This is a genomic window from Pseudoalteromonas sp. GB43 (assembly GCF_054923805.1).
The window spans coordinates 173015-230685 of sequence record NZ_JBPCHJ010000001.1 but is presented as its reverse complement, the minus strand read 5'-3'; the positions used below and the strand labels follow the sequence as shown (position 1 = coordinate 230685).

The 57671-nt window shown below is 40.8% G+C and carries 32 protein-coding genes and 12 pseudogenes (2 of these 44 running past the window's edge); 33 read left to right on the top strand and 11 right to left on the bottom strand.

Annotation, left to right across the window (positions count from 1 at the left end; all coding sequences use genetic code 11):
• The 14 genes and pseudogenes from nhaC to ACRWSG_RS01025 form a co-directional block, all read left to right on the top strand.
• Positions 1-610 (top strand): annotated as a pseudogene (gene nhaC / locus ACRWSG_RS01090) (Na+/H+ antiporter NhaC); it begins 871 nt to the left of the window's first position.
• A 41-nt stretch (positions 611-651) separates the two neighbouring features.
• On the top strand, positions 652-3246 hold the full coding sequence (gene pepN, locus ACRWSG_RS01085) for an aminopeptidase N (protein WP_462165392.1): 2595 nt from the start codon (positions 652-654) through the stop codon (positions 3244-3246).
• Positions 3246-3467 (top strand): DUF2835 domain-containing protein, encoded by a 222-nt coding sequence (locus ACRWSG_RS01080; RefSeq protein WP_082389168.1) that lies wholly within the window; start codon positions 3246-3248, stop codon positions 3465-3467. The genes pepN and ACRWSG_RS01080 overlap by 1 nt, the downstream gene beginning before the upstream one ends.
• Before the next feature lie 298 nt (positions 3468-3765).
• On the top strand, positions 3766-5850 hold the full coding sequence (locus ACRWSG_RS01075; protein WP_462165391.1) for a DUF1302 domain-containing protein: 2085 nt from the start codon (positions 3766-3768) through the stop codon (positions 5848-5850).
• A 12-nt stretch (positions 5851-5862) separates the two neighbouring features.
• Entirely contained in the window at positions 5863-7227 is a 1365-nt protein-coding gene (locus ACRWSG_RS01070) for a DUF1329 domain-containing protein (RefSeq protein WP_138600718.1), read from the top strand.
• Between the two features lie 123 nt (positions 7228-7350).
• A pseudogene (locus ACRWSG_RS01065) lies at positions 7351-8356 on the top strand (YCF48-related protein).
• Positions 8356-10680, top strand: coding sequence for an efflux RND transporter permease subunit (locus ACRWSG_RS01060; RefSeq protein ID WP_462165390.1), 2325 nt, complete (start codon positions 8356-8358; stop codon positions 10678-10680). Before ACRWSG_RS01065 ends, ACRWSG_RS01060 begins: the two are co-directional and overlap by 1 nt.
• 212 nt (positions 10681-10892) lie before the next feature.
• Positions 10893-15732, top strand: a pseudogene (locus ACRWSG_RS01055) (NAD-glutamate dehydrogenase).
• Between the two features lie 114 nt (positions 15733-15846).
• On the top strand, positions 15847-16857 hold the full coding sequence (gene pyrD, locus ACRWSG_RS01050; protein ID WP_138617507.1) for a quinone-dependent dihydroorotate dehydrogenase: 1011 nt from the start codon (positions 15847-15849) through the stop codon (positions 16855-16857).
• A 120-nt stretch (positions 16858-16977) separates the two neighbouring features.
• A complete protein-coding gene (locus tag ACRWSG_RS01045) occupies positions 16978-17508 on the top strand; it encodes a cell division protein ZapC domain-containing protein (RefSeq protein WP_138600650.1) in 531 nt (176 codons plus the stop codon).
• Between the two features lie 178 nt (positions 17509-17686).
• Positions 17687-19804 (top strand): bifunctional 23S rRNA (guanine(2069)-N(7))-methyltransferase RlmK/23S rRNA (guanine(2445)-N(2))-methyltransferase RlmL, encoded by a 2118-nt coding sequence (gene rlmKL, locus ACRWSG_RS01040; protein WP_462165389.1) that lies wholly within the window; start codon positions 17687-17689, stop codon positions 19802-19804.
• Positions 19797-20030 (top strand): glutaredoxin family protein, encoded by a 234-nt coding sequence (locus ACRWSG_RS01035; protein WP_054551385.1) that lies wholly within the window; start codon positions 19797-19799, stop codon positions 20028-20030. The genes rlmKL and ACRWSG_RS01035 overlap by 8 nt, the downstream gene beginning before the upstream one ends.
• A 14-nt stretch (positions 20031-20044) precedes the next feature.
• The gene (gene uup, locus ACRWSG_RS01030) at positions 20045-21955 is read left to right on the top strand and encodes an ATP-binding cassette ATPase Uup (RefSeq protein ID WP_462165388.1); all 1911 of its coding nucleotides are present in this window, start codon (positions 20045-20047) and stop codon (positions 21953-21955) included.
• An 11-nt stretch (positions 21956-21966) separates the two neighbouring features.
• Positions 21967-23712: a DUF3466 family protein gene (locus ACRWSG_RS01025; RefSeq protein ID WP_462165386.1), complete on the top strand. Its 1746-nt coding sequence runs from the start codon at positions 21967-21969 to the stop codon at positions 23710-23712.
• 79 nt (positions 23713-23791) lie between these two features.
• Here ACRWSG_RS01025 and ACRWSG_RS01020 read toward each other — a convergent pair.
• Positions 23792-24302: pseudogene (locus tag ACRWSG_RS01020) on the bottom strand (DUF2062 domain-containing protein).
• Positions 24303-24398: 96 nt separating this feature from the next.
• Here ACRWSG_RS01020 and ACRWSG_RS01015 point away from each other — a divergent pair.
• The 8 genes and pseudogenes from ACRWSG_RS01015 to tcdA all read left to right on the top strand — a co-directional run bounded on the left by ACRWSG_RS01015 (position 24399) and on the right by tcdA (position 31733).
• On the top strand, positions 24399-26552 hold the full coding sequence (locus ACRWSG_RS01015; RefSeq protein WP_462165385.1) for a DNA internalization-related competence protein ComEC/Rec2: 2154 nt from the start codon (positions 24399-24401) through the stop codon (positions 26550-26552).
• Between the two features lie 59 nt (positions 26553-26611).
• Positions 26612-27432 (top strand): annotated as a pseudogene (locus ACRWSG_RS01010) (ABC transporter transmembrane domain-containing protein); the annotation flags it as partial.
• Positions 27412-28353, top strand: a complete 942-nt coding sequence (locus ACRWSG_RS01005) for an ATP-binding cassette domain-containing protein (protein ID WP_462166873.1) — start codon at positions 27412-27414, stop codon at positions 28351-28353. The pseudogene ACRWSG_RS01010 and the gene ACRWSG_RS01005, both read left to right, overlap by 21 nt.
• The gene (gene lpxK / locus ACRWSG_RS01000) at positions 28353-29330 is read left to right on the top strand and encodes a tetraacyldisaccharide 4'-kinase (protein ID WP_462165384.1); all 978 of its coding nucleotides are present in this window, start codon (positions 28353-28355) and stop codon (positions 29328-29330) included. The genes ACRWSG_RS01005 and lpxK overlap by 1 nt, the downstream gene beginning before the upstream one ends.
• Positions 29320-29517, top strand: coding sequence for a Trm112 family protein (locus ACRWSG_RS00995; protein ID WP_036968654.1), 198 nt, complete (start codon positions 29320-29322; stop codon positions 29515-29517). Before lpxK ends, ACRWSG_RS00995 begins: the two co-directional genes overlap by 11 nt.
• Entirely contained in the window at positions 29505-30260 is a 756-nt protein-coding gene (kdsB, locus tag ACRWSG_RS00990) for a 3-deoxy-manno-octulosonate cytidylyltransferase (protein ID WP_462165383.1), read from the top strand. The genes ACRWSG_RS00995 and kdsB overlap by 13 nt, the downstream gene beginning before the upstream one ends.
• A 3-nt stretch (positions 30261-30263) precedes the next feature.
• A complete protein-coding gene (locus ACRWSG_RS00985; protein WP_462165381.1) occupies positions 30264-30938 on the top strand; it encodes a TIGR01621 family pseudouridine synthase in 675 nt (224 codons plus the stop codon).
• Positions 30939-31733 (top strand): tRNA cyclic N6-threonylcarbamoyladenosine(37) synthase TcdA, encoded by a 795-nt coding sequence (gene tcdA / locus ACRWSG_RS00980; protein WP_462165380.1) that lies wholly within the window; start codon positions 30939-30941, stop codon positions 31731-31733. It abuts the gene before it with no gap.
• Between the two features lie 3 nt (positions 31734-31736).
• On the opposite strand, the gene ACRWSG_RS00975 is transcribed toward tcdA, so the two are convergent.
• From ACRWSG_RS00975 to ACRWSG_RS00965, 3 genes are all read right to left on the bottom strand, one after another.
• Complete coding sequence (locus tag ACRWSG_RS00975; protein WP_054551375.1) at positions 31737-32150, bottom strand: SufE family protein; 414 nt, start codon at positions 32148-32150, stop codon at positions 31737-31739.
• A 13-nt stretch (positions 32151-32163) separates the two neighbouring features.
• Positions 32164-33378: an aminotransferase class V-fold PLP-dependent enzyme gene (locus ACRWSG_RS00970; RefSeq protein ID WP_462165378.1), complete on the bottom strand. Its 1215-nt coding sequence runs from the start codon at positions 33376-33378 to the stop codon at positions 32164-32166.
• A 111-nt stretch (positions 33379-33489) separates the two neighbouring features.
• Positions 33490-34776 carry a citrate synthase gene (locus ACRWSG_RS00965; protein WP_054551373.1) on the bottom strand — a complete coding sequence of 429 codons (1287 nt, stop codon included), beginning with the start codon at positions 34774-34776 and terminating at the stop codon, positions 33490-33492.
• Positions 34777-35184: 408 nt separating this feature from the next.
• On the opposite strand from ACRWSG_RS00965, the gene sdhC reads away from it, so the two are divergent.
• The 9 genes and pseudogenes from sdhC (at position 35185) to argA (ending at position 46557) form a co-directional block, all read left to right on the top strand.
• The gene (gene sdhC, locus ACRWSG_RS00960; protein WP_082389167.1) at positions 35185-35562 is read left to right on the top strand and encodes a succinate dehydrogenase, cytochrome b556 subunit; all 378 of its coding nucleotides are present in this window, start codon (positions 35185-35187) and stop codon (positions 35560-35562) included.
• Positions 35553-35900: a succinate dehydrogenase, hydrophobic membrane anchor protein gene (gene sdhD / locus ACRWSG_RS00955; RefSeq protein WP_054551371.1), complete on the top strand. Its 348-nt coding sequence runs from the start codon at positions 35553-35555 to the stop codon at positions 35898-35900. Before sdhC ends, sdhD begins: the two co-directional genes overlap by 10 nt.
• Complete coding sequence (gene sdhA, locus ACRWSG_RS00950; RefSeq protein ID WP_054551370.1) at positions 35901-37673, top strand: succinate dehydrogenase flavoprotein subunit; 1773 nt, start codon at positions 35901-35903, stop codon at positions 37671-37673. It abuts the gene before it with no gap.
• A 10-nt stretch (positions 37674-37683) separates the two neighbouring features.
• Positions 37684-38399 (top strand): annotated as a pseudogene (locus ACRWSG_RS00945) (succinate dehydrogenase iron-sulfur subunit).
• An 84-nt stretch (positions 38400-38483) separates the two neighbouring features.
• The gene (locus ACRWSG_RS00940; RefSeq protein WP_138600672.1) at positions 38484-41303 is read left to right on the top strand and encodes a 2-oxoglutarate dehydrogenase E1 component; all 2820 of its coding nucleotides are present in this window, start codon (positions 38484-38486) and stop codon (positions 41301-41303) included.
• A gap of 3 nt (positions 41304-41306) precedes the next feature.
• Entirely contained in the window at positions 41307-42806 is a 1500-nt protein-coding gene (gene odhB / locus ACRWSG_RS00935) for a 2-oxoglutarate dehydrogenase complex dihydrolipoyllysine-residue succinyltransferase (RefSeq protein WP_166340241.1), read from the top strand.
• Between the two features lie 177 nt (positions 42807-42983).
• Positions 42984-44152, top strand: a pseudogene (gene sucC / locus ACRWSG_RS00930) (ADP-forming succinate--CoA ligase subunit beta).
• Positions 44152-45024, top strand: a complete 873-nt coding sequence (gene sucD, locus ACRWSG_RS00925) for a succinate--CoA ligase subunit alpha (RefSeq protein WP_462165374.1) — start codon at positions 44152-44154, stop codon at positions 45022-45024. Before sucC ends, sucD begins: the two are co-directional and overlap by 1 nt.
• Positions 45025-45218: 194 nt before the next feature.
• Positions 45219-46557: pseudogene (argA, locus tag ACRWSG_RS00920) on the top strand (amino-acid N-acetyltransferase).
• Positions 46558-46633: 76 nt separating this feature from the next.
• Here the strand turns inward: argA and ACRWSG_RS00915 are convergent.
• Positions 46634-47704, bottom strand: coding sequence for a DUF3083 family protein (locus ACRWSG_RS00915; protein ID WP_166340237.1), 1071 nt, complete (start codon positions 47702-47704; stop codon positions 46634-46636).
• Between the two features lie 227 nt (positions 47705-47931).
• Between ACRWSG_RS00915 and glnS the strand changes: the two are divergent.
• Positions 47932-49600: pseudogene (gene glnS, locus ACRWSG_RS00910) on the top strand (glutamine--tRNA ligase).
• 86 nt (positions 49601-49686) lie between these two features.
• Here the strand turns inward: glnS and ACRWSG_RS00905 are convergent.
• A pseudogene (locus ACRWSG_RS00905) lies at positions 49687-52103 on the bottom strand (TonB-dependent receptor).
• A 165-nt stretch (positions 52104-52268) separates the two neighbouring features.
• On the opposite strand from ACRWSG_RS00905, the gene ACRWSG_RS00900 reads away from it, so the two are divergent.
• Positions 52269-52796 (top strand): YaeQ family protein, encoded by a 528-nt coding sequence (locus ACRWSG_RS00900; protein ID WP_054551360.1) that lies wholly within the window; start codon positions 52269-52271, stop codon positions 52794-52796.
• On the opposite strand, the gene yfaE is transcribed toward ACRWSG_RS00900, so the two are convergent.
• The 5 genes and pseudogenes from yfaE to ubiG form a co-directional block, all read right to left on the bottom strand.
• Positions 52793-53065: a class I ribonucleotide reductase maintenance protein YfaE gene (gene yfaE / locus ACRWSG_RS00895; RefSeq protein WP_054551359.1), complete on the bottom strand. Its 273-nt coding sequence runs from the start codon at positions 53063-53065 to the stop codon at positions 52793-52795. The two genes, ACRWSG_RS00900 and yfaE, sit on opposite strands and share 4 nt — an antisense overlap.
• A pseudogene (gene nrdB, locus ACRWSG_RS00890) lies at positions 53065-54197 on the bottom strand (class Ia ribonucleoside-diphosphate reductase subunit beta). The gene yfaE and the pseudogene nrdB overlap by 1 nt, the downstream one beginning before the upstream one ends.
• A 70-nt stretch (positions 54198-54267) precedes the next feature.
• Positions 54268-56552: pseudogene (gene nrdA, locus ACRWSG_RS00885) on the bottom strand (class 1a ribonucleoside-diphosphate reductase subunit alpha).
• A gap of 392 nt (positions 56553-56944) precedes the next feature.
• Positions 56945-57619 carry an HAD family hydrolase gene (locus ACRWSG_RS00880; protein WP_462165371.1) on the bottom strand — a complete coding sequence of 225 codons (675 nt, stop codon included), beginning with the start codon at positions 57617-57619 and terminating at the stop codon, positions 56945-56947.
• On the bottom strand, positions 57619-57671 hold the 3' portion of the coding sequence (gene ubiG, locus ACRWSG_RS00875) for a bifunctional 2-polyprenyl-6-hydroxyphenol methylase/3-demethylubiquinol 3-O-methyltransferase UbiG (protein ID WP_058585083.1). 658 nt of this gene lie beyond the right edge of the window; 53 of the gene's 711 nt are visible here — the last part of the coding sequence; the start codon falls outside the window, past its right edge — the gene reads right to left on this strand; it ends in the stop codon at positions 57619-57621. The genes ACRWSG_RS00880 and ubiG overlap by 1 nt, the downstream gene beginning before the upstream one ends.

The window sequence follows — 57671 nt, the reverse complement described above, 5'->3', positions numbered from 1 at the left end:
CCAAATTGATGCATCACAAGGCCAAGCAATTGGTTACTTCAAATTAGTTTGGACAACGTTCTTTGATGGTTTCAGCATCGACACTGGCGATGAAAAAATGGATTCATTATTGAGCGGTGGTGGTATGGCTGGCATGTTAACAACCACTTGGCTGATTATGACGGCCTTGATGTTTGGCGCTATCATGGAAAAAACTGGCTTACTTGATATGTTCGTTAAGAGCATCTTAAAAATTGCTAAAAGCACGGGTTCTCTTATCACTGCAACGATTGCAACCTGTATTGGTACCAATGCGGTTGCAGCTGACCAATATATCGCGATTGTTGTTCCTGGACGTATGTTTAAAGACGAATATGAAAAACGCGGTTTAAAGCCTGTAAATTTATCTCGCACATTAGAAGATGGTGGCACAATTACTAGCCCACTTATTCCTTGGAATACCTGTGGTGCTTACATGCAAAGTGTTTTACTAATCAATCCATTTGACTATGCAATGTACGCGTTCTTTAATTTAATTAATCCATTCTTAGCGGTTGTTTATGCCTATTTTGGTATTAAAATTTTACGTATTACCCCAAAACATCTTAAACAAGAAGCTAACGCCGAATAAACTATTTAGGCCCTGCTAAGCAGGGCCATTTGGAGTCAGTAATGTCTGCTACGAGTAAACCTCAAGCTCAATATTTAAAAGATTACCAAGCCCCACAATTCTCAATTCAACACATCGATTTACGCTTCGAATTAGCCCCTTTAAAAACATCAGTGCAGTCAACAATGACAATCAATCGTACCGATGAAAGCAATGCTGATCTTTTGCTTGATGGTGTTGATTTAACGCTAATTTCATTGATGGTTGATGACAAAGCGTATGATGATTACACGCTTGAAGATGAAAAGCTGATCATTCATAACTTACCTGAACGCTTTATTCTGAAAATTGAAAACCATATTGACCCGCAAACGAATACCTCGTTAGAAGGTTTGTACTTGTCGGGTGGTGCTTACTGTACGCAATGTGAGGCAGAAGGTTTTAGAAAGATTACTTATTACCTTGACCGCCCAGACGTGCTTGCTAGCTTTGATGTAACCATTATTGCCGACAAAAAGTACACTCACTTACTGTCTAATGGTAACCAAATTGAATCAGGTAACTTAGATGACGGTCGTCATTTTGTAAAATGGCAAGACCCATTTAAAAAGCCTAGCTACTTATTTGCATTAGTCGCCGGTGATTTTGACGTATTACGTGACCATTACACGACGCAGTCTGGACGAAAAGTTGAATTAGCCTTGTTTGTTGATAAAGGTAATTTATCAAAAACGCCTCATGCCATGACTTCTTTAAAGAAATCAATGCAATGGGATGAAGAGCGCTTTAACCTTGAATACGATTTAGATATTTACATGATTGTTGCCGTTGATTTCTTCAACATGGGCGCAATGGAAAATAAAGGCCTGAATATCTTTAACTCTAAATGTGTTCTTGCAAATCAAGAAACAGCCACAGACAAAGATTACCATACGATTGAATCTATTGTAGGGCACGAGTACTTCCATAACTGGACCGGCAACCGTGTGACTTGCCGTGACTGGTTCCAACTGTCGTTAAAAGAAGGCTTAACGGTTTTCCGTGACCAAGAGTTTAGTAGCGACTTAGGTTCACGTGCGCTTAATCGTATTGATGCCGTTAAAGTCATGCGTACTCACCAGTTTAGTGAAGATGCAGGGCCGATGGCGCACCCAATTCGCCCAGAAAAAGTCATTGAAATGAATAACTTTTATACAGTGACTGTGTATGACAAAGGGGCTGAAGTTATTCGCATGATGCACACCTTACTTGGAGAAGAAAAGTTCCAACAAGGTATGGCATTGTATTTCGATCGCCATGACGGACAAGCAGTTACTTGTGATGATTTTGTCGCTGCCATGAGTGATGCGTCTGGCATTGATTTAACGCAATTTAAGCGCTGGTATAGTCAAGCGGGTACACCTAAGCTCAATGTAGAGCAAGCGCATGATGAACAAAACCAAACTTTCACATTAAGCATTGAGCAGTTTGCACCTGATAATCAGCCTAACAATGCCTTACTGCATATTCCTTTTGCTATTGAACTTTTAGATAGTGAAGGGCAGTCATTACCTCTTGTGATTGATAATCAGCCGCAAGATTCTGTATTGAATGTCACTGAAAAAACGCAGCAGTTTGTTTTCGAAGGTATTAAACAGCGCCCAGTAGCAGTGCTACTCGAAGATTTCTCTGCGCCATGTATTGTTAATCAAAATACATCTGCCGCTGATCTGTTACATATTATGCGTTTTGCTCGCAGTGACTTTTCACGTTGGGATGCTCAGCAGCGTTTATTTACTAATGAAATGAAAGCAGCGATTGCCAGTGGTGAAGCTTGCTTATCTGATGATATCTTGTCGGCATTAAAGCTACTAGTTGATAATCGTGAAGGTGACCTTGCATTGATTGCGGAGCTGTTAAAACTGCCTAGCTACGATACTCTTGCAGCAGAATATGCCGTCATCCCTGTTGATGACATTATTGCTGTACAAAATGCATTTGAATCGCAAATTGCCAACTTCCTAACAGAATCATTGGTTAATTGTTATAATGTGCTTGAAGATGATGGTTCAACATCCGCTACAGCCGTTGCAGTTCGTGCTCTTAAGCAACTTTGTTTATACTATTTAGCGAAAACAAATCACAGCGATGTTAATAGCCTCATCAAACAGTCTGCCCACAGTAACAATATGACCAATGCCCTTGCTGCATTAAGTGCTGTTGTAAAAGCAAATCACTCACTATGTGATACGCTTTTAACAGAGTTTGATGCTAAATGGCGTCATGATGTTCTCGTTATGGATAAATGGTTTGCACTTCAAGCGATGAAAGATTCAGCAACGAGTATCAGCGATATCAAAGCGCTTTATGATCATCCAAGTTTTGACTTTGGTAACCCAAACCGTGTGCGTGCTTTGGTTGGTAGCTTTAGTCACTTTAATATCACTCAGTTCCACCGAGCTGATGGTGAAGGGTACCAGCTATTAGGTGACTTATTAGTGAAACTAAATGATATTAACCCGCAAAATGCATCGCGCATGCTGACACCTTTTATGTCATGGAAACGCTATGATGAAAATCGTTCAGCGGCAATGAAAGCACAATTGCAACGTTTAGCTGATTTAGATGGCCTTAGTGATGATCTGTTTGAAAAAGTAGAGAAAGCACTCGAAAGTTAATGACAGAATATTATTTTGCCTTGTATCTGAGTTACTCGGAATGTCTTGATTATTACCATGGTAAATATAAATCAGTGCAAGTCACAGAGGATGGTGGCAAGACAGTTCGCTTTGATGCTCACCATTTGCGTCCTTTTATTTCTTCGCTAGGAATAAGAGGGCGCTTTAGGCTGACATTAACGTCTGAAAATCAGTTTTTAAAACTCGAGAAAATTAGTTAAAAAAGCAGCTACGGCTGCTTATTTTTGATGATTTTTCATAAAAAACACTAATTTTATCTATCCCCAATTCGCTAAATTTATTATATTTTTGTTAATTCGATTTGTTCTATTGTTAATTTACGTGTATAAATTATCTGGTATGACGTCTTACCAATACGTAAACGTCACATTTTTAAATAAATATTAACCGATTAGACGCGTTCTATATTGTAATTTTACTGTTTCGCTTCTATCGTTAGAAAGATACTAAAAACAACAATTTGATCACAAAACAACCCGTTACAGGGGGATGAACACAATGATAAAACGATCGCTTTTTGTTAAAAACAAAATAGCTTTGGGGCTTGCAGCAGCAACACTAGGTCTCTCAAGCACATCTTTGCACGCGGCTAATTTCGAGTTAGGTGACTTTGACATACGTTTTGACTCTAACTTTTCTTATGGTCAAAGCATTCGTGTTGAAGACCGAGACTTTCAACACATAGGTAAAAGTAATAATCCATCATTTGATTGGACGGGTTATCACTCAGCTCTAAACCCTATTTATTCTTCAGCTGATGTTTGGAACCAACCAGGTGCTTACTCAAATAATGGTGATGCCGGAAACTTAAACTTTGATAGTGGAGATTCATTCTCAAAGTTATTAAAAGGCACTCATGAGCTTTCTATCAGTAAAGATAACTTTGGTTTCTTCACTCGCTTTATGTATTTTTATGATTTTGCCTTAATGGATGGTGACTTTGCTTATACCAATCCAACGTCGGGTAAAAAAGTTGACCCTTGTGATGATGACGACACTAAAGAACAAGTATGTGCTGATTTACGTTTACTTGACGCTTATGTTTGGGCAAATTTTGATTTAAATGAAGGCCGTAACCCGCTGTCTATTCGTTTAGGCCAACAAGTTGTGAACTGGGGTGAGAGTACTTTGATTTCTCATGGTATTAACGTTAACCCTGTTGATATCGATCGTTTAAAAGCGCCAGGTGCAGAGTTAAAAGAAGCTTTCATACCTGTTGGTATGCTTTGGGCATCACTAGGCATCACAGATAACTTAACGCTAGAAGGTTTCTACCAATATGAATGGCATGAAACACGCCTTCCAGCGGCTGGTACTTACTTCTCGACGAACGATTTCGCGTCAGAGAATGGCTATCAGCAGAATATTCAATTAGGCTTCACGTCTAACCCAGATATCGATTTAGCATTCTTAACAGAAAGCTTAAATAATTTAGATGATATTGTTCGCTCGCAAGGTTTTGACCCTACATCAGCACAAGGCATAGCGATGATGTCGCAAATGTATCTCGCTTACCCAACCAAAGTTGCGTTGAAAGGTAAGGGCGGTGCAGGTAAAAATGAACCTGATGATGGTGGTCAATACGGTTTACGCTTGGGTATGTTTTTACCTGAGTTAAACGATACTGAAGTAGCGTTATACCACATTAACTACCATAGCCGTCGTCCTGTGATTTCAGGCCAGGTATCAAACTTCACTGATGCGGCAATCGCTGCTGATATCGGTATGTTATTAACAACAGATATCACTGAAGATAATGTAACTAGTTTACAAGCATTTACCAAACGCCAGCTAGAATACCCAGAAGACATTAAGCTATATGGCTTGAGCTTCAATACATCAATTGGTGAAACGGCTTTTTCTGGTGAATTTGCTTTCCGTCAAGATGAGCCTCTGCAAATTGATGACGTAGAGTTACTTTACGCGGGTATGCCAGAGCAATTGGCTGTTGCAGGTATTCGCCCTGATTTTGCAGGTATTTCGCAAATGAGCCCGGGTGATGCAATTAGCGTTGTAGGTCCTGGTGAAGTAGCACAAGGATTTATTCTTCGTAACACTGCTCAATTACAATTTACTGCAACACACTTATTTGGTCCATCATTAGGTGCTGATAGCTGGGCGGTAGTTGGTGAAGTTGGTGGCGTTAGAATTAACGATATGCCGGATTATGACGAGCTCCGTTTAAACGTTTCCGGTACTGGTCGAAGCGGCATTATGCAAGGCCCATTAAGTGATGATTATTCAACATTACACTTAGGTCTTTCTAATGGTCCTGAAACAAACCCATTCCCAACAGCGTCTGCATGGGGCTATCGCCTTATCGCTAAGGGTGATTACTACAATATTTTTAGTGGCGTAAACTTCTCACCTCGTTTTGTTTTCTCACACGATGTGAATGGTATTACACCAGATCCGATGTATTTATTTATTGAAGACCGTAAATCACTCGGTGTTACTATGAACTTCAATTATCAAAATGCGTGGTCATTCGACTTTAGCTACAACTCATTCTGGGGTGGTGGCGCAACGAATACTTTCTCTGACCGCGATTATGTTTCATTTAATATTAAATATTCAATCTAAGGGTAAATTATGATTATTAGAAAACCTACCCTCATTGCTGCAGCGTTTTGCGGCGTTTTCGCAAGCTCAAGTGTACTTGCAAAAATTACCGCTGATGAAGCGGCACGTTTAGGCAGTGATTTAACGCCAATTGGCGCTGAAAAAGCAGCGAATAAAGACGGTTCTATTCCAGCTTGGGATGGTGGTATCACAACACCGCCAGCAGGTTACAAACCGGGCATGCACCATCCAGATCCATATGCTGATGATAAAATTTTATTCACGATTGATAAATCGAACGTTGCCCAGTACAAAGACTACTTGAGCCCAGGTCAAATTGAATTATTCAATACCTATCCTGATACATTCAAAATGAACATTTACCCAACCCGTCGTAGTGCGTCATATCCACAGTTTGTATATGATGCAACTAAAAAATATGCGACGACAGCTGAATTAGTTGAAGGTGGTAACGGTATTAAAAATACCGCTGTGGGTGTTCCTTTCCCAATTCCTAAAGATGGTTTAGAAGCTATTTGGAACCACTTGTTGCGATTCCGTGGCCTATCAATTGAACGTTCTGGTGGTCAAGCTGCACCGACAGCCTCTGGTTCATATAACTATGTAGGTTTTGATGAGCAACTTTTAGTTGAGTACTCATCACCTGAAGCAACACCTGAGAAGCTTCAAGAATCTAATATCTTGTTTAAGTTTAAGCAAAAGGTAACTGAGCCTGCTCGTCTTGCCGGTACTGCGTTATTAGTACATGAAACGATGGACCAAATTTTAACACCACGCCAAGCATGGACATACAATTCAGGCCAGCGTCGTGTTCGTCGTGCGCCAAATGTTGCCTACGATGCACCGGGAACAGCAGCTGATAGCTTACGTACGACTGATGACTTTGATATGTTCAATGGTTCTCCGAATCGTTACAACTGGACATTAAAAGGTAAGCAAGAGCTTTATATTCCTTATAACAGCTACAAGCTTCACAGCGACAAACTAAGCTACGATGATATTCTACAAGCAGGTCATATCAACCCTGAGCATGTTCGTTATGAAAAACACCGTGTTTGGGTGGTTGAAGCGAACCTAAAAGAGGGCACGCGTCATATTTATAAGAAACGTGTCTTTTATATTGACGAGGATAGCTGGCAAGTACATGTAGCGGATATCTATGATAACCGTGATCAAATGTATCGTGTAGCGATGGCGCATGGTCTTAACTACTATGAAGTACCAACTCATTGGAGTACGTTAGAAGTTTATCATGACCTTAACTCTCGTCGTTATTTAGCAATTGGTTTAGACAACCAAGAAAAAATGTATGATTTCTCACAATCATTCAACGATAACGAGTTTACTTCAAGCGCATTACGCCGCGAAGGTCGTTAATCCATTTAAGGCACCTGACTCCAGGTGCCTTTTGCAATTCGCGTAAGTCATCAGTACACGCATTAGGTTTCCCAGTGACTTTTTTGACTTCTCTTTTTATTTTTTCGAAGGCGATTTATCTTTATGAAGTATTTGCTTTATGCCTGTCTTGCTTATAGTGCTTCATGTTTTGCTCAAGACATGCCTATGCCACAACAAGCCATTAGCGCTGTTAACGCAAACAAAACTCTTCTCACCGACATTGAACTAGCTAAACCCAAATCTCATTGCAGTTGGCAAACACGGTGTGGTTATCACAAGTACAGACGCTCAAACCTGGCAACAAGCCAGTGTGCCTACTCAAGTGCTGCTAACAGCCGTTGATTTTTATAATAGCGATTTAGGTTGGGCATGCGGCCATGATGCTACCATCATCAATACCGTAGATGCAGGTAAAACGTGGCAATTACAGCAATCATTACCAAACATGGATAAGCCATGTTTAGACATTTTATTTACTACAGACAAACAAGGGTATGCAGTCGGTGCATATGGAATGTTTTATGAAACTAACGATGGTGGCCAAACTTGGCAGAAACGTTTTTTAGATAGCCTGTTATTTGAAGAAGACCGTGAATACCTCAATGATTTAAAAGACAGTGACCCAGAAGGCTATGAAATTGAAACTGCTTCAATACTGCCGCACTTTAATCGCATCGTTAAAACCGATGAGAGTCTATTTCTAGCCGGTGAAATGGGTTTAATGGCACAAAGTGTCGACAATGGTCAAACCTGGCAGCGTCTTGAGGAGATATATATGGGCTCTTTCTTTACGTTTGCGTCAACTGCGGATCAAGGTGGGGAAGACCTAGTTGCAGGCCTTCGAGGCAACATTTTCACTCGCCAAGCAGGCAGCGAACAGTGGCAACAAATACCACACGACAATTATGCAACCGTAAATAGCGCGATTAAATACAACAACCAGTGGTTATTATTTGCCAATAGCGGGGTGATATTCCAAATTGAGGATGGCCAATTATCAGAACAACAAATGGCCGATGGTAAATCGTTACTTGATGGTGTTGTGTTTCAAGACAAACTAATTATGGCTTCAGAAAATGGCATTAAAGTGAAGGAGTTGAATCCGTAATGCGTGGTTTTTTAGATATTTTAGAAAGAGCGGTGTTTCGTCATCGCTTATTCGCAATTATTTCCTTTGCTTTGATCACTTGTTTCTTATTATTCAAAGCAACACAAATTCAATTAGACGCGTCGTTTAATAAAAATATTCCGCTTAATCATGACTACATGAAAGTTTACACCAAACATGAAAAACAGTTCGGTGGCGCTAACAGCATTTTAATTTCAGTCTGTGATGCAGATGGTGATATTTTTAATGAGGAATTTTTCACCCAACTTAAAGCAGTTCATGATCAGCTTTACTTTATTCCAGGTGTAAATCGCCCGTTAGTTAATTCAATCTTCGCACCGAGTGCGCGTTTTGTTGAAGTAGTTGAAGATGGTTTTGCTGGCGGTCCAATTATTCCGGCAAACTTCACTGCTGATAAACGTGGTCTTGCGGTTGTAAAAGAAAACATCGAAAAAGCAAAAGTCGTTGGCCGTATGATTGCCAGTGACTATTCGTGTGCAATGGTAACCGCTCAGCTACTTGAGACTAATCCACAAACGCAAGAAAAACTCGACACTTTAGCATTTGCAGAAAAGCTAGAAACGCAAGTTCGTGAACCGCTCAGTACTGACAAGGTTAGTATTCATATTATCGGTTTTGCCAAAATGGCAGGGGATGTCGCAGAGGGCGCTAAGGGCGTACTGCTATTCTTTGCTATTGCCATTGCTTTCACATTTGTGATGGTTTGGCTGTTCTGCCACTCTTTAAAACTGACAATTTTACCGATTGCCTGTTCAATCATTGCCGTTGTTTGGCAGTTAGGCTTGCTTTCAAGCTTAGGCTTCGGTTTAGATCCTATGTCAATTTTAGTGCCGTTTTTAGTGTTTGCGATTGGTGTAAGCCATGGCGTGCAAATGATCAATGACATCGGCAAAAAAGTGTCTACTGGTAGTTCAACTCGGGTTTGCTGTCAGGCAAGCTTTAGAGCACTTCTGATCCCGGGTGGTATCGCGCTGCTATCAGACACAATTGGTTTTTTAACCTTACTCACCATTGATATTGGTATTATTCGTGAACTTGCTATCACAGCAAGTTTGGGTGTAGCGGTAATTATTTTCACTAATTTAATTTTATTACCTGTTTGGGCATCGTACATGCGCTTTGAAGGCTCTGTGCATATTCAAGCAGGTACTCACACAGACAAACCAAATCTACTAGACAAGTTACGTGAGCTATTAGTAAAAGCCACAGATCGTAAAACGGCAGGTTTTATTATCGTCTTTACGGCTGTGTTATTTGCAGTGGGTTACTGGCAAGCTGACAAAATGCGTATTGGTGACTTACATGCTGGTGCGCCATCTTTGCACCAAGATGCCCGCTATAACCAAGACACCTTTTTGATTTCTGATAAATACACTATTTCTTCAGATATCCTAAAAGTGATTGTAGAAGCGTATCCTGCTGCGTGTACGGAGCATGATGTTATGGAGCGTATTAGTCGTTTCCAATGGCAGATGGAAAACGTTGCCGGGGTACAATCGGCTGTGAGCTTAAGCTCAGTTGCGCAATCTGTGAACGCCGGCTTCAACGAAGGTAACTTAAAATGGCAAAGCCTGCCGCGCAATACGGCAAGTTTGGTGCAAGCTACTTCACGGGTTGAAACAAGCTCAGGTTTACTTGATGGAAACTGCTCTGTAATGCCAGTGATTATTTTCTTAAATGACCACAAAGCAGAAACGATTGACCATGTGGTAGCGAAAGTTAAAGAGTTTGCTAAGGCAGAAGAAACCGATGAATTAAAGTTTAAGCTAGCGTCAGGCCCTGTCGGTGTTATGGCCGCAACGAACGAATCGGTATCAGCTGCACAGCTACCTATGATGCTTTACGTTTACGGCGCCGTAATCCTGCTATGCTTAATTAGCTTTAGAAGTGTGAAGGCAACGGTCGCGGTTGTATTACCTCTGTACATCGTATCAACCTTAGCGCAAGCGTTGATGGTGCAACTTGAAATAGGTTTAACAGTGTCGACATTACCAGTTATCGCTTTAGGTGTTGGTATTGGTGTCGATTACGGGATTTACATACTTTCATCAATGATGGGGCAGCTAAAACAAGGTGTGGCACTGGAAGTCGCTTATCGTAATGCATTAGCAGAGCGAGGTAGTGCAGTGCTGTTCACAGGTATTACCTTAGCCATTGGTGTTAGCACATGGATTTTCTCTGATCTGAAGTTCCAAGTGGATATGGGTATTCTTTTAACCTTCATGTTTTTGGTTAACATGTTGGGTGCAGTACTACTTTTACCTGCAATTGGTAGCTTACTCTGGACTGACCAGAAAAAATAATGTGAATAATTGTGCTCCGATATGGCCAGTAATGGCCATTTATATCTATATTTTGTGAATAGATGACCAAATAGCTGAAAAGCTTAAAATGATTTCATCGAAAAGGCTGTTTATTAGCTGTAAAAGAGTTAGAATTTACCTGACTCCACGCTAATAAATGGCTGTACAAATATTCTACTAATCGATAAGTAGTATAGATTAAGGAACATACAATGACACGAAATGAAGGGCAAGCCTCGGTTATCTTAGATAATGTCTGTAAGCTGATCCAGAAAAAAGTTCACGCTGATAATGTGTTACTCGTTGAGAAATTCGCCAAAGCCTTGTACAGCAATATGTCTAAAGAGGATTTGGCTCATCGCAACGATAGTGACTTATATGGCGCTGCACTAAGCCTATGGAACTCGCTAGAAAAAAATAATTCTGATGACGCGGTTGTCCGTGTTTTCAATCCTGAAGTGGCAAAAGATGGCTGGCAGTCATCGCACACCATTGTTGAAATCATCGCGAAAGACATGCCTTTCCTCGTTGATTCTGTGCGTATGGCCATGACCCGCGCAAACATCGCTTCTCACTTATTACTTCACTCTCCGCTGAAAATCCAACGTGATAAAAATGCTAAAATCACCGGTATTTCAAGCTTAAAAGCAGAGCAAGAATCAACGTCGACAAAAACTGTGTTCTTTATCGAGATTGATCGTCAAACAGATGCAAAAGTAATTGAGTCTTTCAAAAAAGAACTTGAGTCTGTGTTAGTTGACGTATCTATCGCTGTAGAAGATTGGCAGCCAATTCGTGAAAAGCTTATTGCGGTAACGAAAGACTTACCAAAACGCCACCATAACAATAACGAAAGCGAAGTTGCAGAAACGGTAGAGTTTTTAGATTGGTTAGCTAAAGATAACTTTACGCTAATGGGTTACCGTGAGTATGAACTTTCGCCAGTGCAGGGTGATTACCAGTTAAAAGGTAAAAAAGGTACCAGCCTTGGTCTTATGAAAAACACAGACGAAGAGCATAGCCGTTTACTTTCTGAGTTACCTGAAGTAGCGCGCCAAGAAGCGCGTAGCAGCAACTTATTAATTTTAACGAAAACAAATTCAGTGTCACGTGTACATCGTCCAGCGTATATCGATTATGTAGGTATTAAGCGTTTTGATGATGAGGGCAATGTAATTGGTGAAGACCGTTTCCTTGGTTTATTCTCATCAAGCTTTTACAACAACAGCGCCGCTGATGTACCTGTACTGAAAAGTAAGATTAACCGCATTATGGAAATGTGTGACTTTGCAAAAGGCACCCATGCATACAAAGCGGTATTAAATATTTTAGAAACGTATCCACGTGATGAACTTGTGCAAGCACGTGAAGCTGAACTACTTGAAGTTGCCATGGGCGTATTACAAGTACAAGAGCGTGATATGTGCCGTATTTTTGTGCGTAAAGACGCATATGGCCGTTTCTTCTCTTGCATGGTTTATGTACCGCGTGAACGCTATAACACAGCACTACGTCGTGAAACGCAACGTATCTTAGCCAATGCATTTAATTCTGACGATAAAGTCGAATTTACTACTTTCTTCTCTGAGTCAACATTAGCCCGTACACATTACACGGTGCGTGTGACTGACAATAATATTGAATATAACGTGAAAGACATCGAAAACAACCTAATTGAAGCAGCCCGTACTTGGGAAGATAGACTCCAATCTGCACTACTGGAAAGCGCAGGTGAAGCACGCGGTAAAGAATTAAACCGTAAATATGCACAAGCGTTTGCAAGTGCGTATAAAGATCAGGTTTTACCAAGTGCAGCGGTTGTTGATATTGAAAAGCTAGAACTTCTGAAAGACGAGAACAAACTAGAAATGTTGTTCTACCGTCCACAAGAAGAAGCAAACACTAATGTTGTTCGTTTAAGCTTATTCCATAAAGATGAGCCAATCCACCTGTCTGACGTTATGCCAATGTTAGAAAACTTTGGTTTACGCGTAGTTGGTGAAACACCTTACTCAGTGAAAACGACTGACGGTAAAGTTAATTGGATCATGGATTTCACCATGCTAATTGACAACAAGGGCATTGCTGATTTTGATAAAGTGTCAGCGCGTTTCCGTGCAGCGTTAACGAACGTGTGGAATAACCGTTTAGAAAATGATGGCTTCAACCGTTTAGTATTAATGGGTGGCTTAACAGGTCGTGAAGCGTCTATTCTTCGTGCCTACGCTAAATACATGCGTCAAATTGGTGTAACTTTCTCGCAAACTTACATCGAAAGCACATTTGCAAATTACCCACACATTGCATCGCAAATCGTTAACTTATTCACTAAAAAGTTCTCAGTTAAGAACCCAGGTAGTGAAAAGACACTTGAGAAGCTAGTTGCACAAGTTAATCTTGAGCTTGAAAACGTAGCAAACCTAGATGATGACCGTATCATTCGTTTATACGTTGATATGATCAATGCAACTCTTAGAACGAACTTCTTCCAAAAAGAAGCGGATGGCCAATTTAAGTCATACGTATCGTTCAAGGTTCAGCCTTCTATGATCCCTGAAATGCCATTACCACTGCCTGCGTTTGAGATCTTTGTATACTCGCCGCGTGTTGAAGGTGTGCATTTACGTGGTGGTAAAGTTGCTCGTGGTGGTTTACGTTGGTCTGACCGTCGTGAAGACTTCCGTACTGAAGTACTGGGTCTTGTTAAAGCGCAACAAGTTAAAAATACGGTTATCGTGCCAGTTGGTTCGAAAGGTGGCTTCGTATGTAAACAGCTACCGACAGACCGTGAAGCATTCTTCAAAGAAACGCCAAGAGTGCTACAAGATTTTCATCCGTGGTTTATTAGATATCACAGATAACATTGAACGTGGTGAGATTGTGCCACCAGTTGATGTTGTTCGTCATGATGAAGATGACCCGTACTTAGTTGTTGCTGCCGATAAGGGTACTGCGACTTTCTCTGATATCGCAAACGGCATCGCAAATGAATATAACTTCTGGCTAGGTGATGCATTCGCATCAGGTGGCTCAGTAGGTTACGACCACAAGAAAATGGGTATCACTGCTAAAGGTGCGTGGGAATCTGTTAAACGTCATTTCCGTGAAATGGATATTGACTGTCAAACAACTGATTTCACTGTTGTAGCAATCGGCGATATGGCGGGTGACGTATTTGGTAATGGTATGTTGCTTTCTAAGCACATTCGCTTACAAGTAGCGTTTAACCACATGCATATCTTTGTTGATCCAAACCCAGATGCAGCGACATCTTACCCAGAGCGTGAGCGTTTATTTAATCTACCGCGTTCTTCTTGGGAAGATTACAACAAAGACCTTATTTCACAAGGTGGTGGCATTTTCTCTCGTGCGGCTAAATCAATTAGCTTAAGCCCAGAAATGAAGAAAATGCTTGGCACTAAGAAAGCGAGCATGACACCTAACGAGTTAATCAAAGCAGCTCTAATGATGGAGTTTGATTTACTTTGGAATGGTGGTATCGGTACTTACATCAAGAACTCTAAAGAGACTGATGCTGATGTGGGTGACCGCGCGAATGATGCACTACGTATTAACGGTTCTGAGCTTGGTGCGAAGATCTTAGGTGAGGGCGGTAACTTAGGTGCGACTCAATTAGGTCGTATCGAATTTGCTGCTAAAGGCGGTCGTGTTAACACTGACTTCATCGATAACGTAGGTGGTGTTGCGTGTTCAGATAACGAAGTAAACATCAAAATCTTACTTAATGACCTAGTTGCTGAAGGTGACTTAACACGTAAACAGCGTGATGAGTTACTTTATTCAATGACTGATGAAGTGTCTGAGTTAGTATTAAAAGACTGTTATCGTCAAACGCATACCTTATCGATTACTCAATCAAAAGGTACATCAACGCTTAAAGAAAAAGTACGTTTCATCCATGCCCTTGAAAAAGATGGCAAGCTTAACCGTGCAATCGAGTTCATCCCAACGGATGAAGAACTTGCAGAGCGCGCAGCAGCGGGTAAAGATTTAACTCGTCCAGAGCTTTCTGTACTTGTTTCTTACGCGAAGATGGTATTAAAAGAGTCTCTAGTGGTTGATGAAATCACTGAAAACCCTTACTACCGTCAGTTATTAGTTAAGTCGTTCCCAGTGCCACTTCGTGAGAAGTTCAACGATGCAATGGATAACCACCCACTTCGTAAAGAGATTATCGCAACGAAACTTGCAAATAACATCGTTAACGATATGGGTCTTAACTTCATGATTCGTATGCACGAAGAAACAGGTGCTAACGAAGCTGAAATCGCACTTTGCTACTCAATTGCAAAAGAAGTGTTCCAGATGCCAGAAACATGGTCATCAATTGTTGCACTTGATAATAAGATCCCAGCAGCTGTACAAACAGAAATGCTATATCAATTACGTCGTACGGTTCGTCGTGCAACACGTTGGTTCTTACGTCATCGCAATAAAGCTCAAACGATTGAGCAAGCAATTGAATTCTTTGCACCAACATTTGCTGATTTAAGTGAAAACTTAAACAGCTACATGGTTGAAAAAGAAAGCGATCGCCTAGTTAAAGCGGCTGAGAAGCTAATTGACAGCAATGTACCAAAAGCACTTGCAACACGTATTGTGTCACTATCAAGCCTATTCTCTGTAATGGACTTAGCTGAAATCGCAGATAATTCAGAGCGTAGCATTGATATGGTTTCTAATACCTACTTTAAGCTTGGTGCGCGCATGGGCTTACATTGGTTCCTTGACCAAATCACCAACCAACCAGTTGCAAACCACTGGCAAGCACTTGCTCGTGCTTCATACCGTGAAGAGTTGGATTGGCAACAACGCACATTATCAGCTGTGGTACTTAATAGCTTTGCTGCAGACAGCAAAGACATTGATGCACAAATTGATGAGTGGATGGATAACCAAGATCTACTATTACAACGTTGGAAGCAGATGCTATCTGAGTTCAAAACATCGCAAAGCCATGATTTTGCGAAATTCTCAGTGGCACTTCGTGAACTAATGTTGTTAAGCCACAACTGTGACACTTCCAAATAAGTGAAAAGTCGTTAAAATACATACCCCAGCTCGCTGGGGTATTTTTTTGCCCTTAATTTGCAATGGTCCGTTTATAAACGGCTACCTTGTTTATTTTTACCTAAGGAACAAACCATGTTTTATGATCTAGCTCGCCGTTTTATGTTTACCCGTGATGCGGAGTGGGCTCATGAATTTGCACTTAATAATTTACGCCGATTTGCTCATACGCCATTGAGTGCTGCGTGGTCTCAATCTGTCCCTAATAAACCCGTTAATTTTCTAGGTTTAGAGTTTAAAAACCCAGTCGGTTTAGCGGCAGGCTTAGATAAAAATGCTGAGTGTATTGATGCTTTTTCGCAAATGGGTTTTGGTTTTGTAGAAGTAGGTACTGTTACACCACGTCCGCAAGCGGGTAACGATAAACCGCGAATTTTCCGTTTGCCTGAATCAAATGCGATTATTAACCGCATGGGCTTTAACAATAAGGGCGTTGATAACCTAGTTAACAATGTTAAAGCGGCGAAATATGACGGTATTCTAGGTATTAATATTGGTAAAAATAAAGATACACCAAACGAGCAGGGTAAAGATGATTACATTCACTGTATGCGTAAAGTATTTGAGCATGCATCGTATATCACAGTAAATATTTCTTCACCGAATACCCCAGGTCTTCGAGACTTACAATATGGTGAAGCGCTTGATGACTTATTGCAAAGCTTAAAGAATGAACAACTTGATCTAGCTGCTAAACATAACAAACAAGTGCCTATGCTAGTTAAGATCGCCCCTGATCTTGATGAAGTTCAAATTGGCCAAGTTAGTGAGTCATTGATCAACAATAAGATCGATGGTGTTATTGCTACAAATACCACGCTTGAGCGCGCGATGGTACAAGGTCAACAATACGCAAACGAAGCGGGCGGTTTATCTGGCCAACCAGTTCGTCAGCGTTCAACCCACGTGGTTAGTGAGCTTAAGCGTTTAACCGAAGGTAAACTACCTATCATTGGTGTGGGTGGTATTGATGATGCGGATTCTGCAAAAGAGAAATTTGCAGCTGGTGCAGACCTTGTACAAGTTTACACTGGATTCATTTATAAAGGCCCAGAATTGGTAAAAACGATCCTAAATAGCTTATAAGGATCAGTTATCTAAGCAATTGATCATTAATAAAATGTTCTAAGAAATCATTTTATTAATGGTCTGCTTTAGTTATAATTTATGATTAAGCGCACAGTATTTATTCGTTAGGGAGGAGACATGTTACAAGCATCTAAGCAATGGAAATGGCTTGCTTGTGCGAAAAATAATCGTCTTTTGGTTGACCTTGACCAAGATATGCAACTGTGCACGCCTTACAAACTTCGCCAACTTACTGATGCTGTTTTACAAGAGCCAAACTTTAGCCTTGAAGATGCTGCATTTTATCAGCAAGTTTATCAATACCTCGAAACATTCTCACTGTGGAACCCTGCACAGCTTTGCCAAATCGCGCTAAATGCCACTGCGGTCAAATTTCATTTAAAGCCTGTACTTGCAAAAAGTTGGTTCTTTCATGAGTATCATGGCAGCCAGCCAAGTGTTGAAGCAGTGGTTAAATTGTGCTCGCAGGCACAAGAAGGTGAGTTTTTAATTGTTGACCACTCGAGCGAAGCCTCAGTGTGTATTAACCTAAGCCAACACTTTCAATTAGACGAAAACCTTTCTCTTGAACAGTTTGAAGCTATTAAGGTTTTAAATAACCGTATCCATCCTGTTTATATTCAACAAAAACAGTTCAAATCAGCCTAGGGCGTGTTGACCTTTGTGAATTAAAATTTGTTCACTCTAGGGGCGATTTAATCGCGGCGCGAGATTTGTAACCTAGTGGGCTAAGTAAAAATCCAGCTAATATCCCTGCAAATGTTGGCGTTTTTGTTCGCCAAGCTATGCTATAATCCTGCGCAATTAGCATTTAAGGGTTTTTACTTTGCAATTTATCGCACTTACTTCTATCGGAATAGAAAATTTACTTGTTGATGAGCTTACAGCACTCGGTGCCGAAGTCTCAAAACAAACCGTGGGCTCTGTACGTTTTGAAGCAGATAGCTTGTTAGCACAAAAGATTTGTTTATCGAGCCGTTTTGCGACTCGTATCATGATGCTGATAGAAGAAAAAGAAGGCGTAAAAGACAAAGACAGCCTTTATCAATTCGCACGCTTGCAGCCTTGGCAGGAGTGGTTTGGCCCTAAACAAACCTTTGCTGTTGATTTTAGTGGTACAAATAACGACTTAAAAAATACGCAATTTTCAGGTCTAGTTGTAAAAGATGCGATTGTTGATTACTTCGCTGATTTGTTCGAACAACGTCCAGATGTTGATAAATACAATGCCAACGTTCGAGTTGTAGCAAGATTGAACCGTCAAGGTGTTGCGCTTTATATCGATTATTCTGGCCCGCGTTTATCTGAGCGTGGTTATCGTCAAGATCAAGGTAAAGCGCCGATTAAGGAGCATTTAGCTGCTGCTCTTGTAAAAAGAAGTGGTTGGCTTGAAAACGTGCAACAACCTTTATTCGATCCATGTTGTGGTTCGGGTACCATTTTAATTGAAGCCGCAAGCATGGCTCGCAATGAAGCACCGGGCTTATTCCGTGAAGGTTTTGCCTTTGAGCGCCTGCCTAGTTTCCGTATTCAAAAGTACAAAGAATTAAAAGCAGAACTAACTGCACAAATTACAAATCCTAAACTTTGGCTTATTGGCCATGATATTGACGGAAGTGTGATTGCAAAAGCGCAAGAAAACGCAGAGCGTGCAGACCTTGCTAATGTGATTAAGTTTAAACAAAGCGATGCCACTAAGTTAACCTCCGTTGCGAAACTACCTGGTGTGGTGATTTCAAACTTACCTTATGGTGAACGTTTAGGCTCAATGGCTGAGCTGGTTAACTTACACCGTAGCTTAGGTGTTGGCTTCAAAAAGCACTTTAATCATTGGAAACTTGCTTTACTTGGCACTGACGAAAGCTTATTTAAGTTATTAAAGTTAGTTAAGTTAAAACGCTATAAGTTTAAAAATGGCCCGTTAGATGTTGTATTAAATCTTTACCAACTAGACGATAAACAAGTAGAACTTAGCAAAGAAGATAAGCCAGCTCTTAACTTTGAAGGTTCAACCGCCTTTGCAAACCGTTTAAAGAAAAATAAGCAAAATTTAAAGAACTGGTTAAAGCAAAATGAAGTGAGCTGCTACCGTGTTTATGATGCGGATATTCCAGAATATAACGTAGCTGTTGATGTATACGATGATTCAGCGGTTATTTTTGAATATGCTGCACCGAAAGAAATCGACGATAATACGGCTCAAAAACGTTTGCAAGATGTGATCAGCCTGACTGCAGAGCAGTTAAATATCGCACCAGAAAATATCGCAGTTAAAGTTCGTAAAAAACAAAAAGGTGAAGAACAATATACCAAGGTAGCAAAACAAAATCGTACGCAAGTCGTTGAAGAGTTTGGCGCTAAATTCAAAGTAAATCTATTTGATTATCTAGACACTGGTTTGTTCTTAGATCACCGTTTAGCTCGTCGTTATATCCAACAAAACGCACAAGGTAAACGTTTCTTAAACTTGTTTGCTTATACGGGCAGTGCATCTGTGCATGCTGCTGTGGGTGGTGCTAAAGCCATTACCACCGTTGATATGTCAAAAACCTACTTAAAGTGGGCGCAAGAAAACTTTGCCCTGAATGATATCAGTAATACACGCTATCGTTTTGAGCAAGCAGATTGCTTGAAGTGGCTTGAGTATGCACAAGGCCAATATGATTTAATTTTCTTAGATCCACCGACGTTCTCAAACTCAAAACGTATGAAAGATGCGTTTGATGTTCAGCGCGACCACATCAAACTTCTTACCTGGGTTAAGAAGATTTTAAGCCCGAACGGTACGCTTATATTCTCAAACAATAAGCGTGGCTTTAACATGGATGAAGTAGGGCTAATGGGTCTGGGTTTAAAAGCAGAAAACATTTCTGACAAGACTTTATCACCAGATTTTAAACGTAATAAGCAAATTCATAATAGCTGGCTTATTACTCATGGCTAATTTTACCCTGTACCACACTGATGGCTGTCATCTGTGTGAAATGGCCGATGAATTATTAATTGCTGCAAACGCTTCGTTTGTAGCAAAAGACATTATGGACAGTGAACAGCTGATTGAACTTTACCAAACCAGTATTCCGGTTGTGGAATCTCATCAAGGCGAGAAATTATTTTGGCCTTTTGATGCTGAGCAATTAGCGCAATTTATTGCTGATAATAAAGAATAAGAGTAGTAATCACGATGGATTTAATCAGAATAGCCAAAGCTCAACTCGCTTATGGTACGCATCCGCTACTAGATGATGCCGATGCCGTTATTGAGTCAGGAGAGCGTGTTTGTATCGTTGGTCGAAACGGTGCTGGCAAATCAACACTACTAAAAGTGCTTGATGGCCAAGTGACATTGGATGATGGCGAAATCAACCAATTAGGCGGTATTCGCATTTCTCGTTTAGAGCAAGATCCACCAAAAGGGGCGGCAGGCTCAGTATTTGATTATGTAGCGCAGGGTATGCCTGACATCGCTAACTTACTGATAGAATATCACCAAGTTAGTAATCAAATGCAAACAGATTATAACGATAAATTGCTTAACAAATTAGAGCGTTTATCTAATCAATTAGAAACTGTTGATGGCTGGCGTTTTGATACCCGTATTCAGCTCGTTTTATCTCGCTTAGAGCTAGATCCAGAAGCCAAGCTTGAATCATTATCGGGTGGTTGGCTACGTAAAGTTGCCCTTGCACGAGCCTTGGTTAGTGAACCCGATTTACTGCTACTTGATGAGCCTACCAACCACTTAGATATGAGTAGTGTTATTTGGCTTGAGCAGTTTTTAAAAGAGTTTAAAGGCGGTATCGTTTTTATTTCTCACGACCGTGCATTCATTCGAGCAGTTGCAACCCGTATTCTTGATTTAGACCGTGGTAAGCTGGTTTCGTACCCTGGCGATTACGCGACGTACCTTGAGCAAAAAGCGCATGATTTAAAAGTAGAAGAAACACAAAACGCACTATTTGATAAACGCTTAGCAGAAGAAGAAGCGTGGATCCGCCAAGGTATTAAAGCACGTAGAACGCGTAATGAAGGCCGTGTGCGCGCTTTAAAAGAGTTACGTAAAGAGCGTAAGCAGCGTGTTGATCAGGTTGGTAAAACCGATTTCAATATTGAAACAGCGGAGCGTTCAGGTAAATTAGTATTCGAAGCGAAAAACATCGGTCATGCATTTAAAGATAAAGTGATCGCGAAAGATTTCTCGACCCTTGTTATGCGTGGCGATCGTGTTGGCCTTGTCGGACCCAATGGTATTGGCAAAACAACACTGCTTAAAATTTTATTTGGTGACTTAACACCAGATAGCGGCAGTGTTAAGCAAGGTGTTAATTTAGAGTTTGCTTATTTTGACCAGTATCGTCAAAAGCTTGATGAAGAAGCCACAGTGCAAGATAACGTAGCTGAAGGTAAGCAAGAAGTGATGATGGGCGGGCGCTCACGTCATGTACTTGGTTACTTGCAAGACTTTTTATTTCCACCAGCAAGAGCGCGTACGCCAGTAAAAGCACTTTCAGGTGGTGAGAAAAACCGCTTATTATTAGCAAAGTTATTTTTAAAGCCATCTAACATTATTGTTCTCGATGAGCCAACCAATGATCTTGATATTGAAACCTTAGAGCTCTTAGAAGAGATCATCAACCAATATCAGGGCACTGTGCTGATTGTAAGCCATGACCGTGAATTTATTGATAATACCTGTAATTCTGTATGGGCATTTGAAGGTAACGGCAAGATCACTGACATTGTCGGAGGCTATAGCGACTATGAAGCCTATGCCGCTCATTTAGCTGAGCAAGAAAAACAACAACAGCAACAAATTAAGCAAGAAAAGCCGGCCGTTGTTAGCCAAGATAAAACACCAAAGAAAAGTAATAAACTCTCTTACAAATTAAAACTTGAATTAGAAGAATTACCCAGTAAAGTGGAACAACTTGAAAAAGCGTTAGACGCTCAGCAAGTTGTGGTTAATGACCCTGACTTTTTTAAGCAAGATGCTGCAATTACAACAGAAGCATTGAACCATTTAGCCGAGTTAGAGTCTGAGCTTGAAGTCGCTTTTGAGCGCTGGGAAGAACTCGAAGATTTAAAGAATCAGTAGTAAGGATTAAAATGAAATACAAATTACTCGCTGCCAGTATTTTAGCCACCCTAAGTACCTCAGCGATGAGCGCAACCTATAAATTAGAAGAATTAGGTGGGCTAGACGGAGCAAAACATAATTACGTAACAGATGTCAGTGAGAATGGTCATATTATAGGTATAGCCAATTCTCTTTATAGGTTACCAATTGATATCTCATATATTGATTTTACAGACTCTGCTATCAAAAATGCCTATGATGCTCGTGAATCATATTTTGAATCAATAGACAAAGAGATTACTTTTACATTAGATGATATTGAAAATAATGATGCAGTGAATACCAATGCTGATGCCCATCAGTTTATGATTGATTTTATTACAGACACGCAATCTAACCGTTTAACTAATTCAGAGTATCAGAAACTATCAAGTGTAGCTGCGACGATATACGGCTCCGAGGGTGTTTCGGAACAGGTATTATTCGATGAGCAATCACTAGATTATGATGGCTTAACGCGTTCAACTACGAACATCCTAAATGCAGTTAGTGATGATGGTGTTATGGTTGGTTGGGGGAGTGCCCCATATGAAAAAACATCGTTTACACAAACTGATGAAGATGAAGAGGAAACACATTTCTTAAGAGATTTTATTAGTCGTGCTATTGTAATTACAGAAGACGGTGTAAAAGTTGAACTTGCACCAGAGTTCGACGAGTACGGCGGTATTAGTACAGCAAATGATATTATCAAAACAACTAACGGCTATGAGGTTGTAGGTAGTGTTTCAATTGATATCGCAGTTGACCCTCTCGATGATATTACTGATAACTGTGATGGTGAAGATGAACCAGTCTCAGACTGTGTCGAAACATACAATCGAAGCTATACGGCGGGTATTTTTAACAAGCGTGCTGTTAAGTGGACGTTAGATAGCTCTTTAAACATCACTAATACAGAATTGTATGGTTTAGGTTTAACACCAGAAGATGATGAAGATTTCGCTTTTCGTAGCAACGCAATAACTCTGAACGACTCAGGTTTAATTGTGGGTACATCAGATGTTCGTTACAAAGACACCGATACTAGAATTACAATGCCAGTTATCTTTGAAAATGGTGAAGTAAAACAGTTTATAGACCAAGACGATGATTGGACTTCGGGACAAGCTTTAGCTGTAAATAATAATAATATTATTGTTGGTTATGCTGCTAAAAGAATTGACACAGCAACACGCACTAAGTTTTTTTATTATGATAAAAAAAGCGATAGTGTAGTTTTCCCATCCGATTATTTCTCTAGCTCTAGCTCAGTTGCAAACGATATTAATGATAACGGTATTATTGTTGGTGAAGGTGAAACAGATATCTATAACACCACTACTCGTCGTAGAGAAGGCTTTATTTATACGGTGGGTGATGATTCTATAGTTAATCTCAATGACTTGTTACCTTGTTATGAAGAAGATGGTGAGACTCATTTTAAATACACGGTCGCTGAAGCGAAATCAATTAACAACAATAATGAAATCTTTGGTGTTGCGACTAAAACTGTTGAAAAGACAGATTCATTCGGTAATGTTGTCGTCGATGTTGATGGCAATATCGAATATGAAAGTATTGCTGTTGCTGTTAAGTTAACACCAATTGATGGCAGTGTTGAGGAATGTCCTGCAGAAGAGATTGAACAATACGAGCGTCAATCAGCGAGCTTCCCATGGTATGCTTTATTGCTATTACCATTTGCAGCTGCACGTCGCTTCTTTAAAAAGTAATCGTTTCATAATCGAGACTTACTAATCTATATTAAAAAACCCAGCTTTAAGCTGGGTTTTTTGTCTATACTGAAATCAGTTATTTTTTATGGCGATGTATCCATGCTTTTCGGACTGAGCGTTTCCAAAGCATGTCGGTAGCAAAATAACCGATGATAGCAGCAGCAGTAGCACATATAAGTGAGCCAACTAAAAAGGCTGAAATCAATTGTTGTAAGGCTATCTATAAACCATTGCCAGCTTGGTTCAAATTGGAAGTGCTGTTGTGGCTGAGAAAGGGCAATCGTGCCTACAATATATGAACAATAGAAAATAGGAGGCATGGTTAGTGGGTTCGTGATCCACACGGTTGCAACAGAAATCGGTAAATTTACTCGAAATGGAATAGCCAGGGCGGCTGCAAGAACCATTTGAAAAGGAACAGGGATGAACGCAAAAAATAAACCAACCGCAAATGCACCACGTGCTGAGCGTCTATTTAAGTGCCATAAATTGGCATCATGCAATAAACGACCAAAAATTCTTAAATACTTGTGTTCTTTTACCTTGTTATGATCTGGTAAAAAGCGTTGGATCGTTTTCTTAGCCATTTAAAGCAACCATTTACATCTATTTGGTTATGCAGCGGCTTTGTCATAGGCTGTTTTTTCACCCTATATACATTTGGCACTGCGGCGTTTTATATAATGAGTTTTGCTGTATTGCTAGCAGGAGCCTATTTTAAGCCTTTTTTAACTCTATTGTCAGGGTTTATTTGCGCTATTTTGGTAATGATTTTTCATTACTTCATCTTTTACTCAATCTCTGACTGCGAAATCGATTATCAACAAAGCCGATTAGTTCGATTTGAGGTAGTTGAAACATACAGTGAACAAAGCCCTTACTACATTAAAGCAAGTCTGAAACATATTGAATCTTGCCCTACAAGCATCCGACCTGCTCCTAATGCAATGCTCAGCATTACTTCAGACAAACCTATTACTAGTGGAGATGAATTAAGCGCAGTACTCAAACTTAAACCTTATCGGTCAGTAAAAAATTTCTACAGTTTTAATAGAGAACGACAAGCATTACTTGAGCGAGTATTTTATAAAGGCCGAAGCGTAGGAGAGATAAGCTATTTAAATCATCATCAATATGACTCCCTGCGTGTGAGTTATCGCACTTATATTGATAAAATTACGGCAAACACACGATTACAATGGCTTTATTATGCGCTTTTAACCGGTGACAAAAGTAAAATAGATTATGAAGATAGAAAGCACTTGCGTGAATTAGGATTGTCTCATCTACTTGCTATTTCGGGTCTTCATATCGGACTTATCTTCGCAGTCGGTTTTTATAGTAGTAAGTGGCTGTTAAGAGTGAGTCACTTTCGTGTAAGCCAATCAATTCAATTAAATAAGCTATTTGTTGTAATAGGGTTCAGTTGCTCGCTCGTTTATGTTTATTTAAGTGATTTTATAGTTTCTGCAAGCCGGGCGCTGCTAATGTTAGGCTGCTACCTTGTAATCTATAACTTAGGAAAAAACCCAGTGCGTTGGCGTTCAATTTTGTACGCCTTGAGTGTGGTGTTGTTTATAGACCCATTTACGCTGTTGAATCCTGGGCTCTATTTCAGTTTTTTGGCCGTTACGATCATCTTTCTACTGACTAAAAAAACAATTAATTTGTCACTTAGTTTTTTAAAGCGATTTGTACAGCTACTGCAAGTTCAATGCGCTTTATTTGTTGGTTTACTACCGCTATCCTTATATTACTTCTCAGGTACTAGCGTGATAGGTTTATTGATTAACCTTATTGCTGTGCCCTTGGTTGGTGTGCTGTTATTGCCTTTGTTGATTTTTTATAGTCTGATTTCTAGCCTACTGGATATTTCAGGTCTGTTATCACTTATCGACAGTGCCCTGTATTTTAGTTATCAACTATTGCTTTCTATCCCTAATGACTGGCGTTGGTTGTCGTTCAATGAGTTTAATTTCTCATTATTGATCATCAGTTACATAACATTTCTGCTGTTGTACTTTAGCCCTAATAAATATGTGTGTTTAATTCCTGTTTGTATATATGCCGTTGATAGTGAATTACAGCCAGAAGCTAAGTTTCAGTTGGATGTGTTTGATGTCGGGCATGGCTTAATGGTGATGGTAAGCAGCAAAAATAAAGCGATAATTTATGATTTAGGCCCACAGTATTTTGGCCGTTATGATTATGTACACCGCGTATTACTTAACAACATCAATAAACAGCAGCTATCTGTGATTGACACCATAATAAGCCACTTAGATAACGATCATTCTGGCGGTTTAGCCAGTTGGAAAGAGGCTGGCTATCAACACACTTTAGCTACTTTTCATCCTCAGGGACTGTTAAATAAGTGCAAAACAACCACCATCAAACTTGCTGAGCTTAATATCAGAAGTTTTACAGCAAAGGTAGAAAAAGCGAGTCGCAATGACCAGTCTTGCTTATTAAAAGTAATGGGTTTTAATTATTCACTTTTACTAACTGGAGATATATCAGCAGCGGCAGAAGCTAAACTTGTTGAAGAGGAGGTGGATTTACGAGCGACTATTTTAATAAGCCCCCATCATGGCAGTAATACCTCGTCAAGTTATGAATTTATAGATGAAGTAAATCCTGAAGTAGTTATCCATTCATCTGCTTACCAAGGGCAATGGCGCTTTCCTCATCCTGAGGTTGTAAATCGTTATAACCAACACCATATACAGCAGTTATCGACGGCAGAATATGGCCATATACGCATAAAATTTTACGAAGATAAATATCGCTTAGAATTTGCGCGAGAGCAGGAAAGTTATTGGTTCGAACAAGATTGACGTTTTGTTTTTACCCCCTAAAGGCTACAATAGTCGAAGTCTATGAATAAGAGAGTGTTATGGATCAAACTACATCCCAAATCTATAAGAGATTAATCAGTTATGTGGGTGATTATAAGTTAATCGCGTTTTTCGCCATTGTAGGCATGATTGGCTATTCAGCCATGGATGCATTGTTTATCAATTTAATGAAGCCCTTCATTGATGAAGGTTTAAATGATCGTAACACTGATGTTTTAACTTATGCACCATTTGTTGTGATTGCATTGGTATTAGGTCGTGGCATGTTTAACTATATGTCGTCGTACTGTTTAAGTTATGTTGGCTCTCAAGTTGTAAGAACGTTGCGCCAACAATTATTCGAACATATTTTACATCTGCCGGTGTCTTTTCATGATAAAAATTCAAATGGCGATTTAATCTCTAAAATCACCTTTGATACTGAGCAGGTTCAACAAGCCATTACTAAAGCCCTGTTAATTGTTGTTAGAGAAGGGAATTTGTTGTTTTCTTACTTTTTAATATGTTTTATACCAGCTGGAAGCTATCACTAATATTTTTAGTTATTATTCCGCTGGTGGCTGTGATTGTTGCCTTTGTATCGAAACGTTTTCGTATGATTTCGAAAAAAATCCAATCTGCTATGGGCCAAGTAACTCGCAGCTCAGAGCAAATGCTATCTGGTCACAAGGTGATACATGGCTTTGGTGGTCAACAGCAAGAGATATCGCAATTCTCGGCTATTAATAATCATAATCGTCAGCAGCGCATTAAAATGGATGCAACTAAAGCGTTAAGCGTTTCTGTTATCCAAATTTTGGCAGCAAGCGCGATGGCGGTGATTTTGTGGGTTGTGTCTATGCCGTCAATGATTGATACCATCAGTTCAGGTGACTTCGTATTACTAATTTCATCAATGATGATGTTACTGCGTCCACTTAAGCAACTTTCAAACGTTAATAGCGATTTACAACGTGGTATCTCTGCAGCGCAAAGTATCTTTTTGGTACTTGATGAAGAGGTAGAAAAAGACACAGGCACCTACAGCGTTGCTAAAGTAACTGGGAAAATTGAAGTGAACAATGTGACCTTTAAATACCCAACGAAAGATGAACCTGTATTAAAGAATTTATCACTTTCGATTAATGCCGGCGAAAGCATCGCATTGGTTGGCCGTTCTGGCTCAGGTAAATCGACCATCTCAAATTTATTGCCGCGTTATTATGAGCTTGAAGGTGACAGTGAAATTTTGCTTGATGGCGTCAACATCGCTGATTACAAACTGACAGACTTACGTAAGCAATTTGCACTGGTTTCACAGCAAGTGGTTTTATTTAACGACACCATCACGAATAATATTTGCTATGGCCTTGACCGCGAATTAACAAGCGAGGAGTTAATGGCGGTTGCCAAGCAAGCCCATGTTTGGGAGTTTGTTAAAGACTTACCAGAAGGTTTAGATACCATGGTGGGTGAAAACGGCGTTATGTTGTCAGGCGACCAGCGTCAGCGAATAGCCATTGCACGTGCAATATTAAAAGATGCCCCTATTTTGATTCTTGATGAGGCGACATCTGCACTTGACACTGAATCTGAAAAACTGATTCAGCAAGCACTTGATAGCTTAATGAAAGAAAAAACATCGATTGTGATAGCACACCGTTTATCAACAATAGAAAACAGTGATTGCATTTATGTCATCGACCATGGTCAAGTTATCGAAAAGGGCACGCATAGCGAACTACTAGAAAAAGACGGTACCTATAGTGCCTTATGTAAGATGCAGTTTGGTGAGCAGTAGTGAGTGTTATTGAAAAAAGCTGGTATAAAAAGCCAGGTTTATTAAGCATTTTACTCTTGCCTTTGAGTGTGCTTTTTTGGCTAATCTCAACGCTTCGTGCTTTGTTTTATAAGCTTAATATACTAAAAGCTTTTAAAGCGCATCTTCCTGTCATTGTTGTTGGTAACATTAGTGTGGGTGGAAACGGCAAAACGCCCTTTGTTATTTGGCTTGCTGAGTACTTACAGCAGCAAGGTTTAAAAGTGGCTGTGATCAGCCGTGGCTACGGTGGTCAGTCTGATTCGTATCCTTTGTTAGTGACTGAACAAACGACGACAACGCAAGCGGGTGACGAACCTGTACTTATTAAACGCCGCCTAGGTTGTGTTGTAATGGTTGGCCCTGACCGACAAGCTAGTATAAAAAAGTTAGAGCAACATGATATCGATGTCATTATTTCTGATGATGGCATGCAGCATTATAAAATGGCGCGTGATATCGAGTGCTGTATTGTTGATAGTGAACGCCAATTTGGTAACGGTTTATTAATGCCTGCAGGTCCACTTCGTGAAACCAAAGCGCGCTTAAAATCGGTTGATTTAGTCATAGAAAATGGTGGCAACGCACAAAGCCGCTATGATTTAGCATCAAGCCCATTTCGGACCGTAAGTAATTCAGAACTTGCCAATTCAGTTCAAGATAATGGCCATGCGGTAAGTGCTATTGGTAACCCCAGACGCTTTGAAATAAGTCTTGAGCAGCAAGGCATTAACTTACTATCTACTCATCATTTTCGTGATCATTATGCCTACCAAGCAAATGACTTTAGCGATTTTGCAGATGACGCTGTATTTATGACAGAAAAAGATGCCGTTAAATGCTTTAGTTTTGCTAAACCAAATTGGTATTATTTACCTGTTGATGCAAAGCCAACAGCAGCAGTTATCGAAAAACTTAATTTATTATTAAAACAAAAAGGGATCCTCAATGGCCTTTGATACAAAATTACTTGAAATTATCGCTTGCCCAGTGTGTAAAGGTAAATTACGTCTTGATAAAGAAAATCAAGAGCTTATCAGTACCGCTGCGAAACTAGCGTACCCAATCAAAGACGATATCCCGGTGCTTTTAGAAAATGAAGCCCGTGAATTAAGCCAAGAAGAGGTTGATAAGTGGAATTCGTAGTCGTTATCCCAGCTCGCTACGCATCGACGCGTTTACCAGGTAAACCACTTGCTGATATTTGTGGTAAACCAATGATCCAACATGTGTATGAAAAAGCAGTTGCGTCAGGTGCATCACAAGTTTATGTAGCGACTGATCATCAAACAGTGTTTGATGCAGTAAAGAAGTTTACTGATAATGTATTGATGACACGAGAAGATCACCAATCAGGCACAGAACGTTTAGCTGAGGTTGTTGAACAGTTAAAACTTGAAAGTGACACTATTGTTGTCAACGTGCAAGGTGATGAGCCTTTATTGGCAAGCGAAAATGTATCTCAAGTTGCCATGCTACTTGCTGATTCTGATGCGCCAATGGCGACTTTGAGCACCAGCATTGATGAGATTGACGATTTATTTAATCCCAATTGCGTGAAAGTCATTAACGATGCAGACAACAACGCACTGTATTTTTCGCGCTCGCCAATCCCTTATCATCGTGATGCGATGATGAATGATGACCGAGATAAGCTAAATCTTGCTGATTTTGCGCGCCATATTGGTATTTATGCTTATCGTGCTGGCTTCATTAAAGACTACATCGAATTACCAGAATCTCGATTAGAGCTTTTAGAGTCATTAGAGCAGCTTCGTGTACTTTATCATGGTCACAAAATTAAAATCGCAAAAGCTCTGTGTGCACCGCAAGCAGGCGTAGATACTCCTGAAGATTTAGCGCGCGTTATTGCAGTGCTTGGCAACTAAAAAATGCATGATGTAAACAATGTTCATCTTCATGCCATTGAAGATGACTTCTTTGTTTTTTATAAACCAGCAGGAGTGAGCTTTCATAGTGAACAACGTGCTGGTTTTGTCGTACTTGCTGAAGAGCTTGTTAATGAGAAGCTCTATCCGGTTCATCGGCTAGATAAAGTGACATCAGGTTTAATTATATTAGCCCGTAACAAAGAAGCTGCAGCCGAATTTACTTCACTATTTTCTGATCATAAAATAAATAAGTTTTATCTCGCAGTGAGTGATGCTAAGCCTAAGAAAAAGCAAGGTTGGATAAAAGGGGATATGCAAAAAAGTCGTCGTGGTGCATTTAAGCTGTTAAAGAGCCAAGCGAATCCTGCTATCACACGCTTTTATTCAAAAAGTATTCGACCAGGGCTTCGTGCATACTTGTTAAAGCCATTCTCTGGTAAAACACATCAGCTTAGAGTCGCAATGAAAAGCTTAGGTGCGCCAATTCTAGGTGATAGTACCTATGCGGGTAGTGAAGACGAGCGCACAAACTTGCATGCCTATGCACTACAATTTAGCTATAAAGGGCAGCTTAAAGAATATCGATGCGATTACACTTTAGGTGCTCATCTTAATGAAGTTTTTAACTCAGACGAATTCAAAGAGTGGACAGCTCCTTGGACGTTGGATTGGTAAATGAAAGAAACAACACAAGACATCCGTTTTGGTGGCATTAAACGTTTATATGGTCATCAACAATTTGATTGGTTACAACAAGCACATTTTTGTGTCATTGGTATTGGTGGCGTAGGTAGTTGGGCTGCTGAAGCATTGGCTCGAACGGGTGTAGGGCAACTAACCCTCATTGATTTAGATGATATTTGTGCAACCAATGTTAATCGTCAAATTCATGCTTTAACTGGCACCGTAGGCGAAGCAAAAGTAGAAGCGATGAAAACACGTTGTGAGTTGATAAACCCATATATCAAAATTAATGTTATTGACGATTTCATTACGCTAGATAACATTCGTGAGCATATTAAAGGCTTTGACTATGTAATTGATTGTATTGATGCTGTAAAAGAAAAAGCAGCGCTTATTGCTCACTGTAAACGCATAAAACTACCGGTTATTACCACCGGAGGAGCAGGCGGGCAAACCGACCCTAGTCAAATCAGTTTTGGTGACGTTGCAAAGACAACTCATGATCCATTGCTTGCAAAAGTACGTTATATTTTGCGAAAACAGTACAACTTTAGTAGCAATCCAAAGCGAAAATTTAACGTCGATTGTGTTTATTCTACAGAGCAGCTTGTATATCCAACCTCCGAAGGTGAGGTTTGCCAAGCAAAACAAGGTGCAGATGGTTCAATGAATATGGACTGTAATAATGGTTTTGGCTCTGCAACCATGGTAACAGGCAGCTTTGGCTTTTTTGTTGCAGCCAAAGCGATTAGAAAATACCTAGATAAAAAACAGCGTAGTTTATAAAACTTATTGTTTTTGTTCAGCCATGGTTTGAATTTTATCAACCATGGCTTTAATACCATTCCCACGAGAAGGGCTCAAATGGCTAATTAGACCGAGTCGTTCAAATTCATCATAGGCATTAATTTGCGCTGCTTGCTCCGGTGTTAGACCATTGTATAAGGCTAAAATTAAAGCCAATAGTCCTTTAACGATGCGAGTATCTGAATCGCCCGCTAAAACCAGGCTGTTTTCTGTGTGATCAAAGTCGATATATAGCCAAACTTTACTTTCACAGCCTTTAACTAGAGCATCATCTACTTTGAGTACTTCAGGCATAACAGGTAATTGCTTACCTAAGAGCATTATTTGGCGATATTTTTGCTGCCACCCAGCAGCTGTTTCAATGTTTTTACTAACGGCTTCAAACGCTGAATTCATAACTTATCCAAAATTAATCTAATAACTCAATACTACTTTTAACAGCACTGACAAAGGCATCGACATCAGCTTTAGTGTTATATAACGCAAAACTTGCTCTTACAGTACCTGGGATGCCTAAATGGCTCATAATAGGTTGCGTACAATGATGGCCACTACGTACCGCAACACCAAATCCATCCAGTAGGGTGGCTAAATCAAACGGATGTTCATCGCGATAATTAAAACTAATGTTACCAATGTTATGTATTTGGTTTGAATAGATATTAATACCATCGATAGCTGATAATTGTTTTATCGCATAGTCAAAAACTGTATGCTCATGTTGACGCATTTGCTGAAAATCTAACGATGTTAAATAATTTATTGCCTCACTAAAGGCAATGACACCTGCAATATTGGGTGTTCCTGCTTCAAATTTACCCGGCGCATCACGAAAAGTGCTGTGTGTTAGGTTCACTGTTTCGATCATTTCGCCACCGGTTTGATATACATCGAGCGAATTTAACAGCTCAAATCGGCCATATAGGCCTCCTAAACCTGTCGGCCCGAGCATTTTATGGGCAGAAAACACGTAAAAATCACAGGAAATCTCTTGTAAATTAGGGCGTAAATGCATCGCTGCCTGCGCACCATCAATAACCGAAATAGCATTAATGGCTTTACATGCGCTAATGATTGGCGCTAAATCAGTGATATTCCCAAGGGTATTTGATGCATGGGTAATAGCGACTATTTTAGGCTTTTGTTGCTTGATAAATTCACTACAGTGCACGCTATTAATAGTTAAATCATTTTCTATCGGCAAAATAATGACTTCTGCACCGGTACGCTGAGCTAGCTGTTGCCAAGGGACTATGTTGGCGTGGTGTTCAATAGCAGATAGGGCAATTTTATCGCCAGGATTAAGCCTCGAAGCCAGACCATTTGCGATTAAATTAATCGATTCGGTTGCGCCTTTGGTCCACACTATCTCATTACTTTTTACAGAAAAATAATCTGCAAGTAGCGTTCGGGTTTGTTCATAGTTGCGTGTCGCGTTTTCACTGAGGGTATGGCGATCGCGGTGCACATTGGCGTTCTCATGGCTATAAAATCGGCTAAGGGCATTAATAACTGCCTGTGGCTTTTGCGAGGTAGCCGCTGAGTCTAAATACACCAAAGGCTGCTCATTGACTGTTTCATTCAGTATTGGAAAGTCAGCACGTATTTTTGTGATATCGAACATGAAAGGCCTTAAGCTACAAGAATGCGACGATTTTAATTACTTTGCACAAATAGACAAGTGCAGGGCAACAAAAAAGGCCGCATAGCGGCCTTTTTTAAACGCAAATTCGTATTAACGCTTGTCTGTTGGTACGTAATCGCGTGAAGTTTCACCAGTGTATAACTGACGAGGACGGCTGATCTTGTGACCAGGTTGAGAAAGCATCTCATCCCAGTGAGAGATCCAACCAACAGTACGTGACATTGCAAAGATTACAGTGAACATGCTTGTTGGAATACCGATTGCTTTTAAGATGATACCTGAGTAGAAATCTACGTTAGGGTAAAGTTTCTTCTCAACGAAGTATGGGTCTTCAAGTGCAATTTGCTCAAGCTTCATAGCGATATCAAGAAGTGGATCTTGAATGTTTAGCTCAGCAAGTACTTCGTGACATGTTTGACGCATTACTGTCGCACGTGGGTCGAAGTTTTTGTATACGCGGTGACCAAAGCCCATAAGACGGAAAGGATCAGACTTATCTTTCGCTTTAGCAACGTACTCGTCGATACGGTCAACAGAGCCGATTTCTTCTAACATGTTAAGACATGCTTCGTTAGCACCACCGTGCGCAGGGCCCCATAGAGATGCGATACCAGCCGCGATACACGCGTAAGGGTTAGCACCTGAAGAACCAGCTAGACGAACAGTTGACGTTGATGCGTTTTGCTCATGGTCAGCGTGAAGCATGAAGATTTTGTCCATTGCTTTAGCAAGAACAGGGCTTACTTTGTATTCTTCAGCTGGTACTGAGAACATCATGTGTAAGAAGTTTTCAGCGAAGCTTAAGTCGTTACGTGGGTAAACAAACGGTTGACCTACATTGTATTTGTAAGCCATCGCAGCGATAGTTGGTAGTTTAGCAACTAGCTTGATTGCGCTTGTTTTACGTTGTGTTGCGTCAGTGATGTCTAAATCTTCGTGGTAGAAAGAAGAAAGAGCACCTACAACACCACACAGCATTGCCATTGGGTGAGCGTCAAAGCGGAAACCTTGGAAGAAGTTTGCGATTTTAGTATCAAGCATTGTGTTGTGCGTGATTTCTTGAGCAAACGCTTCGTATTGTTCTTTAGTCGGTAATTCGCCGTTTAATAGTAAGTAGCAAAGCTCGATGTAGTTTGATTCATCAGCTAATTGCTCGATTGGGTAACCACGGTGCAATAGAACACCTTTGCCGCCATCGATGTAAGTGATTGAAGATTCACAAGAACCGGTCGACATGAAACCTGGGTCGTAAGTGAAGTGACCGTGTGAACCTAACGTACGTACGTCGATTACGTCTTGGCCAGCAGTGCCTTGGTAAATTGGAAGTTCGATTGGATCAAGACCATCAATATGGACCGTGGCTTTCTTATCCGCCATCTATTTATCTCCTATTAAGATAACAACTCTGATTGTTATGTTCTGAATCTGTTTAAGCACATTCTTTTCATTTTAACGTGAAAGAGGGGTATAAAGTCAATTTTTATAAACATTATGCACAAATGGATAATAAATATTCTGTCAGGATTAAATATTATACTATTGGCTAATTCGCAAACGTCTCTTACTAAACAAGAATTGTAAAAAGACCTTTGGCTATATATACTATCCAAGGTTTTATACCGTATTGTCTGTAGGTAAACTTTATTTTTACATTTGAGTTTTGCATAAGTGTGAACTTTTTGTGTATCAACACGGTTTACTTAGATAGTTCCATCGAAATTCATTTTGATGGGTTTTAGAAAAACAAGTAGATGAGCCCGATAAGGGCAAGATGGGCAAGTAACTGTGAAAAAGCAAAGACCTGTAAATCTAGATCTAACAACTATATCTATGCCGGCAACGGCTAAAGCATCAATTTTACACCGCGTCACCGGTGTTGCATTATTTTTTGCTTTAACGTTTGTCATTTGGGCTTGGTCAGAGTCTCTTTCTTCTGCAGAAGGTTTTGAATTCGTCAAGGGTCTGTTCAGCGGATTCATTGCCAAATTCATAGCATGGGGCACCATTTCTGTATTGGCGTATCACTTAATTGGTGGTATCCGTCATATCATTATGGACATGGGTCACTGGGAAGAACTTGAATCAGGTAACTTCAGCGCTAAAGTTGCATTAGCTTTAGGTGTTGTAGCTGCAATTCTAGCAGGAGTGTGGATATGGTTTTAAATCAAGCAACTCTTAAACGTGATGGTGTACAAGATTTCGTATCACTACGTGCAACAGCATTAATAATCAGCGCTTACGCGATTTTTATTATCGGCTATTTTTTATGTACGCCAGAAGTCACTTTCGAAGCCTGGCAAGGCCTATTCTCTAACCTAGCAATGAAAGGGTTTACCTTAATTACCCTAGTTTGCATCATGGTTCACACCCGTATCGGCCTTTGGCAAGTTCTTACTGACTATGTTAAATGCGCTAAATTACGTGCTGTTTTAGGCTTTGTATTAAACCTTATGGCTGTTGCTTACGTAGCAATTGGTCTAATCGTTTTATGGGGTGTTTAAGTGAATTATTCTGTTCGTGAATTTGACGCTGTAGTGATTGGTGCCGGTGGTGCGGGTATGCGCGCAGCACTAGCTATCACTGAATCAGGCAAAACCTGTGCACTTATCTCAAAAGTTTTCCCTACACGTTCTCACACTGTGTCTGCACAGGGTGGTATTACGGTTGCGCTGGGTAACTCACATGAAGATAACTGGGAATGGCACATGTACGATACTGTTAAAGGTTCCGATTTTATCGGTGACCAAGACGCTATCGAATATATGTGTAAAACAGGCCCAGAAGCTATTACTGAATTAGAAAACATGGGCTTACCATTTTCTCGTTTTGAAAATGGCCGTGTTTATCAACGTCCTTTCGGCGGCCAGTCGAAAAACTTTGGTGGTGAACAGGCTGCACGTACTGCAGCAGCAGCTGACCGTACAGGTCACGCGCTATTACACTGTTTATACCAACAGAACGTTAAAAACAAAACTAACGTATTCTCTGAGTGGTACGCACTAGATTTAGTTAAAAACAGCGACGGTCACGTTGTTGGTTGTACAGCAATCGACATCGAGTCTGGTGAAGTTGTTTACTTCAAATCAAAAGCTGTTGTTTTAGCAACAGGTGGTGCAGGCCGTATCTATGCATCGACAACGAATGCACACATCAACACTGGTGACGGTGTTGGTATGGCTACACGCGCTGGCGTTGCAATGCAAGATATGGAAATGTGGCAGTTCCACCCAACAGGTATCGCCGGTGCCGGTGTACTTGTAACTGAAGGTTGTCGTGGTGAAGGTGGTTACCTTCTAAATAAAGACGGCGAACGCTTCATGGAACGTTACGCTCCAAATGCAAAAGACTTAGCGTCTCGTGACGTTGTTGCTCGTTCAATGATGACTGAGATCCGTGAAGGTCGTGGTTGCGATGGTCCTTACGGTCCACACATCAAGCTTAAGCTTGACCACTTAGGTGAAGAAACACTTAACTTACGTCTTCCAGGCGTATGTGACCTTGCGAAAACATTCGCACACGTTGATCCGGCAAAAGAGCCAATTCCAGTTATCCCAACATGTCACTACATGATGGGTGGTGTTCCAACTAACGTAAATGGTCAAGCATTACAAATTGATGCAAACGGCCAAGAGAAAGTAGTTGAAGGTTTATTCGCTGTTGGTGAGATTGCATGTGTATCTGTACACGGTGCTAACCGCCTAGGTGGTAACTCACTACTTGACTTAGTTGTATTCGGCCGCGCAGCTGGTAACTTCTTAGGTAAGTACCTTAACGGTGTTGAAGCAGGTAAAGATGCGTCTGATTCAGACCTTGAAGCATCACTTGCACGCTTTAACCGTTGGGAAAGCTCTAAAGCTGGCCAAGGTGAAGACCCAGTACAAATCAAGAAAGACCTACAAATGTGTATGCAACTTAACTTCTCGGTATTCCGTGAAGGTGATGCAATGGCAACAGGTCTTAAAGAGCTTAAAGAAATTCGTGAACGTCTTCAGTACGCTCGTCTTGACGACAAGTCAACTGAGTTCAACACTGCGCGTATCGAATGTCTAGAGCTTGATAACTTGATGGAAACAGCATACTCAACAGCAGTAGCTGCAAACTTCCGTACAGAAAGCCGTGGTGCACACTCTCGTTTTGACTTCCCAGATCGTGATGACGAAAACTGGTTATGTCACTCAATCTACGATCCTAAGAGCGAAGAAATGAGCAAACGTGATGTAAACTACGCGCCGAAACTGCGTGAAGCTTTCCCACCTAAAGCACGTACATACTAGGAGCGAGACGATGGCACAAGTACAATTTTCGGTTTATCGTTACAATCCAGATGTTGATAATGCACCACGTATGCAGGACTTCTCGCTAGAAACGCAAGAAGGCCAAGATATGATGGTATTGGATGCGCTTATGCAATTAAAAGAGCAAGATCCAACATTATCATTCCGTCGTTCATGCCGTGAAGGTGTGTGTGGTTCAGACGGTATCAACATGAATGGTAAAAACGGTTTAGCGTGTATTACTCCTTTATCAACGCTACTTAAAGGTGGCAAAGGTAAAATTGTAATTCGTCCTTTACCAGGTTTACCTGTGGTACGTGACCTTGTTATTGACATGAGTCAGTTCTACACTCAATACGAAAAAGTTAAGCCTTACCTAATCAACGACACGCCTGCGGCGGGTGAGCGTCTTCAGTCAATCGAAGAACGTGATAAGTTAGATGGCTTATATGAGTGTATCTTATGTGCATGTTGTTCAACATCGTGTCCTTCGTTCTGGTGGAATCCAGACAAGTTCATCGGTCCTGCGGTATTCTTCATGCGTATCGTTTCTTGGCTGATAGCCGCGATACAGCGACTGAAGAGCGTCTTGCTGACCTTGACGATGCGTTCAGCGTGTTCCGTTGTCACAGTATCATGAACTGTGTTAGCGTGTGTCCAAAAGGTCTTAACCCGACCAAAGCAATTGGACAAATCAAATCAATGCTTTTAAACCGCGCTGTTTAAAGCTTGAATATGTAAGGTGGTTAAGTGATTAACCACCTTGTTTTTACAACAATTAATTTCTGCGCTAAAGAAAAGGGCTTATAAATGCACGAAGGTGTGATGAAGGCATGGCTAGAATCTTCTCACTTAAACGGCGGTAACGTTGCTTACGTAGAAGAGCTTTATGAAGCGTACTTAGATGATGCGACTTCTGTGCCAGAAGAATGGCGAGAAGTGTTCGAACAATTACCAAAAGTTGATGGTGTGGATGTTGACGTTAAACATTCAGAAGTTCGTTCACAATTTGCACAGCTTGCTAAAAACAAGCATAGAGAAGTAGTGGTAGCAGAGGGTGGCTCTGGTGATCCTAAACAGGTCAAGGTGCTACAACTTATTAATGCTTTCCGTTTCCGTGGTCACCAAAATGCCAACCTAGATCCATTAGGTATTTGGCAACGCGAACGTGTTCGTGATCTAGAATTAGAGTACCACGATTTATCTGAAGCTGATTTTGACCGTGAATTCAATGTGGGTTCGTTTGCTGTCGGTCGCGAAACCATGCCATTAGGTGAGCTATATCAAGCACTCAAAACGACTTATTGTGGGTCGGTTGGTGCTGAGTATATGCACATCACTTCAACTGAAGAAAAGCGTTGGTTACAACAACGTTTAGAATCAGTGCAATCACGTCCAACGTTCTCTAAAGAAGAAAAGCTACGTATCCTTAAAGGATTAACAGCTGCAGATGGTCTTGAAAAATACTTAGGGGCTAAGTTCCCTGGTGCAAAACGTTTCTCACTTGAAGGTGGTGATGCGTTAGTACCAATGCTTAAAGAACTAATTCATCGTGCAGGTGAAAGCGGACAAAAAGAAGCTGTTATTGGTATGGCTCACCGCGGTCGCTTGAACGTACTAGTGAACGTTTTAGGTAAAAACCCATCAGAATTATTCGATGAGTTCGCTGGTAAACACAAAGACACATTAGGCTCAGGTGATGTTAAATATCACATGGGTTATTCATCTGACTTTGCAACTAAGGGTGGCAACGTGCACATGGCACTTGCATTTAACCCGTCTCACTTAGAAATCGTTAACCCAGTGGTTATGGGTTCGGTACGTGCTCGTTTAGACCGTCTAGGTGATAAGTCAGGTATTAAAGCATTACCAATTACTATTCACGGTGACTCTGCAATCGCAGGTCAAGGTGTTGTACAAGAAACATTTAACTTATCGCAAACTAATGCATTTAGTTGTGGTGGTAGTATCCGTATCGTTGTAAATAACCAAGTTGGTTTCACAACGTCTAAACAGTCTGATGTACGTTCTACACCATACTGTACTGATATTGCGAAAATGGTTCAGGCACCAATTTTCCACGTTAACTCTGACGATCCTGAAGCGGTTGCATTTGTTACTCAAATCGCACTTGATTTCAGAAACCAGTTTAAACGTGATGTAGTGATTGATTTAGTATGTTATCGCCGTCATGGTCATAACGAAGCGGATGAGCCGAACGCTACTCAACCACTTATGTACCAAAAAATCAAAAAGCATCCAGTACCTCGTCTAATTTACGCAGACCAATTAGTTGCTGAAGGTTCGTTCTCAGAAAATGAAGTAAAAGCACTTGCTGATGATTACCGTAACGGTTTAGACAAAGGCAACTGTGTTGTTGAAGAAATTCAACTAGAGACATCGCACTCTTCTGATTGGGCTAAGTTTGTTGGTCACGATTGGGATGTTGAGTACGATGCAACAGTATCGGTTGAAAAGTTAAAAGAGCTTGGCGAAAAAGTAGCAAGCTTCCCAGAAAGCCACAAAGCACAGTCGCGCGTTAAGAAAATCTACGACGACCGTAAGCTAATGGCAACAGGTGAAAAACCACTTGATTGGGGTATGGCTGAAACACTTGCTTATGCAACGCTTGTTGATGCGGGTACAGATATCCGTTTAACAGGTCAAGATTCAGGCCGTGGTACATTCTTCCACCGTCATGCTGTTGTTCATAACCAAAAAGATGCATCAACATACTTGCCGCTGCAAAATATCAGCGAAAAGCAAGGTGCATTTGAAGTGTATGACTCAGTTCTTTCTGAAGAAGCGGTACTTGCATTTGAATATGGTTACGCAACAGCTGAACCTACGTCGCTTGTAATGTGGGAAGCACAGTTTGGTGACTTCGCGAATGGTGCACAAGTTGTATTTGACCAATTCTTAAGTTCAGGTGAGCAGAAGTGGGGCCGTTTATGTGGTCTTACATGTTTACTTCCACACGGCTACGAAGGTCAAGGTCCTGAGCATAGCTCGGCACGTTTAGAGCGTTTCTTACAGTTGTGTGCTGATCACAATATGCAAGTATGTGTTCCTTCAACTCCAGCGCAAGTTTATGCAATGCTTCGTCGTCAATCAGTACGTCCACTTCGTCGTCCATTGATTGTTATGACGCCTAAGTCGCTACTTCGTCACCCGTTGGCAACATCTTCACTTGAAGAGTTATCTGAAGGTGTGTTCCATAATATGATCGATGAAATTGATGATATTGCAGCAGATAAAGTAGAACGCGTTGTATTCTGTAGCGGTAAAGTTTATTACGAGCTACTACAAGAGCGTCGTAAGCAAGAATTAAATAACATTGCTATTGTTCGTGTAGAACAATTATATCCATTCCCACACGCTGAGATGGATACAATCATGCAGCGTTACCAACACGTTAAAGATTTTGTTTGGTGTCAAGAAGAGCCACAAAACCAAGGTGCATGGTATTGTTCTCAACACCACTTTGTTGATGCAATCCCAGCCGGTGCTAAATTAACTTACGCAGGTCGTAAAGCATCAGCATCACCAGCGTGTGGTTACATGTCAGTGCATAATAAAGAACAACAAGCGCTCGTTGCAGATGCGCTTACTATTGAAAAGAAAGGATAAGCAATGAGCACAGAAATTAAAGTTCCTGTACTTCCTGAGTCGGTTGCTGATGCTACTGTTGCAACATGGCACGTAAGTGTTGGCGACAAAGTGAGCCGCGACCAAAACTTAGTAGATATCGAAACAGATAAAGTTGTTTTAGAAGTTGTTGCACCAAATGACGGTGTAATCACTGAAATTTCACAAGAAGAAGGTGCAACGGTACTTGGCGAACAAGTAATTGCATTACTTGGTGATGCAGATGCTGCACCAGCAAGTGACGACTCTGCACCAGCTAAATCAGAAGACGCGCCAGCGGCGCAATCAGCACCAGCATCAGAAGGTAAAGAAGTGGACATTAAAGTACCTGTACTTCCAGAATCAGTCGCAGACGCGACAATTGCTACTTGGCACGTTCAACCAGGTGAAGCGGTAACACGCGACCAAAACCTTGTTGACATCGAAACTGATAAAGTTGTTCTTGAAGTTGTTGCTCAAGAAGACGGTATCATGGGTGAGCACATTCACGCTGAAGGCGAAACAGTACTTGGTGAGCAAGTAATTGGTACAGTTAAAGCGGGTGCAGCACCGGCAGCAGCAGCTCCTAAAGCTGAAGCAGCACCAGCAAGCGAATCAAATGACAGCTCTGACGTATTAACACCGTCAGTTCGTCGTTTAATCGCTGAGAAAGGTCTTGATGCATCAAAAATCAAAGGTACTGGCAAAAATGGCCGTGTAACTAAAGAAGATGTTGATACATTCTTAAAAGCACCGGCAGCAGCGCCTAAAGCAGAAGCAGCAGCGCCAGCAGCACCTATGGGTGACCGTACGCAAAAACGTGTTCCTATGACTCGTTTACGTAAAACAATCGCTAATCGTCTTCTTGAAGCGAAAAACTCAACTGCAATGTTAACGACTTTCAACGAAGTTAACATGAAGCCAATTATGGATCTTCGTAAGCAGTACCAAGAAGTATTCGAAAAGCGTCACGGTATCCGTTTAGGTTTCATGTCTTTCTACGTGAAAGCAGTAACTGAAGCACTTAAGCGTTTCCCTGAAGTAAATGCGTCTATCGACGGTGATGATATTGTTTATCACAACTACTTCGACATCAGCATCGCGGTTTCTACACCACGTGGTCTTGTTACACCAGTACTTAAAGACTGTGACAAGCTATCAGTTGCTGAAATCGAAAAAGGTATCCGTGAGCTAGCGCTTAAAGGTCGTGACGGTAAATTATCAATTGATGATATGACAGGTGGTAACTTCACTATCACTAACGGTGGTGTATTCGGTTCATTACTATCTACACCAATCATCAACTTACCACAGTCTTCAATCTTAGGTATGCACAAAATCCAAGAGCGTCCTATGGCTGTAAATGGTAAAGTTGAAATCTTACCAATGATGTACTTAGCGTTATCTTATGATCACCGCCAAATCGATGGTAAAGAATCAGTAGGTTTCTTAGTAACAATTAAAGAGTTACTTGAAGATCCGACTCGTTTACTACTAGATGTTTAATCTGGTTGTATGAAAACTAAGCTGTGAACCTCGTTCACAGCTTTTTTTTTGCGCCTTTGGTCTAACTGGGGTTTTCATGTGGAGCCTTGGGATTTATACTAAGTGCGCAATTTGGGATAGCTGTTTATTTTGCATAAATATTCAGCTCTTTTAGTATAAAAAATTGGATAAAGCATCATGAATTTGCATGAGTATCAGGCAAAACAACTTTTTGCCGAATATGGTTTACCAGTTTCTCAAGGTTTCGCTTGCGATACACCTGAAGAAGCTGCAGCAGCTGCTGAGAAAATCGGCGGTGATATGTGGGTTGTTAAAACACAGGTTCACGCAGGTGACCGTGGTAAAGCTGGCGGTGTTAAGCTAGTTAAAACAATCGACGAAGTTAAAGAGTTCGCTGCGAACTGGTTAGGTAAAAACTTAGTTACTTACCAAACAGACGAAAATGGTCAGCCAGTAGCTAAAATCCTTGTTGAAAGCTGCACTGACATCGCTAACGAATTATACCTTGGCGCTGTAGTAGATCGTGCTTCTCGTAAAGTTGTTTTCATGGCATCTACTGAAGGTGGTGTTGAAATCGAGCAAGTTGCAGAAGAAACTCCAGAATTAATTCACAAAGCTGAGATCGATCCACTAGTTGGTCCTCAAGCTTACCAAGCTCGTGAATTAGGTTTCAAACTAGGTTTAAACCCTACTCAAATGAAACAGTTCGTTAAGATCTTCATGGGTCTTGCAAACATGTTCAACGATTTCGATTTCGCATTATTAGAAATCAACCCGCTAGTAATCACAGACGAAGGTAACCTTCACTGTCTAGACGGTAAAATCGGTGTAGATGGTAACGCGCTTTACCGTCAACCTAAAATCCGTGAAATGCACGATCCTTCACAAGAAGACGCGCGTGAAGCTCACGCTGCAAGCTTCGAGCTTAACTACGTTGCACTAGACGGTAACGTTGGTTGTATGGTTAACGGTGCAAACGCCTAGCGATGGGTACTATGGACATCGTAAACCTACACGGTGGCAAGCCAGCTAACTTCCTAGATGTTGGTGGCGGCGCAACTAAAGAGCGTGTATCTGAAGCATTCAAGATCATCTTATCTGACGACAACGTTAAAGCTGTTTTAGTTAACATCTTTGGTGGTATCGTTCGTTGTGACATGATCGCAGAAGGTATCATCGGTGCAGTTAAAGAAGTAGGTGTAAATGTTCCTGTAGTAGTACGTTTAGAAGGTACTAACGCTGAACTTGGTCGTGAAGTACTAGCTAGTTCTGACCTTAACATCATCGCTGCTGAATCACTAACAGACGCAGCTGAAAAAGTTGTTGCTGCTGCGGAGGGCAAATAATGTCTGTATTAATCAATAAAGATACAAAAGTTATCTGTCAAGGTTTCACAGGTGGCCAAGGTACTTTCCACTCTGAGCAAGCGCTTGAGTACGGTACGCAAATGGTTGGTGGTGTAAGCCCAGGTAAAGGCGGTCAAACGCACCTTGGTCTTCCAGTATTCAACACAGTACGTGACGCTGTTGAAGCAACTGGCGCAACTGCATCAGTTATCTACGTACCAGCACCTTTCTGTAAAGATGCAATCTTAGAAGCTATCGATGCTGGCATCGAGCTAATCGTTTGTATCACTGAAGGTATCCCAACACTAGACATGGTTGACGTTAAAGTTAAGCTTGATGAAACTGGTGTTCGTATGATCGGTCCTAACTGCCCAGGTGTTATCACTCCGGGTGAAACTAAGATCGGTATCATGCCTGGTCACATCCACAAGCCTGGTAAAGTAGGTATCGTATCACGTTCTGGTACTCTTACTTATGAAGCGGTTAAGCAAACTACTGACGCTGGTTTCGACCAATCAACATGTGTTGGTATCGGTGGTGACCCAATCCCTGGCACTAACTTCATCGACGTTTTAGAAATGTTCGAAAAAGACGAGCAAACTGAAGCTATCGTTATGATCGGTGAAATCGGTGGTACTGCAGAAGAAGAAGCTGCAGAATACATCAAGCACAACGTGACTAAACCTGTTGTTTCTTACATTGCTGGTGTTACTGCACCTGCAGGTAAGCGTATGGGTCACGCTGGTGCAATCATCGCAGGCGGTAAAGGTACTGCTGATGAGAAGTTTGCTGCATTAGAAGCTGCTGGCGTAAAAACTGTACGTTCATTAGCTGATATCGGTAATGCACTTAAAGAGAAAACAGGCTGGTAATCAGTTCTAATCTCTTAAAAAAGGCTCGCTTATGCGGGCCTTTTTTGTATCTGCCACTATCTTATAACATGCACGAAAATTCCACCTGCAAATTAAGAATAATAATGCTTTATTTGTGAATATAAATTCTCTACACTTGTGGCTTGTATATCTGTTTTTATTAAAACATTCGACTTTAATAAGGTAAATATTACGTGCGTACCACAGAATTGGTAGATGGATTTCGCCAGTCAACTCCATACGTTAATGCTCACCGCGGTAAAACATTCGTTGTTATGCTTGGCGGAGAGGCGATCGATCAGTCTGGTTGTCGCAGCATCATCAACGATGTCGCGTTATTAACTAGTCTTGGTATTAAGATTGTTTTAGTGTTTGGTGCTCGCCCACAGTTTAACGCAGCGCTTGAACAAGTTGGCATAACTAGTCAGTTTCATAATGAGATACGTGTAACTGATAACGCAACATTTGATGTAATTAAAAAAGTTGCGGGTGCAATGCAGTTTGATATAACCGCGCGTTTATCTACGTCTTTAAGTAGTACACCTATGTCTGGCTCATTTTTAAATGTGGTGAGTGGTAATTTTGTTATTGCTCAGCCTTTAGGTGTTGATGAAGGTGTTGACTATCATCATTCAGGTAGAGTGAGACGTATCGATGTTGCGGGTATTCGCCACCAGTTAGATAACAACGGAATTGTGCTGCTTGATAATAGCGGCGTCTGTTACAGGTGAAAGCTTTAATTTAACTGCTGAAGAAATTGCTACGCAAGTAGCTCTCAAACTACGCGCCGATAAAATGCTTGGTTTTTGTCAAGAAGCCGGTATTTTGGATGAAAATGGTGAAGCAATTGCAGAGCTAATGCCAAATGAAGCTGAGCAGCTATTAGCAAGCTATCGCAAGCAACCAGATTCATGTTTAAGTGCTACTGTATTTTTACAAGCTGCAATTGATGCTTGTCGAGGTGGCGTGCATCGTTGCCACCTTGTTAGCTATAAAGAGGATGGCGCATTATTACAAGAGTTGTTCTCTTTAGATGGTATTGGTACACAAATCGCACCACAAAGCTCTGAGCAATTACGAAGTGCCAGTATTGCTGATATTACCGGTATCATTAACCTTATTAGACCCCTTGAACAGCAAGGCTATTTGGTTCGTCGTTCTCGTGAACAGCTAGAAATCGAAATTGAACAATTTACGGTTATTGAGCGTGATGGACTTATCATAGCCTGTGCGGCTTTGTATCCGTTTGCTGATGAACAAGTAGGGGAGTTTGCAAGTTTGGCTGTCCACCCTCAGTACCGAGATGCCGACCGCGGCAGTTATCTACTGAGGTTTATTATTAATAAGGCTAAACGTGCAGGTTATTCGCATTTATTTGCTCTCACTACACGCAGCATTCACTGGTTTTTAGAGCAAAGTTTTGAAATAGTGACAGTTGAGGAGCTACCTGCGAAGAAAAAAGCGCTTTATAACCATGAACGCCGCTCTAAAGTATTGCGTCTAGATTTAACTAAGCTAGGTAATAAGAGGTGACGCATGTGTCACCTCTTATATACCCAAACCACCTCAAGGTGCGAGTTTCAGCATATTGAGGGGCTTGGGTATACTCTTAATATTGATAGTTAATGTGCTGATAAAAACGCACACGTAAATCTTGGCGAGTTGGATTAAATGCCAGCTCGTCAGTAACTTCATTTATCGCACTTTGCACTTGATTCATAAACTTACCATAACCAATGTCATGCTTGTCTTTATCGGCTGCGGCAATCACAAAATGTAGCGAATCTACAAGTTGATCAGCATCCCAGTACTGTTGTAATTGCACCTGCTCAGAGCTGCAATCAAAGGTCAGCTTTTGCAGTTCGCTGTTACTTTGTGCGTTATCAATATTGCTATTACGAACAATAGGGCGGGTACCGTTAGCGATGAAAGCGCCGAGTGTTAATCCGCGTTTATCACATGCTCGTTTGAATGCATCAAAGATGTATTGATAAAACTGCGTATAATTCTCTTCATTCAACATATGCTGAAATTGCGTTTTAATGGCGCGAGTTACTGGAATCGAAAACCCAGCGTATGTCATCTCACTGTGTTCATTTGGCACATGACATTGGCGAGACTGGTAACGTGGGTATAAGCTACGTAATTTATAGCCATAGCTTTCTTTGTGACCTTTTGCTTTAGCAAATAAATCATAAGTTAGATGTTGGTGGTCACGAATTTTAAGAGGTGGTTGGCCGCTTAGTAGCTTTTCTTGTAATGAGTTGATCACTCTTTGCACATTATGATGAAAACTAGCCGCATGAGCGCGAATATCTTCACCGGTCGCTAAAAATAATAAGCGAATTTTTTTGCATTTTTGCTCACCATCAGCAAATACATTATGTGCTTCATGGTATTGTGGGTTATAGAAAAACAAAATCTGCTTAGCGGTTTCTAAGCTATATGCCTCATCATGGTAACGAACCACGGGTAATTTATCGTTGGCGATTAGGTGTACATTATGTAATTCATACTCATCACATAGTGCAAATAACTCCCTTGCAAGACGCTTATAAGCACAGCTCACATTGGTGAACTGGGCAAAAAACTCATCAGTAGGTTTAAATTCAACTAACACATACTGGTTTGCACGTGCTGAGCTTGGAATATAGACTCGATGTTGATTGAGCGAAGCCATCTTTTTTCCTTATTGGTAGTGAAACTGACGGCACTATATCGCTAGTCAATGATCATTTTATTGCGTTAGAACAATTTTTTACCGATTTTGTCCAGTCTGTGAACTATGTATTCAACAATCGACGTAATATCTTCAATAAACATGATGCAACCACTGTATGTTAGGGTTTGTTTTTGTAATAATGCATTAGTTTTGTCACCATGCAATATTCAGAGGATTATGCTCCTATGGCGGAAATTGAGAATCGCCCAAGTAACTTTATTAGAACGCGTATCGACGAAGATCTAGCAAGCGGTAAGCATGCGACTACACACACGCGTTTTCCACCAGAACCAAACGGTTTTTTACACATTGGTCATGCAAAGTCTATTTGTTTGAATTTTGGTATCGCCCAAGATTATCAAGGTCTTTGTAACTTACGTTTTGATGATACGAATCCAGAAAAAGAAGACATCAACTACGTAAACTCGATTAAAGAAGATGTGCAGTGGTTAGGTTTCCAGTGGGATGGTGAAATTAAATATTCATCTAACTATTTCGATGCGTTATATGGCTATGCTGTTGAGCTTATCGAAAAAGGCCTAGCATATGTGTGTTTCTTATCGCCAGATCAAGCCCGTGAATACCGTGGTACTTTAAAAGAGCCAGGTAAAAACAGCCCATACCGTGATACGCCAGTTGAAGAAAACCTGGCGTTATTCGAAAAAATGCGTAATGGCGAATTCAAAGAAGGCGAATGTGTACTGCGTGCTAAAATCGATATGGCAAGCTCATTCATGGTACTGCGTGATCCGATTTTATACCGTGTACGTTTTGCTCATCACCACCAAACAGGTGACAAGTGGTGCATTTACCCAATGTACGACTTCACGCACTGTATTTCAGATGCGCTAGAAGGCATTACACATTCTCTATGTACGCTTGAGTTCCAAGATAACCGTCGTTTATACGATTGGGTATTAGATAACATCAGCCTTGAGTGTCATCCGCAACAAATCGAGTTCTCACGATTAAATCTTGAGTACACCATTATGTCTAAGCGTAAATTAAACGACTTAGTGGTAAATGGTCATGTTGAAGGCTGGGACGACCCACGTATGCCAACGATTGCTGGTTTACGTCGTCGTGGTTATACACCTGCATCAGTACGTGAGTTCTGTTCTCGTATCGGTATCACTAAACAAGAGAACATGGTTGAAATGGGCATGCTAGAAGCCTGTATCCGTGAAGACCTAAATGAACATGCACCTCGTGCAATGGCTGTTCTTGAACCGGTGAAGATTGTTATCGAAAACTATGACGCAGATAAAGTAGAAACCTTGTCTGTTGCTAATCACCCGAATAAAGAAGAGATGGGTCGCCGTGACGTACCTTTCACTCGTGAACTTTATATCGAGCGTGAAGACTTCCGTGAAGAAGCAAACAACAAGTTTAAGCGTTTAGTTCTTGATAAAGAAGTACGTTTACGTGGTGCGTATGTAATTAAAGCTGAGCGCGTTGAAAAAGACGAAAACGGCGAAATTACAACTATCTTCTGCTCTTACGATCCTGAAACTCTGGGTAAAAACCCAAGTGATGGCCCGTAAAGTTAAAGGTGTAATTCACTGGGTATCAGCGAGTGAATCTATCACAGCTGAAGTTCGTTTATACGACCGTTTATTTAACGTGCCAAACCCAGCGGCAGCAGAAGACTTTAACGCAACACTAAATCCTGAATCACTTGTGGTTCTTGAAAATGCGAAAGTTGAGCCGTCACTTGCAAATGCACAAGCAGAGCAGGGCTTCCAGTTTGAGCGTACAGGTTACTTCTGTCGTGATAGCAAAGCAGAAACCTTAGTATTCAATCAAACTGTGGGTCTTCGTGATTCATGGGCGAAGATTGAACAAAAGGGCTAATAGCTAATTTTGTTAAGTTTCTATGCTTAATAAAAAACCCTTTCACTTTAAAAGTGAAAGGGTTTTTTTATAACTATTAATAGCGATTAGAAATAACCGCGAATACCCAAGCTGAAGTTACGACCAGGTAGTGGTGCTTTTTCTTTAATGAATGAGCTGTGTACGAAACCAAGTTCATCGGTTAAGTTGTCAACATTGATGTAAAGCTGTGTATCAACAGGACCTAAGTCAAGTTGGTAGTTAGCTGATGCATCAAATAGGGTATAGCCGTCAGTTTTTGTCTCGTAAGCAGTAATGTCAGACTGCTCAAAATAATGAGTACCGGTTAGGCTAAACTTCCAATTAGACACTGTGTACTGTAATTCAGAACCCAGTTTATTAGCCGGAATACGAGGTAAGTAACCTTCATCATCTTTTAGCTTAGCCGTTGTTGAATCACCAAACACTTTAACTAACGCACTTGGCGTCACTTGATAATGTACGTCAAATTCAATACCGTATAATTTCGCATCTTTACTTGTGAATTGGTAAACCGCCATTGCATCTTCATCTGCATCAGCTGCTGATTCTAAGCCATGCTCTTCATCGAAAACTAAACCGGTATTTTGCTGGTAGTAGTAGTTTTCAATGTCGTTATAGAAGAAGTTAACTGTGTAACCAAAGTCACCAATAAAACGACGGAAACTTAAATCAAAGTTAGTTGCAGTTTCTTGCTTGATATCTTCTGGCTCAAAATGAATTTCGCCATCTTCAATATGATAACCAAGACCTAGCTCGTAAGTGCCTGTTGCGATATGAATACCGTTTGATAGTAATTCAGCACTCAGCGGCGCACGTTCTGAACGTGATACACTCAGAGCAACACTTTGGCCTTCTTGATATTGCCAAATTGCACCTGCAGATAAGCTTAGATTTGTGAAATCTTCACTGTAGTTAATTATTTCAGCTTCTTCTTCGTCATGGTGCTCTTCTTCCTCTTCATGATCGTGATCATGATGATGCTCAGCCATGCTTACAGCAGAATCGATTTGATAATCTTCAAGGCGTGCACCTAGCTCAATGGTCACATCACCAAACTGGCGCTCTTCAAGAACGAATAACGCGTTTGTTTTAGTGACACTTGCTGGCGTAAAGGCTTCTTCACCATCTGCATCATAGTCAGACTCAGTGTAGTGATAACCAGCCATACCGTGCCAAAGGCCTAACTTGTGCTCAACGGTTGCACGTGCTTCGGTTGTTTTGTTTGTAAACACGGTGCCCACTGCACCATCTTCGATTTCAGCGTGTTTGTAGTCTGTGTAGCCAACGCGTAGTGAGATATTTTCAATCCAGTTATCATGAAGTGCATAGCTCATGTAGCCTTGCCAGCGATCTTGCTCTAGCTGTGCAAATACTGATTCTTCGTGCTCTTCTTCACCTTCATGTTCGTCATGATCTTCCTCTTCTTCATGATGATGATGCTCATGAGCAGGAATACCATAATCTGTTTCGATGCGGCCGTATGACACACCTAGCGTTAGATGATCGCCCACGTAACTAGTACCAAAGTTAACTGTTTGGCTATCGATAAAGGTGTTTTCTACGCTGTTAGCTGTTTCGTGTTCTTCATGCTCTTCACCTTCATGCTCCTCGTGCTCTTCATGTTCCTCAGGAAGCTCAAAGTTCGGTGTGTCGTAATCGTGACCTTTGCGCTTAGTACCGTCAAAATGGAAGTTGAAACCATCGTTACCGGTTTCAAGTTTTGCAGCATAGGTGTTGGTATTAGATACTGTATCGTGTGTATATTGAGCAGCACCGGTTAAAGACTAGATGTTATCGGTAGGAATACGGTTATCAACAACGTTCACCACACCACCGATAGCGCCAGAGCCATAAAGTAGAGTAGCAGGGCCGCGAAGTACTTCGATTTGCTCTGCTGCTAGGCTGTCATTTGATGTTGCGTGGTCAGGGAATTTATACGAGATGCATCACTGCTATCAAGGCCATTTTGGGTGATCTTCACACGCGGACCATCTAAACCACGAATAATTGGGCTTGATGAAACTGGGCCAAAGTAGCTAGCATTAACGCCCGGTAAACCTTTTAGTGTTTCGCCTAATGTCGGTTTTGCTTTGTCTTTTAACTCATCACCGGCTAAAACATTCACAGGCGAAATCATTTCAAGACTATTTTTATGAAGCGCTGATGCATAAACAACAACCGTTTCAACTGAGGTTGGTGTAAGCGTAACCACAACATTTTGGTCTTCGCCATTAATAGCAATACGCTTATCGATGAAATTGTTTTTACTGATGTGAAGCTGACCTTTATTGTCTACATCAATTTTAAACTGACCTTGTTTGTCAGTCACAACGCTTTGTGATTTGCCGTGTACATGTATTTCAGCATTGCTGATAGGTTGTTGGTTTTTATCTAATACTTGACCTGTGATCACAGCAGCCATTGTTGATTGAGAAAACAGCGCAGCGGCAACAGCACTAGAAAGAATTGAAACTTGTTTCATCATTACTACTTCTAAGTTTGTTGTTGAGTGTTGCGTTATATTATAACGCTGAAAATATTAATCGCAATAACGTTATACTATAACTTTACCTATACCTTAACCCTAAGTCGCGATTTTATCACCATACACTATACTTAGACTGTTACACTGAGATGGCTGAATCTTATGTCTGATAAAAATAGGGTATTCAAAGCAAATTTTACTATTGCTGATTTAAGAGAGCATCGTAATCACAAAGAGGTGTTTACCACTGCTTGTGACCGTCGTGAAAGCTATCAACACTTTGTACTCAAGCTTTTAAGTTATTGCTTATTTTCACACAACGAAACAGCCATATTGAATGCAAGGTTCAGTCATGCTGAACCGGATGTGTCAATAAAAGCGCTTGATGACCACTATCAAACATGGCTTGCTGTTGACCAACCGGATATTGTGCAGCTTAATAAAATCGCGAAGCGGGTTGATGAACTGTGGGTCGTGACAACCTTAAACAACGACTGGCTTAAAGAAAATGAACACCAGTTGGAACTTATTAATAATGGTCATTTAATTGCGTTTGATAACAGCTTTATTGAGGAATTAGCGAGTCATCTAACTAAAAATCTGCAGTGGGATGTTACGATTGATCAGCAAATGGTGAGTGTGTCAGATAAAGAAAATTTCTACCAAACGAGTAAGCTTATTTGGCATTAAAGCTCAATTTTTACCTTGCCATTGGGTTTACTACAACACAGCAATACTTCACCAGTTCTAACAAAAGCAAGCGGCTCTTGATTGTAGCTCACATCACCTTCGACTAATTTTGCACGGCATGCGCCACAATAACCTTCACGGCATTGGTAGGGGACATCTATTTTGTGTTGTTCTAGGCATTCAAGGAGAGATGAACAGCCAGAATCAAATTCAAGATTCTGGCTGTCTGTTCCTGCAAGGATAACCTCTGCAGTGGTGTTTGAGCTCATTACAGGTCGAAATCACCAAAGTCAGATGCATCAACTTGAGAGTCAATTTGACCAACAAGGTAAGAGCTGATTTCAGCTTCTTGTGGCGCAACTTGAACGTTGTCAGATACTAACCAAGAGTTGATCCACGGAATCGGGTTACTCTTACTTTCGAACTGTGCTGGTGAAGTTTACCGCAGTCATACGTGCATTAGTTATGTATTCAACGTATTGGCATAAGATATCTTTGTTAAGACCAATCATAGAACCATCCTTGAACAGGTATTCTGCCCAACCTTTTTCTTGTTCTGCTGCTTCAACAAACATCTGAATTGCTTCTTCACGACATTGTGCTGCAACGATTGCCATTTCTGGGTCGTCTTTACCTTCTTGCATAATGTTCAAGATGTGCTGTGTGCCAGATAAGTGTAGCGCTTCATCACGGGCGATTAGCTTGATGATTTTTGCATTACCTTCCATCAATTCACGCTCAGCGAAAGCAAATGAACAAGCAAAGCTTACATAGAAACGAATCGCTTCTAAGATGTTAACCGACATCATTGCTAGGTAAAGTTGCTTTTTAAGGTCAAATAAGCTGACTTTAACTTCTTCACCATTGATCACATGTTTACCTTCACCATATAGGTTGTAAACAGAAATCATGTTTATTAAATCATCGTAATACTTAGTTACCGCATCAGCACGCTCACTGATTTTCTCGTTGCTTACGATATCGTCAAAGATAAGTTCAGGAGATTGTGTAACGTTACGAATAATGTGTGTGTATGAACGGCTGTGAATGGTTTCACTGAACGCCCATGTTTCAATCCAAGTTTCTAACTCAGGAATAGACACAATAGGTAATAACGCAACGTTAGGTGAACGGCCTTGTACACTATCAAGAAGCGTTTGATATTTTAAGTTACTTAAAAATATGTGCTTTTCGTGTTCTGGTAACGCTTGGAAGTCAAGACGGTCTTTACTTACATCAACTTCTTCAGGACGCCAAAAGAACGAAAGTTGCTTTTCGATTAGCTTTTCGAAGATAGGGTACTTTTGTTGGTCGTAACGTGACACGTTTACCGTTTAAACCGAAAAACATCGGTTCTTGTAATTGGTTATTATGATTTCGGCTAAAAGTTGTATATGACATAGTGATTTCTCAAAAAACAGTCAGGACAAAGCGGGCTAATGAGCCCGCTTTTGTTATGTTATTAATTTAATTAGATTTTACAAGCGCCGCCTGCACAACCGTCATCTTCTACCTCTGGTGTTAACTCATCTTGAGAGTCTGATGCACCATCACGTGTGTTGTGATAGTACAGGGTTTTAACACCAAGTTTATACGCAGTCAGTAGGTCTTTTAATAGCACCTTCATAGGTACTTTACCGCCTTCGTACTTAGATGGATCATAGTTAGTGTTTGCAGAGATCGTTTGGTCAACGAATTTTTGCATAATACCAACCAGTTGTAGGTAACCATCGTTTGAAGGAATATCCCACAGTAGCTCGTAGTTATCTTTCAGATTCTCATAATCTGGCACTACTTGCTTTAAGATACCATCTTTACTTGCTTTAACGCTGATATGACCACGTGGTGGCTCGATACCATTTGTCGCGTTAGAGATTTGCGATGATGTCTCTGAAGGCATAAGGGCAGATAGCGTTGAGTTACGCATACCGTGCTCTTTAATGCTCTCGCGTAATGAATCCCAATCTAAGTGAAGAGGCTCATCACAGAACTGATCTAGGTCACGTTTGTAAGTATCTGTTGGCATAATGCCTTGAGAATACGTTGTCTCGTTAAATTTAGGACACGCACCACGTTCTTTCGCTAACTCATTTGATGCTTTCATTAGATAATATTGAATTGCTTCAAATGTCTTGTGAGTTAGGGCATTTGCACTGCCATCTGAGTAGCGCTTACCATTTTTTGCTAAGTAGTACGCGTAGTTAATAACACCAATACCTAGCGTGCGACGACCCATAGTCGCGTTTTTCGCCGCAGGAACAGGGTAGTCTTGGAAATCAAGTAAGTTATCAAGGGCACGTACTGCAAGTTCAGCAAGCTCTTCTAATTCGTCAAGTGACTCAATTGCACCTAAGTTAAACGCCGACAGCGTACAAAGTGCAATTTCACCTTCTTCATCCATTACATTGCTAAGTGGCTTAGTTGGTAATGCAATTTCTAAACATAAGTTAGATTGACGAATTGGTGCCACAGTCGAGATGAATGGGCTGTGCGTATTACAGTGGTCAACGTTTTGTAAGTAGATACGACCTGTGCTGGCACGCTCTTGTGCAAACATTGAGAATAACTCAATCGCCTTAATACGTTTTTTACGAATTGACTCGTCTTGCTCGTATTTGATGTATAGCTCATCAAACTTTGCTTGATCTTCAAAGAACGCATCGTATAGACCCGGTACATCTGATGGGCTAAATAATGTGATGTAATCGTCTTTGATTAAACGGCTATACATTAATTTGTTGAACTGCACACCGTAGTCAAGGTGACGTACACGGTTATCATCAACACCACGGTTGTTCTTAAGAACAAGTAGGTTTTCAACTTCTAAGTGCCAAAGTGGGTAGAACAGCGTTGCTGCGCCGCCACGAACACCACCTTGTGAACAGCTCTTGACTGCTGTTTGGAAGTGCTTATAAAACGGAATACAACCTGTATGGTACGCTTCGCCGTTACGAATAGGGCTACCAAGGGCACGGATGCGACCGGCATTAATACCAATACCTGCACGTTGCGAAACATATTTAACAATCGCAGACGATGTTGCATTAATAGAATCTAGGCTATCACCACATTCAATAAGTACACATGAGCTGAACTGACGTGTAGGGGTACGTACACCTGCCATGATAGGTGTCGGTAATGAAATTTTGAATGTAGATACTGCATCATAAAAACGCTTGATGTAATCAAGGCGTGTCTCTTTTGGATAATCAGAGAATAAGCTTGCAGCCACTAAGATATATAAAAACTGTGCACTTTCGTAGATTTCACCAGTAACACGGTTTTGAACTAAATACTTACCTTCAAGTTGCTTTACAGCAGCGTAGCTGAAGTTTAAGTCACGGTTGTGATCGATGTAAGCATCTAAGTCATCAATTTCTTGCTCGGTATAATCAACAAGTAGGTGTTGATCATAACGCTTGTCTTCAACTAATTTGGTGATGTGATCGTATAAGCGCGGCGGCTCAAATTGACCATATGCTTTTTTACGTAAATGGAATACAGCTAAGCGAGCAGCGAGGTATTGGTAATCAGGCGTATCTTTAGAGATCTGATCAGCTGCAGCTTTGATGATTGTTTCATGAATGTCATCGGTACGAATGCCGTCATAAAATTGAATGTGTGATTTTAATTCAACTTGTGAGACAGACACATTCTCTAGACCTTCTGCGACCAAGCGATCACGCGATGGATCTTATCTAGATCAAGTGACTCTTTACGGCCGTCACGTTTGCTTACAGATAGCTGTTGGTTCATAGTTTTGCCTGTATTCCTTGGGAAATTTTAGTTGTAAGACAAAGGTATTCTTTAATGTAATTATTATTATTCAACACCAAGATAAACTAATTGAATAACATTTAGCCACAATATCTGGTGTTGTTTAAATTGCAGATCACAAGATAGTGTGGTCTGAGTTGTTTTGCAAGGGATAGAATTGCCCCAATTTGTGGATAACTATTGGATAAGCGCATTGTGTTAGTAACCATTAACCTTTGAACATTCATAGACGACGAAATTTGTAGAAATCAACAAAAGATCCAGAAAATTTAACGTTTTGAAAAATAAATTTTGACTGATTTTTTTATCATCAATGAATGCTCAAAAGTAAATCAAATCACAATATATGGTGTTTCAATTATCAAATAACACTATATATGGTTTAAACCATCAATCGGCGTTTGCCAATTGAAATCCGCTTGCCAGCCAAGTGCAGCGTCTATACTGGGTATATAACCCCATAACGCTGTTGCGCTGTACATATTGGCCGCTTTTGCAGCTTGAATATCACGTTCAGCATCACCGATATACAAACAACGTCTCGGATCAACATCTAAGATCTCAGCGGTGTGTAATAGTGGATCCGGTGATGGTTTTGACACAGCTAATGTATCGCCACTCACAACTGCCTTTGCATCACGCAAGGAGGGAATAGCCTGCACTAAGGGCTCAGTTAAAAAGCCGGGCTTATTAGTCATAATGCCCCACTTAATATTGTTTTGCTCAAGTGCAATTAAAAGCTGTTCGATGCCGTTGAAGCATTTACTGTGCACAGCAATATCTTCGGCGTAATAGTCAAGAAGCTGTTGGCGCAAGGCTAGTTGTTCAAGTTCGGGCCAATTATCCCCAAACCCTACTTCTAATAATGCATTTGCACCGTTAGACGCAGCAGGGCGATAAACATGCTCAGCAACAGGCGCCACATTGGCGTCTGCTAACACGCGGTTTAATGCACCACCTAAGTCATCCGCGGTATCGAGTAGTGTGCCATCTAAATCAAAGATAAACGCATCAAAATCGATAGAGGGTGCTTGCACACCACTCATTAGGCTAGTTTCTCAAAGTGAAGGATGTAATTAACACTTACATCATCATTTA

What these genes read in the sequence shown, in the direction of transcription:
- ACRWSG_RS00975 (WP_054551375.1), bottom strand. Translation starts at nt 32,150, where the DNA reads ATGAATTCAGCGTTTGAAGCCGTTAGTAAAAACATTGAAACAGCTGCT.
- ACRWSG_RS00985 (WP_462165381.1), top strand. Translation starts at nt 30,264, where the DNA reads ATGCATGATGTAAACAATGTTCATCTTCATGCCATTGAAGATGACTTC.
- ACRWSG_RS00900 (WP_054551360.1), top strand. Translation starts at nt 52,269, where the DNA reads ATGTCTGATAAAAATAGGGTATTCAAAGCAAATTTTACTATTGCTGAT.
- ACRWSG_RS01025 (WP_462165386.1), top strand. Translation starts at nt 21,967, where the DNA reads ATGAAATACAAATTACTCGCTGCCAGTATTTTAGCCACCCTAAGTACC.
- yfaE (WP_054551359.1), bottom strand. Translation starts at nt 53,065, where the DNA reads ATGAGCTCAAACACCACTGCAGAGGTTATCCTTGCAGGAACAGACAGC.
- ACRWSG_RS01045 (WP_138600650.1), top strand. Translation starts at nt 16,978, where the DNA reads ATGTTACAAGCATCTAAGCAATGGAAATGGCTTGCTTGTGCGAAAAAT.
- ACRWSG_RS00995 (WP_036968654.1), top strand. Translation starts at nt 29,320, where the DNA reads ATGGCCTTTGATACAAAATTACTTGAAATTATCGCTTGCCCAGTGTGT.
- sucD (WP_462165374.1), top strand. Translation starts at nt 44,152, where the DNA reads ATGTCTGTATTAATCAATAAAGATACAAAAGTTATCTGTCAAGGTTTC.
- ACRWSG_RS00880 (WP_462165371.1), bottom strand. Translation starts at nt 57,619, where the DNA reads ATGAGTGGTGTGCAAGCACCCTCTATCGATTTTGATGCGTTTATCTTT.
- ACRWSG_RS01060 (WP_462165390.1), top strand. Translation starts at nt 8,356, where the DNA reads ATGCGTGGTTTTTTAGATATTTTAGAAAGAGCGGTGTTTCGTCATCGC.
- ACRWSG_RS00915 (WP_166340237.1), bottom strand. Translation starts at nt 47,704, where the DNA reads ATGGCTTCGCTCAATCAACATCGAGTCTATATTCCAAGCTCAGCACGT.
- pepN (WP_462165392.1), top strand. Translation starts at nt 652, where the DNA reads ATGTCTGCTACGAGTAAACCTCAAGCTCAATATTTAAAAGATTACCAA.
- ACRWSG_RS01080 (WP_082389168.1), top strand. Translation starts at nt 3,246, where the DNA reads ATGACAGAATATTATTTTGCCTTGTATCTGAGTTACTCGGAATGTCTT.
- pyrD (WP_138617507.1), top strand. Translation starts at nt 15,847, where the DNA reads ATGTTTTATGATCTAGCTCGCCGTTTTATGTTTACCCGTGATGCGGAG.
- ACRWSG_RS01015 (WP_462165385.1), top strand. Translation starts at nt 24,399, where the DNA reads ATGAGTTTTGCTGTATTGCTAGCAGGAGCCTATTTTAAGCCTTTTTTA.
- sdhD (WP_054551371.1), top strand. Translation starts at nt 35,553, where the DNA reads ATGGTTTTAAATCAAGCAACTCTTAAACGTGATGGTGTACAAGATTTC.
- ACRWSG_RS00940 (WP_138600672.1), top strand. Translation starts at nt 38,484, where the DNA reads ATGCACGAAGGTGTGATGAAGGCATGGCTAGAATCTTCTCACTTAAAC.
- ACRWSG_RS00965 (WP_054551373.1), bottom strand. Translation starts at nt 34,776, where the DNA reads ATGGCGGATAAGAAAGCCACGGTCCATATTGATGGTCTTGATCCAATC.
- tcdA (WP_462165380.1), top strand. Translation starts at nt 30,939, where the DNA reads ATGAAAGAAACAACACAAGACATCCGTTTTGGTGGCATTAAACGTTTA.
- ACRWSG_RS01075 (WP_462165391.1), top strand. Translation starts at nt 3,766, where the DNA reads ATGATAAAACGATCGCTTTTTGTTAAAAACAAAATAGCTTTGGGGCTT.
- odhB (WP_166340241.1), top strand. Translation starts at nt 41,307, where the DNA reads ATGAGCACAGAAATTAAAGTTCCTGTACTTCCTGAGTCGGTTGCTGAT.
- ACRWSG_RS00970 (WP_462165378.1), bottom strand. Translation starts at nt 33,378, where the DNA reads ATGTTCGATATCACAAAAATACGTGCTGACTTTCCAATACTGAATGAA.
- ACRWSG_RS01005 (WP_462166873.1), top strand. Translation starts at nt 27,412, where the DNA reads ATGCCGTCAATGATTGATACCATCAGTTCAGGTGACTTCGTATTACTA.
- ACRWSG_RS01035 (WP_054551385.1), top strand. Translation starts at nt 19,797, where the DNA reads ATGGCTAATTTTACCCTGTACCACACTGATGGCTGTCATCTGTGTGAA.
- uup (WP_462165388.1), top strand. Translation starts at nt 20,045, where the DNA reads ATGGATTTAATCAGAATAGCCAAAGCTCAACTCGCTTATGGTACGCAT.